At 29.6% G+C, this 57,671-nt stretch carries 60 protein-coding genes (2 of these 60 running past the window's edge); 9 read left to right on the top strand and 51 right to left on the bottom strand.

The annotated features are described in order from the left end of the window. Positions 1 to 1,046: the 5' portion of an EAL and HDOD domain-containing protein gene (locus DR024_RS02795; protein WP_027096805.1), read on the bottom strand. It extends 169 nt beyond the left edge of the window; 1,046 of the gene's 1,215 nt are visible here — the first part of the coding sequence; it begins with the start codon at positions 1,044 to 1,046; its stop codon lies beyond the left edge, outside the window. Positions 1,047 to 1,309: 263 nt separating this feature from the next. After that, positions 1,310 to 1,633 carry a hypothetical protein gene (locus DR024_RS02790; RefSeq protein WP_027096806.1) on the bottom strand — a complete coding sequence of 108 codons (324 nt, stop codon included), beginning with the start codon at positions 1,631 to 1,633 and terminating at the stop codon, positions 1,310 to 1,312. 449 nt (positions 1,634 to 2,082) lie between these two features. Between DR024_RS02790 and perR the strand changes: the two genes are divergently transcribed. Together perR and DR024_RS02780 are read left to right on the top strand one after the other, a co-directional pair. Continuing rightward, positions 2,083 to 2,493 (top strand): transcriptional regulator PerR, encoded by a 411-nt coding sequence (gene perR / locus DR024_RS02785; protein ID WP_055183454.1) that lies wholly within the window; start codon positions 2,083 to 2,085, stop codon positions 2,491 to 2,493. 80 nt (positions 2,494 to 2,573) lie between these two features. Next, positions 2,574 to 3,494, top strand: a complete 921-nt coding sequence (locus DR024_RS02780) for a hypothetical protein (protein ID WP_027096808.1) — start codon at positions 2,574 to 2,576, stop codon at positions 3,492 to 3,494. 143 nt (positions 3,495 to 3,637) lie between these two features. Here the strand turns inward: DR024_RS02780 and DR024_RS02775 are convergent, their stop codons facing one another. The 28 genes from DR024_RS02775 to DR024_RS02640 all read right to left on the bottom strand — a co-directional run bounded on the left by DR024_RS02775 (position 3,638) and on the right by DR024_RS02640 (position 30,030). Continuing rightward, a complete protein-coding gene (locus tag DR024_RS02775; RefSeq protein WP_027096809.1) occupies positions 3,638 to 4,147 on the bottom strand; it encodes a hypothetical protein in 510 nt (169 codons plus the stop codon). A 113-nt stretch (positions 4,148 to 4,260) separates the two neighbouring features. After that, on the bottom strand, positions 4,261 to 4,536 hold the full coding sequence (locus tag DR024_RS02770; protein WP_111918127.1) for a hypothetical protein: 276 nt from the start codon (positions 4,534 to 4,536) through the stop codon (positions 4,261 to 4,263). A 40-nt stretch (positions 4,537 to 4,576) separates the two neighbouring features. Then, positions 4,577 to 5,035, bottom strand: a complete 459-nt coding sequence (locus DR024_RS02765; protein ID WP_111918125.1) for a hypothetical protein — start codon at positions 5,033 to 5,035, stop codon at positions 4,577 to 4,579. A 150-nt stretch (positions 5,036 to 5,185) separates the two neighbouring features. Beyond that, positions 5,186 to 5,779, bottom strand: a complete 594-nt coding sequence (gene yihA / locus DR024_RS02760; RefSeq protein ID WP_027096812.1) for a ribosome biogenesis GTP-binding protein YihA/YsxC — start codon at positions 5,777 to 5,779, stop codon at positions 5,186 to 5,188. Further along, complete coding sequence (gene lon / locus DR024_RS02755) at positions 5,769 to 8,096, bottom strand: endopeptidase La (protein ID WP_055253323.1); 2,328 nt, start codon at positions 8,094 to 8,096, stop codon at positions 5,769 to 5,771. The genes yihA and lon overlap by 11 nt, the downstream gene beginning before the upstream one ends. Positions 8,097 to 8,198: 102 nt before the next feature. Then, complete coding sequence (gene lonB, locus DR024_RS02750) at positions 8,199 to 9,881, bottom strand: ATP-dependent protease LonB (RefSeq protein WP_027096814.1); 1,683 nt, start codon at positions 9,879 to 9,881, stop codon at positions 8,199 to 8,201. A 202-nt stretch (positions 9,882 to 10,083) separates the two neighbouring features. After that, on the bottom strand, positions 10,084 to 11,379 hold the full coding sequence (clpX, locus tag DR024_RS02745) for an ATP-dependent Clp protease ATP-binding subunit ClpX (protein ID WP_027096815.1): 1,296 nt from the start codon (positions 11,377 to 11,379) through the stop codon (positions 10,084 to 10,086). 28 nt (positions 11,380 to 11,407) lie between these two features. Then, positions 11,408 to 12,007, bottom strand: a complete 600-nt coding sequence (gene clpP, locus DR024_RS02740; RefSeq protein ID WP_027096816.1) for an ATP-dependent Clp endopeptidase proteolytic subunit ClpP — start codon at positions 12,005 to 12,007, stop codon at positions 11,408 to 11,410. A 149-nt stretch (positions 12,008 to 12,156) separates the two neighbouring features. Further along, positions 12,157 to 13,446 carry a trigger factor gene (gene tig / locus DR024_RS02735; protein ID WP_111918123.1) on the bottom strand — a complete coding sequence of 430 codons (1,290 nt, stop codon included), beginning with the start codon at positions 13,444 to 13,446 and terminating at the stop codon, positions 12,157 to 12,159. 123 nt (positions 13,447 to 13,569) lie between these two features. After that, positions 13,570 to 14,367 carry a hypothetical protein gene (locus DR024_RS02730; RefSeq protein ID WP_027096818.1) on the bottom strand — a complete coding sequence of 266 codons (798 nt, stop codon included), beginning with the start codon at positions 14,365 to 14,367 and terminating at the stop codon, positions 13,570 to 13,572. A gap of 136 nt (positions 14,368 to 14,503) precedes the next feature. Then, positions 14,504 to 15,184 (bottom strand): hypothetical protein, encoded by a 681-nt coding sequence (locus DR024_RS02725; protein WP_034865796.1) that lies wholly within the window; start codon positions 15,182 to 15,184, stop codon positions 14,504 to 14,506. A gap of 425 nt (positions 15,185 to 15,609) precedes the next feature. Beyond that, positions 15,610 to 16,884 carry a murein hydrolase activator EnvC family protein gene (locus DR024_RS02720; RefSeq protein ID WP_027096819.1) on the bottom strand — a complete coding sequence of 425 codons (1,275 nt, stop codon included), beginning with the start codon at positions 16,882 to 16,884 and terminating at the stop codon, positions 15,610 to 15,612. Positions 16,885 to 16,904: 20 nt separating this feature from the next. Beyond that, a complete protein-coding gene (locus DR024_RS02715) occupies positions 16,905 to 18,137 on the bottom strand; it encodes a TcaA 3rd/4th domain-containing protein (protein ID WP_027096820.1) in 1,233 nt (410 codons plus the stop codon). A gap of 18 nt (positions 18,138 to 18,155) precedes the next feature. Then, positions 18,156 to 18,497, bottom strand: coding sequence for a hypothetical protein (locus DR024_RS02710; protein ID WP_055253320.1), 342 nt, complete (start codon positions 18,495 to 18,497; stop codon positions 18,156 to 18,158). 150 nt (positions 18,498 to 18,647) lie between these two features. After that, entirely contained in the window at positions 18,648 to 19,367 is a 720-nt protein-coding gene (locus DR024_RS02705; RefSeq protein ID WP_027096822.1) for a hypothetical protein, read from the bottom strand. A gap of 77 nt (positions 19,368 to 19,444) precedes the next feature. Further along, entirely contained in the window at positions 19,445 to 19,771 is a 327-nt protein-coding gene (gene hisE, locus DR024_RS02700; RefSeq protein ID WP_027096823.1) for a phosphoribosyl-ATP diphosphatase, read from the bottom strand. Positions 19,772 to 19,782: 11 nt separating this feature from the next. Beyond that, entirely contained in the window at positions 19,783 to 20,121 is a 339-nt protein-coding gene (hisI, locus tag DR024_RS02695) for a phosphoribosyl-AMP cyclohydrolase (RefSeq protein WP_027096824.1), read from the bottom strand. Between the two features lie 12 nt (positions 20,122 to 20,133). After that, complete coding sequence (gene hisF / locus DR024_RS02690) at positions 20,134 to 20,895, bottom strand: imidazole glycerol phosphate synthase subunit HisF (RefSeq protein WP_027096825.1); 762 nt, start codon at positions 20,893 to 20,895, stop codon at positions 20,134 to 20,136. Between the two features lie 3 nt (positions 20,896 to 20,898). Beyond that, a complete protein-coding gene (hisA, locus tag DR024_RS02685) occupies positions 20,899 to 21,618 on the bottom strand; it encodes a 1-(5-phosphoribosyl)-5-[(5-phosphoribosylamino)methylideneamino]imidazole-4-carboxamide isomerase (RefSeq protein WP_055183460.1) in 720 nt (239 codons plus the stop codon). After that, positions 21,618 to 22,226, bottom strand: a complete 609-nt coding sequence (gene hisH / locus DR024_RS02680) for an imidazole glycerol phosphate synthase subunit HisH (RefSeq protein ID WP_099327968.1) — start codon at positions 22,224 to 22,226, stop codon at positions 21,618 to 21,620. Before hisH ends, hisA begins: the two co-directional genes overlap by 1 nt. A gap of 8 nt (positions 22,227 to 22,234) precedes the next feature. Further along, complete coding sequence (hisB, locus tag DR024_RS02675; protein ID WP_099327969.1) at positions 22,235 to 22,825, bottom strand: imidazoleglycerol-phosphate dehydratase HisB; 591 nt, start codon at positions 22,823 to 22,825, stop codon at positions 22,235 to 22,237. Continuing rightward, complete coding sequence (hisC, locus tag DR024_RS02670; protein ID WP_027096829.1) at positions 22,818 to 23,873, bottom strand: histidinol-phosphate transaminase; 1,056 nt, start codon at positions 23,871 to 23,873, stop codon at positions 22,818 to 22,820. The genes hisB and hisC overlap by 8 nt, the downstream gene beginning before the upstream one ends. A 1-nt stretch (position 23,874) precedes the next feature. Next, a complete protein-coding gene (gene hisD / locus DR024_RS02665) occupies positions 23,875 to 25,161 on the bottom strand; it encodes a histidinol dehydrogenase (RefSeq protein WP_027096830.1) in 1,287 nt (428 codons plus the stop codon). Positions 25,162 to 25,194: 33 nt separating this feature from the next. After that, positions 25,195 to 25,818 carry an ATP phosphoribosyltransferase gene (gene hisG / locus DR024_RS02660; protein ID WP_027096831.1) on the bottom strand — a complete coding sequence of 208 codons (624 nt, stop codon included), beginning with the start codon at positions 25,816 to 25,818 and terminating at the stop codon, positions 25,195 to 25,197. Then, the gene (gene hisZ, locus DR024_RS02655; protein ID WP_027096832.1) at positions 25,815 to 26,957 is read right to left on the bottom strand and encodes an ATP phosphoribosyltransferase regulatory subunit; all 1,143 of its coding nucleotides are present in this window, start codon (positions 26,955 to 26,957) and stop codon (positions 25,815 to 25,817) included. The genes hisG and hisZ overlap by 4 nt, the downstream gene beginning before the upstream one ends. Positions 26,958 to 27,128: 171 nt before the next feature. Further along, entirely contained in the window at positions 27,129 to 27,632 is a 504-nt protein-coding gene (locus DR024_RS02650) for a GNAT family N-acetyltransferase (RefSeq protein WP_027096833.1), read from the bottom strand. 95 nt (positions 27,633 to 27,727) lie between these two features. Beyond that, positions 27,728 to 28,885, bottom strand: a complete 1,158-nt coding sequence (gene thiI / locus DR024_RS02645; protein ID WP_027096834.1) for a tRNA uracil 4-sulfurtransferase ThiI — start codon at positions 28,883 to 28,885, stop codon at positions 27,728 to 27,730. Continuing rightward, positions 28,882 to 30,030: a cysteine desulfurase family protein gene (locus tag DR024_RS02640; RefSeq protein ID WP_111918121.1), complete on the bottom strand. Its 1,149-nt coding sequence runs from the start codon at positions 30,028 to 30,030 to the stop codon at positions 28,882 to 28,884. The genes thiI and DR024_RS02640 overlap by 4 nt, the downstream gene beginning before the upstream one ends. Positions 30,031 to 30,194: 164 nt before the next feature. Between DR024_RS02640 and DR024_RS17545 the strand changes: the two genes are divergently transcribed. Beyond that, entirely contained in the window at positions 30,195 to 30,365 is a 171-nt protein-coding gene (locus DR024_RS17545) for a DUF4177 domain-containing protein (protein WP_120362401.1), read from the top strand. A 76-nt stretch (positions 30,366 to 30,441) separates the two neighbouring features. Here DR024_RS17545 and DR024_RS02635 read toward each other — a convergent pair whose 3' ends face one another. The 9 genes from DR024_RS02635 to DR024_RS02595 form a co-directional block, all read right to left on the bottom strand. Further along, positions 30,442 to 30,879, bottom strand: a complete 438-nt coding sequence (locus DR024_RS02635) for an ACT domain-containing protein (protein WP_027096836.1) — start codon at positions 30,877 to 30,879, stop codon at positions 30,442 to 30,444. Beyond that, positions 30,879 to 31,775: a homoserine kinase gene (gene thrB, locus DR024_RS02630; protein WP_055183465.1), complete on the bottom strand. Its 897-nt coding sequence runs from the start codon at positions 31,773 to 31,775 to the stop codon at positions 30,879 to 30,881. Before thrB ends, DR024_RS02635 begins: the two co-directional genes overlap by 1 nt. An 11-nt stretch (positions 31,776 to 31,786) precedes the next feature. Next, a complete protein-coding gene (gene thrC, locus DR024_RS02625; protein ID WP_055253316.1) occupies positions 31,787 to 33,241 on the bottom strand; it encodes a threonine synthase in 1,455 nt (484 codons plus the stop codon). Between the two features lie 232 nt (positions 33,242 to 33,473). Continuing rightward, a complete protein-coding gene (locus tag DR024_RS02620) occupies positions 33,474 to 34,124 on the bottom strand; it encodes a DUF3793 family protein (protein ID WP_065254534.1) in 651 nt (216 codons plus the stop codon). 18 nt (positions 34,125 to 34,142) lie between these two features. After that, on the bottom strand, positions 34,143 to 34,562 hold the full coding sequence (locus DR024_RS02615) for a flavodoxin (protein WP_027096840.1): 420 nt from the start codon (positions 34,560 to 34,562) through the stop codon (positions 34,143 to 34,145). A 177-nt stretch (positions 34,563 to 34,739) separates the two neighbouring features. Continuing rightward, positions 34,740 to 35,294 carry an NUDIX hydrolase gene (locus DR024_RS02610; protein ID WP_027096841.1) on the bottom strand — a complete coding sequence of 185 codons (555 nt, stop codon included), beginning with the start codon at positions 35,292 to 35,294 and terminating at the stop codon, positions 34,740 to 34,742. A 2-nt stretch (positions 35,295 to 35,296) separates the two neighbouring features. Further along, positions 35,297 to 36,241, bottom strand: coding sequence for a PD-(D/E)XK nuclease family protein (locus DR024_RS02605; protein WP_027096842.1), 945 nt, complete (start codon positions 36,239 to 36,241; stop codon positions 35,297 to 35,299). A 16-nt stretch (positions 36,242 to 36,257) separates the two neighbouring features. Beyond that, positions 36,258 to 37,406, bottom strand: coding sequence for a DUF1648 domain-containing protein (locus tag DR024_RS02600; RefSeq protein WP_055183469.1), 1,149 nt, complete (start codon positions 37,404 to 37,406; stop codon positions 36,258 to 36,260). Positions 37,407 to 37,418: 12 nt separating this feature from the next. Continuing rightward, positions 37,419 to 37,796, bottom strand: a complete 378-nt coding sequence (locus tag DR024_RS02595) for a GntR family transcriptional regulator (protein ID WP_027096844.1) — start codon at positions 37,794 to 37,796, stop codon at positions 37,419 to 37,421. A 266-nt stretch (positions 37,797 to 38,062) separates the two neighbouring features. On the opposite strand from DR024_RS02595, the gene DR024_RS02590 reads away from it, so the two are divergent. Together DR024_RS02590 and DR024_RS02585 are read left to right on the top strand one after the other, a co-directional pair. Further along, positions 38,063 to 38,659, top strand: coding sequence for an ECF transporter S component (locus tag DR024_RS02590; RefSeq protein ID WP_099327975.1), 597 nt, complete (start codon positions 38,063 to 38,065; stop codon positions 38,657 to 38,659). A gap of 346 nt (positions 38,660 to 39,005) precedes the next feature. Further along, positions 39,006 to 39,200 carry an alpha/beta-type small acid-soluble spore protein gene (locus tag DR024_RS02585; protein ID WP_027096846.1) on the top strand — a complete coding sequence of 65 codons (195 nt, stop codon included), beginning with the start codon at positions 39,006 to 39,008 and terminating at the stop codon, positions 39,198 to 39,200. Positions 39,201 to 39,368: 168 nt separating this feature from the next. Here the strand turns inward: DR024_RS02585 and DR024_RS02580 are convergent, their stop codons facing one another. Both DR024_RS02580 and clpB read right to left on the bottom strand, forming a co-directional pair. Next, on the bottom strand, positions 39,369 to 39,761 hold the full coding sequence (locus DR024_RS02580; protein WP_034865798.1) for a hypothetical protein: 393 nt from the start codon (positions 39,759 to 39,761) through the stop codon (positions 39,369 to 39,371). Between the two features lie 179 nt (positions 39,762 to 39,940). Continuing rightward, complete coding sequence (gene clpB / locus DR024_RS02575; protein ID WP_099327976.1) at positions 39,941 to 42,544, bottom strand: ATP-dependent chaperone ClpB; 2,604 nt, start codon at positions 42,542 to 42,544, stop codon at positions 39,941 to 39,943. A gap of 146 nt (positions 42,545 to 42,690) precedes the next feature. On the opposite strand from clpB, the gene DR024_RS02570 reads away from it, so the two are divergent. After that, on the top strand, positions 42,691 to 44,739 hold the full coding sequence (locus DR024_RS02570) for a helix-turn-helix domain-containing protein (protein WP_027096849.1): 2,049 nt from the start codon (positions 42,691 to 42,693) through the stop codon (positions 44,737 to 44,739). Between the two features lie 115 nt (positions 44,740 to 44,854). Here DR024_RS02570 and DR024_RS02565 read toward each other — a convergent pair whose 3' ends face one another. The 8 genes from DR024_RS02565 to DR024_RS02540 form a co-directional block, all read right to left on the bottom strand. Then, the gene (locus DR024_RS02565) at positions 44,855 to 46,117 is read right to left on the bottom strand and encodes a helix-turn-helix transcriptional regulator (protein WP_111918119.1); all 1,263 of its coding nucleotides are present in this window, start codon (positions 46,115 to 46,117) and stop codon (positions 44,855 to 44,857) included. Between the two features lie 19 nt (positions 46,118 to 46,136). Continuing rightward, positions 46,137 to 47,438 carry a helix-turn-helix domain-containing protein gene (locus DR024_RS02560; protein WP_027096851.1) on the bottom strand — a complete coding sequence of 434 codons (1,302 nt, stop codon included), beginning with the start codon at positions 47,436 to 47,438 and terminating at the stop codon, positions 46,137 to 46,139. A 660-nt stretch (positions 47,439 to 48,098) separates the two neighbouring features. After that, positions 48,099 to 48,206, bottom strand: coding sequence for a group II intron maturase-specific domain-containing protein (locus tag DR024_RS18200; RefSeq protein WP_316109976.1), 108 nt, complete (start codon positions 48,204 to 48,206; stop codon positions 48,099 to 48,101). Between the two features lie 57 nt (positions 48,207 to 48,263). Then, on the bottom strand, positions 48,264 to 48,977 hold the full coding sequence (ltrA, locus tag DR024_RS18195; protein WP_316110057.1) for a group II intron reverse transcriptase/maturase: 714 nt from the start codon (positions 48,975 to 48,977) through the stop codon (positions 48,264 to 48,266). A gap of 39 nt (positions 48,978 to 49,016) precedes the next feature. Beyond that, positions 49,017 to 49,217: a hypothetical protein gene (locus tag DR024_RS18190; RefSeq protein WP_271842164.1), complete on the bottom strand. Its 201-nt coding sequence runs from the start codon at positions 49,215 to 49,217 to the stop codon at positions 49,017 to 49,019. A gap of 531 nt (positions 49,218 to 49,748) precedes the next feature. Then, on the bottom strand, positions 49,749 to 49,922 hold the full coding sequence (locus DR024_RS02550) for a YtxH domain-containing protein (RefSeq protein ID WP_111918117.1): 174 nt from the start codon (positions 49,920 to 49,922) through the stop codon (positions 49,749 to 49,751). Positions 49,923 to 49,990: 68 nt separating this feature from the next. Then, positions 49,991 to 50,635: a ribonuclease H1 domain-containing protein gene (locus DR024_RS02545; protein ID WP_027096852.1), complete on the bottom strand. Its 645-nt coding sequence runs from the start codon at positions 50,633 to 50,635 to the stop codon at positions 49,991 to 49,993. A gap of 14 nt (positions 50,636 to 50,649) precedes the next feature. Then, positions 50,650 to 51,603, bottom strand: a complete 954-nt coding sequence (locus DR024_RS02540) for a YkvA family protein (protein ID WP_111918114.1) — start codon at positions 51,601 to 51,603, stop codon at positions 50,650 to 50,652. Between the two features lie 180 nt (positions 51,604 to 51,783). Between DR024_RS02540 and DR024_RS02535 the strand changes: the two genes are divergently transcribed. Next, on the top strand, positions 51,784 to 53,529 hold the full coding sequence (locus DR024_RS02535; protein ID WP_027096854.1) for an ATP-dependent metallopeptidase FtsH/Yme1/Tma family protein: 1,746 nt from the start codon (positions 51,784 to 51,786) through the stop codon (positions 53,527 to 53,529). Between the two features lie 430 nt (positions 53,530 to 53,959). On the opposite strand, the gene DR024_RS02530 is transcribed toward DR024_RS02535, so the two are convergent. Continuing rightward, positions 53,960 to 55,198, bottom strand: coding sequence for a DUF4179 domain-containing protein (locus DR024_RS02530; protein ID WP_055183472.1), 1,239 nt, complete (start codon positions 55,196 to 55,198; stop codon positions 53,960 to 53,962). Next, a complete protein-coding gene (locus tag DR024_RS02525; protein ID WP_027096857.1) occupies positions 55,191 to 55,685 on the bottom strand; it encodes a sigma-70 family RNA polymerase sigma factor in 495 nt (164 codons plus the stop codon). The genes DR024_RS02530 and DR024_RS02525 overlap by 8 nt, the downstream gene beginning before the upstream one ends. Before the next feature lie 292 nt (positions 55,686 to 55,977). Between DR024_RS02525 and DR024_RS02520 the strand changes: the two genes are divergently transcribed. Together DR024_RS02520 and DR024_RS02515 are read left to right on the top strand one after the other, a co-directional pair. Next, positions 55,978 to 57,132, top strand: coding sequence for an ABC transporter substrate-binding protein (locus DR024_RS02520; protein ID WP_055183473.1), 1,155 nt, complete (start codon positions 55,978 to 55,980; stop codon positions 57,130 to 57,132). 29 nt (positions 57,133 to 57,161) lie between these two features. Next, a protein-coding gene (locus DR024_RS02515) for a branched-chain amino acid ABC transporter permease (protein ID WP_027096859.1) crosses the window boundary here: on the top strand, positions 57,162 to 57,671 show its 5' portion. Its footprint extends 366 nt past the window's final position; 510 of the gene's 876 nt are visible here — the first part of the coding sequence; its start codon is at positions 57,162 to 57,164; its stop codon lies off the right edge, out of view.

Genomic DNA, 57,671 nt, shown 5'->3' with positions numbered 1-57,671 from the left:
AATAATGCATCTTTTATTTCTTCATCAACAGGTAACTCCTCTATAATTTCAGCCATATCTCTTTGCATATAACTATCTAAATTTGAAAATAACCCCACCATAAATGCTAATGATTGATTTTTTTCTTCTATTTTTGATTGAACCAGCTCACAAAACCTTCCTCTTATTATTGTTCCATTGGTAACTTCTTCACTATTTCCGCCTCTCATTTCACTCATTACAATTAGAGAAAGCCACTTTTTTAATTCTTTTTTCCCTAAAAGCATTATTGCCTGTCTTATAGATGAAATTTTTTGAACAAAAGAAAATGCAGCAGAATTTAAAAATTTCATTAACTTATAACTTATAGAAACATCAGTTTTTACTATAGCTTCAATCTTGTCTATATCAAAATCATCCCTTAACAGTTCACTCATTAAGTTAAAGCAAGCTACATTTCTTACTGGTATATCTTTTTCTTCTATCATTATAGGCTTGCTAAAATAATATCCTTGAAAATAAGAATATCCATCTTCCATAGCTTCTATGTACTCTTCTTCAGTCTCTATCTTCTCTGCTAATAACTTTGCTTTAGGATTATAGTTTTTAAGTACATTCACAAGAAATTTTCTTTGTTTTGGAGATGTAATTTTAAAATCCAACTTATATACATCTATCAAGTTTCCAAAGCTTCTATAGTTTGTGCTAAAGGATACATCATCAAGAGCTAATATATATCCTTTGGACTTTAATTCCTTTAAATAACTTACTACATCCTCTGTAGGAATAACATTTTCTAGAATTTCTACCACTACCTTCTCCTTAGATAAAAGGCTTGCTACATCATTTAATAATACTCCTTGAGAAAAATTGATATAGGCTTTTTTATTATTTGTTAATTCATTCAATCCAATAGTAGCACAATTAGAAATTAACTTTACTGTAGCACTATCTTCATCTATATTTCTCACAAACTTATTTTCTTTAGAATTTCTAAATAATAATTCATATGCTTCCACTTTAAAATTTCTATCATATATAGCTTGTCTCGCTAAATAAATATTCATTCCTAGCACCTCTATTACATCATTAATCACATTATATAACATTTTGTAACATTTTTCCTATATTTATTTACATTTTTTCTATGGTTTTTAACATTTTATGACTTTAGTCCTCTTTTTTAACTTTTATTATCGTTAATGTAGTGAGGTAAAATTCATTTTCACTCTATATAGACTCAACTCTTTACTTTATTAATTATGATAAAAATCTATATTGTACAAGAATTAAAAAAGAGAAACTACACTTGTAATTTCTCCTTTAAATCCTATAATCCTGAATTTTTAACTACTGATATATCTATGATCTCATTTTGGAATGCTTTTAATAAAGCTTTTTCTAAAACCTTTTGTTGATCAAAATTTTCTATATCTTTACATTCAGCAAAAACCTTGTGTTTTTCTCCTCTAACATTTCTATATGTTAGAGTAACATACGGTTTGTCATACTCAACATTTAATATTTTAACTCCCCAAGAGAACTGTGCATAATCGTCCTCTACAGTTAACTTACTTAACTCTTGAAGCTTTCCTTTCTCTTCACTTGGATCATTTACAATTATTAATTCGTCTCCAACTTTATATTTTGCCATATTTAAGACCTCCTATAGATTCCAATATCTCCTAACATAACTTAGTGTATCACTGATTACCTGCTATTGCAATAATAAGAATAATAATGAATATATTGTAAACAAGGTCTTTTACAAAAAAGGTTGGGAATATTTATTTTTCTCGTTCCATCGCATACTCCAAGTCACATGAAAACAAATATCTCTCACCCCACTCCTACTAAAGGTAAGAAAATAAAAAAATATAGGAGTATTTATATACCCCTATAAAATGAAATTGAACATGAACTGATGTTAAATATTTAACATATTTGTTTATATTTTAACATACTTCTGAGGGTTAAGCAAACACTTTTTATTTAAATAAACAATAATTATTATTAAATACTCACTAACTTCCACGAATAATCATTGACACTTATTTAATAATTTATTATAATATTGTTAACAAACTGGAAAGGATGACTCTTATGGAAAACATAACTGCTGTTTTTAAAGAAAAAAAATTAAAGCTTACTCCTCAAAGACTTGCAGTATATAAGTATCTTATGAGCACAAAGGAACATCCTTCTGCAGAAGCAATTTATAAGGCTATTCAAACAGAATATCCTACTATGAGTTTAGCTACCGTTTATAAAGCACTAAAAACATTAGCTGAGGTCGGGTTAATACAAGAAATAAATGTTGGTGAAGGTAACTTCAGATATGATGGAACTACTCATCCACATCCACATCTTCAATGTATAAATTGTAGTAAAGTAGAAGATTTAGATTCTCTATGCTTAGATAACTTAAATGCTGAAGCTAGTAAGCTTTCAAAGTACAAGATTTTATCAAACCAAATATACTTCTATGGAATATGTCCTGATTGCGACAAGTAAAAGGTCACTTTATATAAAGTGATCTTTTTTTATTTATATTCTTATTAAACTCTTCATATAATGTATATGAGGTGAGTAAATTGAAGGTACTAATTATAAAAAAGAAACAAATTCTAATCTTCTCATTTTTTATAATACTAATAATCTCTACATTAATTTTGTTACGAATCCCTAAAAATGAAACTGATATTAATGTTATAGCCCCCATAGATTATGGAAAAGCCACATCAATTGATCTAAACGGGGACAATATAGAAGATACTATTGAAATAATATCTAATGATGGCTTTGATGATATAAAAATTACTATTGGAAATAAAAACTATTTCCTAAGTAAATTATGTGAAAACAATCAATTAGGAAAAACAAAACCCTATTGGCCAACAAAAGTATTTATAAAAAACCTTTCTAGAAGCTCCACGCCAGAGATAATAGTACAAGCATCACAAGATAAAAGTATATCTTATGTCTTTAAATGGATAGATGGTGACTTTAAAAAGGTCTTTACATCTAACAAAAACATTTTTGGCATACTAGATTCAAATGGAAATAAAACTCCACAATGTTACTCATTAAACTCATCTTCTGGCAACTCATCTTTAGATTCGTTTATGATAATAGATAATGCCACAATAAATATAACTAAAGATAGCATTAAAATTCCGGATCTTGGCAACATCCTGTCTTTAATTGACTTGTTGCAAAAAGATTATGAATTAGATGAAGTGCCAGATATATTCACTGAAAACATCTCAGAAAGCGAACTAGGGTTATTGTGGAACCTTGATAAAGAACATAATCAATACAGCTTTCAAAATGCTTTCTTTTATGACGAATCTATTGATAACGAAGGTAATATAACATCAATGAAATGGACATTATCTTTTGAAAAATATATCCGTGAAAAAGATGATTCATCAAAGACTGAAACTACATTCTATGTAAATACAATAAAGAGCGGAGATAATTCATACAAAATATCCTCAATATACAAAAAATAAAAAGTGAAAAGGCCGCATCAACTGCGGCCTAAAAGGGGGATGGGGGGTTTTAGCTTTATGAAGAATAACTTCATGTAGCTATAGGAGAATACTTTCTCCGGTACATTAATATTATTGACTATATTTATGAGAATTATACAGTTTTATTTTTCATTAAATGCACCATTATTATATAATTCTATTATTTTATCTACAAATTGTACTTTATTAGGGTCAACTATTTTTCTCAAAGATAATAATATCTGTATGTTCTCATCATCAACTTCTTCAGAATATGAGCTTTCATCGAATTTAGATGTATTTTCCGTATTTACTTTATTGTTGTCCATATGATTCCCCATCATATTCATTCCATTCATTGCATTCATCATACTTTCAAAGTTAAAATTATTGTTGTTACTATTCATATTAGAGTTTCCGTTATTATTGTTATTCATCTGTTGATTCATTGAGTTTAAATCAAAGCCTTCCATATTCATCGAATTTAATATGCTTCCTAGTCTATTCATATCAAAGTTTCCACCTAACATCCCAAGAAGTTGTTGTGGATTAATTCCAAATGGAAATCTATTATTTGAGTTTGCACCAAAGCCTTGATTCCTACCCATATTATTACTCTCTCTTGATCTATCTCTATGCCTACGTTTTGACATAATGATCCTCCTAAAATGAGTATTATTTATGATATTATATGTACAAATGCATATTTTGGTTATAATTTATGGCAAATTTTTTGGAGGGCATTTCTGCCCTCCACATAACTTTACTACCAACCAAATCCGTCGAATCCGCAACTACCGCAGCTCCAACCATAAAGTAAAAATAGTAATATTATTAAGATTGAATTAGTGTTTAATAATCCTGCTCCGCAAGCTATTAGCCAGAATATAATAGCTTCTAGAATACCACAGCCCATTCCATTGTTGTTATTGCCTCCACAGCAACAATCATCACAACAATAATCACAGCAATTACAACAATTGCATGGATCACAACATTCGCAACAGCAGTAATTATCTTTTCTACGCTTCTTCTTTGACATAACTATCGCTCCCTTCTAGATTAGTCAGATAGCTATTTTATTAGCATCCGCAACCGCAACCATCACCTATAAAGTTGCCACAACCACCACAATCACCAGAGCATATAAATAATAGAACTAGTAAGAATAACCACCAAGATCCGCCAAAGAATCCATTATTGTTTCCATTTCCGCATCCGCATCCATTGTTGTAGTTATTTCCTCCGCAGCAGCAGCAACAATCATCTTTCTTTCTCTTCTTTTCGCAGCAGCAGCAACAATTATTTCCACCATAGTTACCACCAAAGCCTCCGCCAAAGCCATTTCCGCCCCAACCGAAGAAGAAGAATAATAAGATTATCCAAATCCACCAACCGCCGAATCCACCGCAGTTACCAAATCCGCAGTTACCAAATCCGCCATTTCCGCCACAACCACAATTATTATTGTTAGTTCCACAATTATTGTTGTTTGTGCCATTATTACAGTTTAATCCATTAATAATGTCATTGATTTCCATATCATTTCCTCCTTGGGATTTAATATTTAATTTTTATAGTATATCTTATTCTATAAAAAATTATTTGACACAATTTTCATATAAAATTTCTTATTTACTACAAAAAAATAAATAGAGCAACTTAGAAAAAACTCTAAATTGCTCTATTTACTACTCTTCTGAAGCTAAATCTCCAAATAAATTATCTATTAACTCATCTTTTCCTTTTTTATTTAATGATGAGAAGTAATACAATTTATCTTCCGGACTTAACTTTAAAGTTTCTTTTATTATCTTTTTGCTTTTGCCTAATTCATTATTAGATAACTTATCACTCTTCGTTGCAACCACTATAACATCATATCCATAATGCTTTATCCATTCATGCATCATGATATCATCAGCTGTTGGCTTATGTCTTGAATCCACTAGAAGAACAACCCTCTTAAGCTCTTCTCTACCATTTAAGTAAGTTTCTATTGTCTTCCCCCAGCTCTCCTTTTCTTTCTTTGACACCTTTGCATATCCATACCCAGGTAAATCTACTAAATAAAAGTCATTATTTATAAGAAAGAAATTAATTAGCCTTGTCTTTCCTGGAGTACCACTTACTTTAGCTAACTTTCTTCTATTAGTAAGAGCATTTATAATTGAACTCTTACCTACGTTTGACCTTCCAACAAAAGCTACCTCTACCCTATCATCTTTAGGATACTGGTCTCTTTTTACAGCCGAAATTATAAATTCACTTTGTTTAATTCTCATTGGCTTCATCTCCAACTATAGCATTTTTTAATACCTCTCCAACATCCTCTGCTGTTATAATAGTAAGGTTTTCCTTAACTGAAGAAGGTATCTTTTCTATATCTTTTTCATTTTCTTTTGGAATTATTATTGTATCTATTCCCATTCTATAAGCTGCTAAAGATTTTTCTTTTAAACCACCTATAGCTAAAACCCTTCCTGTTAAAGTAACTTCACCTGTCATAGCTACGTTACACTTAACCTTATTACCTGATAACGCTGATACAAGAGCAGTTACCATAGTAACACCAGCAGAAGGTCCATCCTTAGGAACCGCACCTTCTGGAACATGAATATGTATGTCCTTAGTCTTATAGAAATCTTCTTTTATATTGTACTTAGATGCATTTGCCCTTACATATGTATAGGCTGCCTTTGCTGATTCTTGCATTACATCACCAAGCTGTCCTGTAAGCTGAAGTTTACCACTACCACTCATAACCATAGCTTCTACTGGTAAAGTATCTCCACCATATGCAGTCCAAGCCATTCCTGTAACTACACCAATCTTGTCTTCTTTCATCTTTTCATCAAAGCTATATCTCTTAGTTCCAAGTAACTCTTCTACCTTAGCCTTATCTATATTCATGCCCTTTAAATTTTTCTTTAATATAGACGCCATTGACTTTCTAATTAAAGAAGAAATAACTCTTTCAAGGCTTCTTACACCAGATTCCCTTGTATAACCATCTATAACAAACCTAATAGCTTCATCATTTATAGTAATAACTTCATTATTTAATTTGTATTCTTTAAATATTTTTGGAATCAAATGATTTCTTGCTATATTAAACTTTTCTTCATAAGTATATCCTGATACTTCTACAACTTCCATTCTATCTAACAATGGTCGTGGTATTGTATCCAAGCTATTTGCAGTTGTAATAAATAAAACCTTAGATAAATCTATTGGAAGCTCCATGTAATTATCCCTAAATGTTTTGTTTTGTTCGCTATCTAATACCTCCAATAGAGCATCCCCTGGATTCCCCTTATAATCTGAGCTTAACTTATCAATCTCATCTAATAATATTAGAGGGTTCATTGATTTAGCTTCTTTCAATGAATAAACTATTCTACCTGGAATAGCTCCAACATAAGTTCTCCTATGTCCCCTAATTTCAGCTTCATCTCTCATTCCACCTAAGGACATTCTTACATACTTTCTATTTACAGCCTTTGCAATAGACCTTGCAATAGATGTTTTACCAACACCTGGAGGTCCTACTAAACATAAAATTGGTCCTTTTAAAGTTCCACTCATCTTCTTAACAGAAAGATACTCTAATATTCTTTCTTTTACATCCTCTAATCCATAATGCTCTTCATTTAAAACTTCTTCTGCCCTATTTATATCTAATCGTTCCTTTGTATTCTTACCCCATGGTAAATCAAATACCCAATCTAAATAGCTTTGAATTGTACTTCCTTCAGAAGAAGAGATATTCATTCCTTTTAGCTTTTTTAGCTCATATGAAGCTTTCTCCTTAACTTCCTTAGGAAATCTCATAGTCTCAAGCTTTTGTTCATATTCCTTTATTATTTTAGTCTCTTCATCGTCTTGTCCTAATTCTTGTTGAATAAACTTAAGCTGCTCTCTTAAATAGAATTCTTTTTGAGAATCATCAACACTCTTCTTCATCTTTTTAGCAAGTTTCTTTTGCACTTGAACAACCTTTATCTCATTTTCTATAAATACTATGATAGCTTCTATTCTCTTCTTTATATCTAAAGTTTCAAGTATTTCTTGTTTCTTTTCCTCAGATATTGGTAAATATCCAGAAACCATATCCACATACTCTATTACGTTATCTACAAGTTTTATTTCTTTGGCAAATTCACTAGTGTTTTCGCCTGCTTGTTTTAAAAATCTTGCAAGAGTTTTCTTTAAAGAATTAAAGTAAGCTTCTATCTCCGGACTTTCTTCTAAAGTTTCATTAACCTCACTTATAGAAACCTCAAAGTAGTTTTCGTTATTAAAATATTCCTTTATTTCGCCTCTTACCTTACCTTCTACTAATACTCTCATAGTATCTCCAGGCATCTTTATTATTTGCTTTATCTTACATAAAGTTCCTATCTTACTTATATTCTCAGAAGTAGGTTCTTCTATCTCCGGATCTCTTTGTGATGCTAAAAATATATTTTCATCATTTAACATTGCTTCTTCAATAGCAGCAACTGATTTTTCACGTCCTACATCAAAATGTAATACCATATTAGGAAAAATAGTTAGTCCCCTTAAAGGAATCAAAGGAAGTCTAATATACTCTTTCATGATACTCTCCCTCCATCCATGTTATAATTATTTAGACTTAATTAGTATACACATAATATATATTTTTTTCAATAATTAGACTTTAAAAGGTGTTAGCTATAATTAGCAAACACCTTTCTCTTTGCTTTCACCACTGGCTGAAAGAATATTCAAATCCTCTTCTTCTAAAGATATAGGGAAATTTATAAAGGCCATATTAAATACTTCTTTAATATTTTCAACTGGACATATTTCAATACCACCTACTTCAAGAAGACCTTCACTCCAATTTTCTTTTGGTATAATAACTTTACTTGCTCCAGCTTTCTTTGCCCCTATTATTTTAGCTCTAACTCCACCTATTGGTTTTACTCCACCTAATAATCCTACTTCACCTGTCATAGCTACTTTATTATTTACTTTCATATCTTTTATTGCACTATAAATTGCAGTAGCAATAGCTATACCAGCTGAAGGACCATCAACTAAAGAACCACCCGGAATATTAACGTGTATATCATATTTCTTACAATCAATATCGAATATATTACTTAGTATTGTTAGAACATTTTCTACAGAAGAAATAATCATACTTTTCCTTGTAACCTTTTTATTATTACTAGATATACTCTCCTCTTCAACTACTCCAGATACCTTTAACTTTCCAACACCATCCTTAACCCTCTTAGCAGATGCTTCTATAGTCATAACAGCTCCTATATTAGCGCCATAAACAGCCAAACCATTTACTTTTCCTATAGAAGGGGCCTCAAATACCTTTTCTTCTATTCTCTTTGTATACTGGCAATTTTCTATTACCCATTCCACATCATTGTTAGTTATATAATCTCTATTTTCATTTAAAGCAACCCCTGAACATAACTGTATTAAATTGATAACCTCTCTACCATTACTACAGAATTCTCCTATTAATTCTTCACACTTTTTGTCTAACTTTAACCCTGCTTTTCTTGATGCATCTACTCCAATTTTTATTATCTCATCTGAATCTAATGCTCTAAAGAATATTTCTACGCACCTTGACCTTATTGCAGGAAGAATATCTTCTGGACTTTTAGTTGTTGCGCCAATTAATCTAAAATCTGCAGGCAAACCATTTTCAAAAACCTCCTTAATATATTTAGGCATATTAGGATCTTCCGAACTATAATAGGAACTATCTAAAAAGACCTTCCTGTCCTCAAGAACTTTTAATAACTTATTTAGTTCTATAGGATGAAGTTCACCTATTTCATCTATAAACAGTACTCCTCCATGAGCCTTTGTAACTGCTCCAGGTTTAGGCTGTGGTATTCCAGCTACTCCTAAAGAGCCTGCCCCCTGATATATCGGGTCATGTACAGAACCTATTAATGGGTCCGCAATCCCTCTCTCATCAAACCTAATTGTTGTTGCATCTATTTCAACAAACTTAGATTCTTTCTTAAAAGGAGAGCTACTGTTTTTCTTAGCTTCTTCCAGAACCAATCTAGCAGCTGCTGTCTTACCAACTCCTGGAGGGCCATATATTATTACATGTTGTGGATTAGGGCCACATAAAGCTGCTTTTAACGCTTTTATCCCCTTATCTTGACCAACTACCTCTTGAAAACTACTAGGCCTACTTTTTTCTGTTAAGGGTACTGTCAATGTAATTCCCCTCATTTTGTATAACTTCTCTAATTCCTTAGTACTTTCTTTATCTATAACTACTTTTCTTGCCCTCATACTCTTATTATTAGATATAATAAGATATATCATTAACCCCATTAAAACTATCTGTAATAAAATCAAAATTTCTGCCATTACTCTACCTCCAAGTCATTAATTATATCCGTTTATAATTATTAACTCTTCCTAAGTCTGCTATACATAAATAAGAATTAATTGATAATTTTTATAAATCAAAAAACTTCAGTAACATAAAAATGTCGAAGGTATTCACGAGTTTGTTATAAGTATAATTTCCTAGACAACAAAAAAAAGGCTGTAAAAACAACCTTTTTTATTAAGCAGTTTCTACACCTTTTTTCTTTTTAGGCTTCTTAGCTTTTAATTGAGGTCTAACCTCACCTTCCGGAAGCATTTGAATCTCTGGTCTTTCCTTCTTATTAATTGTAGGCTCAGTAATAACAACCTTGTTTATTCTTTCATCAGAAGGAATTTCAAACATAATCTCTGTCATTACATCTTCAATTATAGATCTTAGTCCTCTTGCTCCTGTCTTTCTTTCTATAGCCTTTTCTGCAATTGCTTCAAGTGCTTTATCTGTAAACTCTAATTCTACATTATCAATTTCAAATAGCTTCATGTATTGTTTTACTAAAGCATTTTTAGGCTTACTTAAAATATTAACAAGTGCTTCTTTATCAAGAGATTGAAGAGTTACTACAAGTGGTAATCTTCCTACAAATTCAGGAATTAAACCAAACTTTAATAAATCTTCTGGTTCTATTGCTTTTAATAGGCTTCCAATATCTTTTTCAGCCTTAGATTGAATATCAGCTCCAAATCCAATAGAACTCTTTCTTGTTCTTTTTTCAATTATCTTATCTAATCCATCAAAAGCTCCACCACAAATAAATAATATATTTCCAGTGTTAATTTGAATGAATTCTTGATGTGGATGTTTACGACCTCCTTGAGGTGGTACAGATGCAACTGTTCCTTCTAATATCTTAAGAAGTGCTTGTTGAACACCTTCTCCCGAAACATCTCTTGTAATAGATGGATTTTCAGATTTCCTTGCTATCTTATCTATTTCATCTATATAAATGATTCCCTTTTCTGCTCTTTCAACATCATAATCTGCATTCTGGATTAATCTTAATAGAATATTTTCTACATCTTCTCCAACATATCCAGCCTCTGTTAATGTTGTGGCATCAGCTATAGCAAATGGAACATTTAAGAATTTTGCTAATGTTTGAGCTAAAAATGTTTTACCTGACCCTGTTGGTCCTAGTAAAAGTATATTACTTTTTTGTAATTCAACATCATCATTGCTCTCATTAGAATTTATTCTTTTATAGTGGTTATAAACAGCAACTGCTAAAGATTTCTTTGCACTTTCTTGACCAATAACGTAAGAATCTAAATATTCTTTAATTTCTTGTGGCTTAGGAAGTGTTTTAGTATCAAACTCTAGAGTATCTTCAAACTCATCTGCTATGATTTCTGAGCATAAATCAATACACTCATCACAAATATATACACCAGGTCCAGCTATTAATCTTTTTACTTGGTCTTGATTCTTACCGCAAAAAGAACACTTCAGCTGTTTCTTGTCATCAAATTTAGCCATACATTCACCTCACTTAGACAATAGGTTGTTATTTATCTTTCCCTAATTCGTTCTTTGTTATTACTTTATCAACAATTCCATATTCTACAGCTTCTTCACCGTCTAAGAAATAATCTCTTTCTACATCAGCTGATAATTTTTCTAATGGTTGATTAGTATTTTCACTTAAGATCTTATTTAATCTCTCTTTAATCTTTAACATTCTATTTGCATGAATGCCAATATCTGTTGCTTGACCTTGGAATCCTCCAAGAGGTTGATGAATCATAACCTCAGCATTTGGTAGAGCATATCTCTTTCCTTTTGCACCACTAGATAGTAAGAAAGCCCCCATTGAAGCTGCCATTCCTACGCATATAGTTGATACATCTGCCTTAATATAATTCATAGTATCATAAATAGCCATACCAGCTGTAACTGATCCACCTGGACTATTTATATATAAGAATATATCCTTATCTGGATCTTCACTTTCTAAGAATAATAATTGAGCTACAATTAGGTTAGCAGATTCATCTGTTACCTCACCGCTTAGCATGATTATCCTATCTTTTAATAATCTTGAGAAAATATCATAAGATCTTTCTCCTCTGCCTGTTTGTTCTACTACCATTGGAACTAATGCCATAATACTACCTCCTAATTAACATACCCAATCTTATATAATTATAATATTAATTAAATTATATTTAAATTATACTTGATTTGTCTTTAATTGTTAATATTAATTTGAAATAATTGCCAGAAATACTTTCTGGCAATTATCTCTTGTATATATTAAGCTGTTTTACAATTATCTTTTAATAATTGAATTGTTTTACCCATAACTATATCATTTTCTAACATAGCTTTTTGTGAATTAATTAATAATTCAACCATTTTTTCTGTTTCTCCAGCTGAGTACATCTTTGCAACTTCAGTAGCTTTTTCCTTTAGTTCTTCTTCTGTTGCTACTATATTTTCAGCCTTAGCAATTGCTTCAAGAACTAGATCAGCTTTAACCTTTCTTTCCGCATTTGCTCTCATATAATCTCTCATCTTTTCAACAGTATTTCCTGTAAATTCCATATATTGATCTAAAGTTAAACCTTGATATTGTAATCTAGATTCTAAATCTTTAATCATATGATCTATTTCTTTTTCTACCATAACTTCTGGTAAATCAATTGTAGCTGTTTCTATAGCAGCATTAATAACTGCATCTTCATATTCTCTTTCAGCTCTATTATCATTGTTTTCTTGAATCTTCTTAGCTACGTCTTCTTTTAATTCAGCTATTGTATCAAATTCAGAAACATCCTTAGCAAATTCATCATCTAAAGTTGGAAGTTCTTTTGCCTTAATTTCTTTAACTGTTACTTCAAAAGTAGCATCCTTATCGTTTAATTCTTCGTTTCCGTATGCTTCTGGGAACTTAACTTTAACTTCTCTAGTTTCTCCAACAGCAGCACCAACTAATTGTTCTTCAAAGTTATCTATGAATGAACCTGAACCAATTTCTAAAGGATAATCCTTTCCTTCTCCACCTTCAAATGCAACTCCATCAATGAATCCTTTGAAATCTATAACAGCTATGTCTCCATTTTCAACTGTACCTTCTGCCTTAACTTCAACTCTAGCGTTCTTTTCTTGCATTGACTTTAATTGAGCTTCAACTTCTTCTTCTTTTACTTCATAAGAATTCTTAGCTACTTCTAATCCCTTGTATTCTCCAAGAATAACTTCTGGATATACAGTTACTTGTGCAGTATATATAAGGTCTTTTCCTTCCCCAACTTCTACAACGTTTATTTGTGGGTAATCAACCGGTCTTAGGTTATTTTCTTCTATAGTCTTTGGATAAGTCTCGTCTATAACAAAGTTAATAGCATCATCAAAAAGTACTTCTATTCCATAGTACTTCTTAACCATAGCCATTGGAACCTTACCTTTTCTAAACCCTTGTACATTGAAGTGCATCTTATTCTTATTATATGCTTTCTTTAGTGCTTCGTTAAACTTTTCTGCTTCAACTCTTACTTCTAACTTAACTACGTTGTTTTCTATTTTTTCCATTTTAGCTTCCATCTTTTTTATTATTCCTCCTAAAATAGTTATTTACCTATTGATAGACTAGGATATTATATCACATATTCCTAATTATTATCAAATTATTTGTTTCTTTTACACTAATCTGTAAATACTCATGCTTTATTGAGAAATTATTCCATCAGCGTTAATGTACTTTATATTTCCATCTATTGTTACTGTTATGCCTTTATCAGGTACAACTTCTCCAATTTGAATGTCCATTCCTTTTGTTTTCCATAAAGTTTTATCTGTATTGTTAATCAAATCCTTTATCCATATGTACTTATGAGTTGCCGACTCTCCAAAATACGGTAGTTGAGATACATAAATAATAGTATTTTCATCTATGAAACTTGGTATAGAATTCCAGATATATCCTTCATAAGCGGATAACATTTTATCTTTAGGAAATGTCTGCTTAGACGTTGAAATATACTCTTTTTTCGTTACATCTTTTAGACTACCATCTACATTTAAAAGATATAAATTTTGATTAGGATCCATTACAATCATTTGTTGTTGTGAAGGACTTAAGGAAAAAGTATACCCTTCTATAGGTTCTAATGCTACAAACTTCTTAACACCTTCTGCTTCTACGTACTCTGCTTTAGCAACAGTACCTTCTTTTATATTAAAATCAATATATGTTCTCTCTGGTTCCTTTTCAACATCCTGCGGTTTCTCTTCATCTATTGATTCTTCGTCCACTGCATCTTCCTCTTGCTCTACAGATTTTCCTGTATCAACCCAAGCTTGTATCTTTGCTTTAACTTGTGTGAAATCTATGTTAGGTAACTGAAATTTAACAAATGCTATTACTACAACTAGCAACATCAAAATAATTCCTATTGTTATCCTACGTTTTCTTCTTCTCATTTTTTTCTCGTAATCTCTACTAAATATGCTTGGTTTTGCCAAGTTTCATACCTCCTTCATATAATTCATAAAAACAATACAAAGTTCCCCATTTTGCTTTTTATTCTAGTTAATATTATACATTATATTAATTCTTTTTGGTATTTCTAAATATTAATTTTTTCTTAGTAATTATGAATTAATGCCTATTACAGCCCTTTGAACATCCACTACAACCAGAACATCCGCCAGACTTCTTGCTACAACAACCACCACACACTTTAGACTCAACAACATTTTCACTATAATCTTCATAATCTCGAGTATCTTTTAATAAATCCTCATACTTTCTTGCCCTTACAATCATAGAGTTAGAATTTATCTCATTAAAATTATCCTTATCAAAAGATCCATATACTTCAATATCTACAAATCCAATATTCTTTAATACATTAATCAAATCTTCTTTCCAAATAGGAGAAATAATTTCAGTATCACTAAATATTTTCTCTTTATTACCACCAATTATAAATTTGTCATAATTAATAATTTGCAACACTATATATCCATTTACCCCTAATTGCTCGTATATTTTCTTCGATAACTCTCTTATAACTCTAATTTCTCTTAACTCTTTTACCACCTGACATAAAAAACATATTTCTTTAAAACTTTTTCCCTTTTTATAAAAGTTATTCAGAAAAGCATCACTATTTTTTTCGATAAAATATTCATATTTTGAAACTTTATCATTTAAATCTTCATTTGCCTCAACTCCAACAATTAATAACTTATCTTTGTAGTTAAGCTTCTCCTTAATAAATTCTACTTGGTCATTATTTATCTTAAAAATACTATTAAACTCTTCTCTTATGTTCATTTTCTCACCTTCATTTATACACAATATTTTTATTATCTATAATACTAGTATACTTTATCCATATATTTCAATGCTTTTTTAAAATTAATTAAAATAGTATATATTTGTCGAAAACTTTTATGAAAAATTAGAAAAAATTTGATTTTTTTCTATTGATTTTATCTATTTTTAATTTATAATTTAAGTATAAGTATTTTAAAATTTAGCCCATACACTCTACTAATATTTTTTATTAGTAAGAGTTTTTATAAACCCCACATATATGTTCATTTATTCCCTTTCTTAAATGAACATACCCTTTAACCTGTACTTATTATAAGTGCAGGTTTTTTATATTTTTCCTATGTCTTAGATAAAAATAAGAAATTGCCACAGGCAATTTCTTATCTACAATAATATATGTTTACTTTTATTAATTATTTTAATTAAATAGGTACATATTTTCTAGGATTTTGATGTTTATTATTTACTCTTACTTCAAAGTGCAAATGAGGTCCTGTGCTATTACCTGTAGAACCAACTAAAGCAACAGTCTGTCCCCTGCTAACTTTTTGATTTTTAACCACATTTAATTTAGAGCAATGCGCATATAAAGTTCTATATCCACCGCCATGATCTATAATAACTACTTGTCCATATCCACCTTGCCATCCAGAATACACCACAGTTCCGCTCTTTGAAGCTTTAATAGGAGTACCAGATGGAGATGCTAAATCTATGCCTGTATGGAAACCACTCTGCCCACTAATTGGATGAATTCTAGGACCATATTCACTAGTAACATGTCCACTAGTTGGTCTTAAAAAGGTTTCTCCTTGAGAATTTCCACTATTTTCATCATCAAGTCCATTGAATAAATCATCTAATTTATTCTGTAAATCTTGATTAAAGTCTGTCAAATCACCTATTTTCTCCTGTAACTCTCTTTCCTTATCTGATAGAGAATTAATCATGCTTTGCTTTTTGCTCTCTATTCCTTTTAAATCATTTACTTGAGATAAATACTTATTTTTTTCATCTACGAATTCTTTTTGAGCACTAACTAATTCTTGTTGTTTATTTTTTATTTCTACTTTTTCCTCATCCAATTCAACAATTTTTTCTTCCAATAACTTCTTTTCATTATTTAGTGCTTCTTTCATACTATTTACTTCATCAATAAGCTTTTTATCAGTATCAAGTATCTTTTTCATATTGTATATATTACCTATAAAGCTTGAAAGACCATCACTACTTACTAAAAAGGCTAACATCTGACTAGTCATATCATTTTTGTAATAATTTCTTATTCTTAATCCAAGCATCTTTTCTCTTTCTTCTGATTCATTTTCCTTTTGAACTATAAGTTCCTCTTTTTTAACTATTTCCTCTTCAGCCTCATTTATTTTAGCTTGTACACTATCTATTTCAGCTTGTAATGAATCTATCTTACTTTGGAACTCATTTACCTTTTTGCTAGATTTCTCTAACTCCTTATTTTTTGCTTCCATCTGTTCCGTAATCTTATCTAATTCTTTATTTACATTATTAACTTGATTTTGTATTTTGTCCTTTTCATTTTGTAAATTGTCTATGGCTTGATTATTATTATTAATTTGATCTTTTATATCAGATGAATTAGTTGCATAAACAATTGGACTCTCAAAAATAAAACAAGATAACGAAATAATAGTTACTACCTTTATTAAACTTTTCTTCATTACTCCTCCCCCTTTTTTAATTATAAACTAAAGTTTTCTATATCTTCTACCTTCCACTCTTTCCCGTTATAGATCATTTTAGTGAAAAATAATTTATTACTTTCTTCTTTATTCAATCCAAGAAAACTCTTACTTACTGTATAGTCAACACTTACTACAATAGTTGCACTATATATTCCATCTTCATGTCTATATTGGTTTTTATCCTCAACTATTCTTATATCCTTTATGTTATATTTATTTTTTAAAATGAAATACTTTTTTTCTAACACATCGTAAATTTTATTAATGGCATTTTCCGTTCCACCTTTTATAACGCTCTTATCTTCCTCATTAAGGGATAAAAAAACACTCCTATAAAATTCATCAACTACAGTATCTATTTCTGACTTTAGAGTTTCATTTTCCATACTTAAATTAAGTGTTAAATTAGGGATATCTTTAACTTGAACTTCTTCACCTTTAACTCTCCCCCAAGGAAACTCTTTTTCAATATGTAATTTAACTTCTCCTGTAGTAGGAAATGGTCCTATATTTTTTGCATCTTTTACCAAGATACCAGTTGATTGTCCATTAGCAAATACTTCTGCATCATAAAATGCTGATGATATATTAAGCATTACAGCATCAAATTCCATATCTATCTCTTCATCTTTCATAAGCACTATTTCTTTAGATGCTTCTATATCTCCAAATCCACTTTCTAAAATTCCTTTTACTGTATAAACACCTGGGATTAACTTATCTATTTTACTTCCTGCATTTATATAATTTTTATCATCTATAGTAAATCTACTATCCTTAAATTCACTATCAATTTTCAAACTATATGGTTTAATATCTATATAACATCTTGTTCCAAATACTCTATTCTCTTCAACAAGTTTTAAATCTTCTGTCTCTCCTACTGTCTTCAATTTATTTATTAGTGAATCAACTCTAGAATTATCTTTGGAATAATAATTAATAAGCGGTTGAACTTCCTTTTTACTTACCTTTTTATTGTTAAACTTAGCAATTGAAGAAAGTTTGTTTGAACTTTCGTTTTTTAAAGCTACTTCTAATTTACTCAATAAATGCTCTTTAGAAGTATTTATTCTACCAATACCAAATCCTAAAAACATAAGTATCACTAATGCTAGAATAGTTAAAAGTTTTCCTCTCTTCTTCATAATTTCAAAGATAGTCTCTCTCTTTATGCTCTTAATATCTTTAATTAAATCAGAAAAATAATTTTTCAAATCCTCTTTCATATAATACCCCTCGATAAATTATTCTAAGATATCAATAATCCACTTTCCACATTCAATACACTTATAAACTCTAATAACAAAAAGATCAAGTTCATCTTGTTTTATATTCTTTGCAAACATATAAACTTCTTCCTTTGTGATGAACTCATCCTCTTTATTAATAAAACCATGTACTTGAATAAAATAGTTATCCTTACTCTTCTCACAACAATCGTTTTGAGTGGCACAAGTTACCTTCTCATAAGTTAATTCACTTTGCATATCTCTTAATATATCTACAATATCTAAATATTCATTTATATCATCTAAAAAATCCTCTTCATAAAAACTTAACTCATTTACTTTAAATAATTCTTTCATATTATTTCTCCTTTCGTTTCCTTCTTTTAGTATACCTATAAATATTACAAATTTCTATCCTTTTAATCATAGAATCTTTACCCTTTATTTGACAACTACTTATCTCTATAAAAATATACTGTAAAGAAAAAAGGCTGGTTTCCCGGCCTTTTAGTTTATTTTCAATATTGTTGTATCTATTTCTTTCAATTTATATTGATTTAAATACTTATTTACTATATCATCTACATCCTTTAAGTAATATTCTCTATCACTTACATTTGGTAGAACTTCAGCATCTTTTGTTATACAAAAATAAACTGTATCCTCAACAAAATTAGAAGATATCTTGTTGAAATCTTCCTCAGACAAAAATTCACCAACATATAAATATGCAACTTCAAACTTTGTTTTCTTATGAACTAATGAATACATTTCAGATTTCCCACTAACCTTAAATGGATTTTTAACCACTTCAAATTTTGCTTCATAATATTTAATTATAGCCTCTTTCATATTATCAAAGTTTCTAGCTATTAATTTTTCATACTGCTCTTTTACTCTCCTGTTATACTTCATTATTAATTCAAGAAGCTCACCATAATTTATCTCTTCCGTATATTCCTTTTTAATCTCATTCTCTTGTATCTCTTTAGCCTCTAGCTTTTCTGGGATTTTAGCTAAATTAATTTTTTTCTTTGTAACGCTTTCTTTTTCAATTGCATCCATTTTAGATTTTGCCATTACCTTATTACCTTTTATTCCGATTACTTCTGATGTCTCAATTGCTTTCGCAATAGTTTCTTTATTTTTGCTAGGGAACCAAGTACTAATAGCATCTAAGGATAACTCTCCTATACCCAAAACCATTGTTTCTATCTTTTTTTGCATACTATTTATCTCCCCCTACCTCTTTTTGTATAATACATTTATATTTTACAACTTTTACCAAACGCTATCAAGAAAAATTATATATTTTCAATTTCTTTTCTTTCTCCCTTGAAATTGTTTACTTTTTTACTTCTTTTCTCTAACTCTAATTTTATATCTTCAAGTGAAATTCCCAATTCAGCCATTAACACTAAAATGTGATATATCAAGTCACACATTTCATTTACTTGATTATCCTTATTATCTCCTAGGCTACTAATAACAACCTCTGTTGACTCTTCTCCAACCTTCTTTAATATTTTTTCTAAACCTTTATCAAATAAATATGCTGTATATGATCCATCTTCTCTTATATCTTTTCTAGTTAATATTGTTTTATATAACTCCTTTAAAATATCCTCCATTTACTTGCCTCCTATAAATTTCTGTAAAAGCAACTTCTTTCTCCTGTATGACATGCTGCTCCTACTTGTTCTACTAAAACTAATAAAGTATCATTATCACAATCTATCTTTATCTCTTTAACATACTGTAAATGTCCAGAAGTTGCTCCCTTATTCCATAGTTCATTCCTACTTCTACTATAAAACCATGTTGTATCCCCCTCCAAAGTCTTAATTAAACTTTCTTCCGACATGTAAGCAAGCATTAAAACTTCATTACTATTTATATCTTGAACAATTGTTGGTACTAGTCCATTTCCTTTTTTAAAGTCTACTTCTTGTACTTTTTTTATTATCTCTTCCCTATTCATATACTTATACTCCTAGTATCTAACACTTATATTTCTATCCTTTAAATATTTCTTTACTTCTTCTACCGATAATTCTCCATAGTGAAAAAGTGATGCTGCAAGAGCTGCATCTGCCACTTCATCCTTAAAAACTTCATAAAAATGTTCAAGTTCTCCACATCCCCCTGAAGCTATAACTGGCACATTAGTTATATTAGACACTGACTTAGTAAGTTCAATATCAAACCCTTTTTTAGTTCCATCAGCATCCATAGAAGTTAATAATATTTCTCCAGCCCCTAGCCTTATCCCCTCTTCAATCCATCTCAAGGCATCAATTCCTGTATCAATTCTGCCACCATTTATAACTACATTCCATCCTGTATTATCTTCTCTTTTCTTTGCATCAACTGCTAGTACAATACACTGATTTCCAAAATAATATGCTCCTTTTTTTATAAGTTGTTTATCCCTTACAGCAGCTGAATTTAAACTTACTTTATCTGCACCAGCTCTTAGTATCTCCTTAATATCCTCTAAGTTTTTTAGCCCTCCCCCAACTGTAAATGGAATAAATATTTTTTCAGCTACTTTCTCTACTACCCTTCTCATTATTCCCCTACCTTCATGAGTAGCTGTAATATCTAAAAACACTAATTCATCTGCTCCTGCCTTATAGTAATATTCAGCTAAGTCTACAGGATTCCCAACATCTTTAAGACCAACAAAGTTAACTCCTTTTACAACTCTTCCTTCTTTTACATCTAGACAAGGTATAATTCTCTTTGTATGCATACACTATTCCTCCCTAGTAACTTTTATAGCTTCTTCTAAAGAAAGAGTTTTTGCATATATAGCCTTTCCAGTTATTGCTCCATATACATCTATTTCTTTTAAAGCTTTTATGTTAGATACATCTCTTATTCCTCCTGAAGCTGTAATATCCATACAAACCTCTTTCTTTAACTCATTTAACATTTCAATATTAGGTCCCTCTAAAGTCCCATCCTTAGAAATATCAGTAACTATAATATTTTTAACCCCTAACTTTTCTAACCTCTTTGCAAATTCTATATAGTGAATAGAGCTTTTTTGAAGCCATCCTCTTCCACATACATACCCATCCTTGCAATCTATTCCTACTGCTATTTTTTCTCCATACTCTCTTAAAGCCTTATTTAAAAGTTTTTCATCTTCCATAGCGCTTGTACCTAAAATAACCCTTGAAACTCCATTATCTATAAGATACTTTATATCTTCAAAGGTTCTTATACCGCCACCTACCTCAACAGGAATAGATAATGTTTGTGCTATCTCTATAATTACATTTAAATTAACCAATTCACCTTTTTTGGCTCCATCCAAATCTACTAAGTGTATCCATTGTGCTCCAAGGTATTCAAATTTTTTTGAAGTATCTAAGACATCTTTTGCTACTATTTCTTTTTTATTATAGTCTCCTTGATATAACCTAACTGGCTTTCCATCTATAATATCTATTGCTGGTATTATTATCATCAAATCAACTCCTTAAAATTTCTTAAAATATTAAGACCTGCTTCTCCACTTTTTTCTGGATGGAACTGCGCCCCCATTACATTTTTCCTTCTAACTAATCCGGGTATTTTTAAACTACCATAATATGAAAACCCTACTAAATCTTCATCATTATAATCTTGGGCATAGTATGAATGTACATAATATACAAAAGAAGCTTTCTCTGAGATAGAAATTAATTCATCTTCCCTATTCTTTTCTAAGTTGTTCCATCCTATATGAGGTATCTTTACATTAGGATCCTCCATCCTTACAATCTTACCTTTCAATAAACCTAATCCTGCTCTTTCTTCTCCTTCATATCCTTTTTCAAAAAGAACCTGCATACCTAAACATATTCCTAAAAGGGGTTTTCCCTTTTCCACTTCCTCTTTTAATATTTGATCTAAATTTGATTTCGTCAAATTATCCATACAATCTTTAAATGCTCCTACTCCAGGCAAAATCAAGCCACTAGCAGTTCTTATATCTCTAACTTCAGAACTAACTTTGCACCTACACCCTATCTTATTCAAAGCATTATATACACTTTTTAGATTTCCCATTCCATAATCTATAATAACAACCATATTTCCTCCTAAAGAATTCCTTTTGTAGAAGGTATCCTACTACTTCCAGTTTCTATTTCTTTTGCTTCTTTTAATGCTCTTCCTAATGCCTTAAATATTGCTTCTACTTTATGGTGATCATTTTCTCCGTATATAACTCTTGCATGTAATGTTATTCCAGCGTTAAAAGCAAAAGCTCTTAAAAATTCCTTAACCATCTCTGTTGAAAAATTTCCTATACTATCTCTTTTAAAATCACCTTCAAATACTAAAAAGCTTCTTCCACTTATATCTAAAGATACTTGTGACAAAGTTTCATCCATAGGTATAAAGAAGCTTCCATACCTCTTTATACCTACTTTTTCACCTAATGCTTCTTTAAAAGCTTGGCCTAAAATTATTCCAACATCCTCAACAGTATGGTGGTCACATACATCCAAATCACCATGGGCTATTACTTCTAAATCTATTCCACTATGAAAAGCCATTAAGTCCAACATATGATCAAAAAAACCTATTCCTGTTTTTATATTAGACTTTCCATCACCATCCAAATTAATTTTTAACTGAATTTTAGTTTCATTAGTATTTCTATTTATGCTACATTCCCTTTTAAGCATAGCTTACTCCCCCGTATCCAACTATTTCTCTTATTGCTTGAAGAAGTTTGTTATTCTCAAAGGAGCACCCCACAGTAATTCTAAAATTATTTTTCTCAAAACTTCTTATAAGAATTCCTCTTGATTTTAATCCGTTAATTAACGCTTCTTTATACTCTGTTCTTCCATAGATATAATTTGCTTTTGAAGGGTAAAACTCAATATATAAGGCTGAATTCTCTTGAATTTCTTTTAAAGATTTATAAAGCTTTTCTCTTTCAGATACAATTTCTTTAGTATTTTTTTCAACATACATTCTGTCCTTTAAGACAATACTAGCTATAACTTGAGATAAGGAATTAACGTTATATGGCACTTTATACTTATTTATTTTTTTGATTTCTTCACTATTACCAATTAAAAAACCTACTCTTGTTGCTGCTAACCCCCAAGCCTTTGAAAGGGTTCTTGTAACTAATAGATTCTTATATCTATTAATGTAAGGTATCATAGATTCTCCAAAAAACTCATAATATGCCTCATCTACTAATACTACTTTATCCTTAAATTCTTCTAATATCTTAGTTATTTTAAATGGTTCAATTGCATGCCCTGTTGGATTGTTTGGGTTAGAGAAAATGATCATATCTACATTTTCTTTTTTACCTAACTCTATAAATTCATCTATATCAAAGCTTCCATCTTCTTTTGTGTTATATTTAACCATCTTACCCGAATGCATAGACACATAGTAATCATACATTGAGAAATCAGGGTTAAGAGTTAGTAATTTCTTTCCCTCTGCAATGTTTAATCCTATTACTAACCCAATCATTTCATCAGATCCATTTCCAACTACTATATTTTCTTTATCAACGCCTGCATATCCCCCATATAATTCTTTTAGAACTTCACTACTATCTTCTGGATACCTGTTTAACTCTAAATTACATATATAAGTTTTAATATCTAACTTCATTTTTTCATCTATTCCAAAGTAACTTTCATTAGCATTTAGTCTAATTTCTAAATTATCATATAAATTTATATATGATTGTATCCCTTTCATATTACTTCACCCTCACCTTCACAGAATTTGCATGTGCTGTAAGTCCTTCTTTGTTAGCTATATTAATAATCTTTTCTCCATCTCTTTTTATTGCTTCTTCAGAATAATAAAGAAATGATGATTTTTTTATAAAACTATCCACTGAAAGAGCCGAGTAAAACCTTGCTGTTCCATTAGTAGGCAATACGTGGTTAGTACCTCCAAAATAATCTCCAACAGGCTCTGGTGTATTATTTCCTAGGAAAACAGAACCTGCATGTCTAATCTTTCCTAAAAGTTCCATAGGATTCTCAGCCATAAGTTCAAGATGTTCTGGTGCAAACCTATTTGAAACCTCTATACATTCATCTATTGAATTACAAATAATAGCTTTTCCATAATTCTTTAATGCCTCTTCTATTATTTCTTTTCTATCCAAATCTTTTATTTGAGCCTCTAATTCTTTCTCTATCTCTTCATATAGCTGCTTAGATGTAGTAACTAAAATAGATGATGCCAACCTATCGTGTTCAGCCTGAGACATTAAATCTGCTGCAATATATTTCGGATTAGCATTTTCATCTGCTACTACAAGTATTTCACTTGGTCCTGCTATCATATCTATATCAACCTTGCCAAATACTAATCTCTTTGCTGTTGCCACAAAAATATTACCAGGACCTACTATTTTATCTACCTTTGGTATACTTTCTGTTCCATTTGCTAAGGCAGCTATCCCCTGTGCTCCCCCAACTTTATAAATTTTACTTACTCCTGCAACTTTAGCCGCTACCCCTATATACGGATTTAATTTCCCTTCCTTATTAGGAGGTGTTATCATTATTATCTCTTTAACTCCTGCAACTTTTGCCGGTATTACATTCATAAGAACAGATGATGGATAAGCAGCTGTTCCTCCTGGAACATATACTCCTACAGAGTCTAAAGGTATAACTCTTTGACCTAGAAAAATACCATTGTCTTTATTTAAAATAAACCCTCTACTTTTTTGTGCATTATGATAATATTCTATATTTTTTTTCGCTTCTTCTAAATTGTCTATAAAGTTTTTTTCAACCTTTATAAAACATTCATCTAATTCTTCTATACTTACTTCAAAGTCATCTAACAAAACTCTATCAAACTTCTCTGTATATGACTGTAATGCTTTATCTCCATTTTTTTTAACATCTTCTAGAATATTAGAAACACTTTTTAAAACTTCTTCTTTTACTTCTTCTTCTCTATCTTTAAGCTCACTTAAAAGAATGTCCCAATCTTTATTTTCAAGATTTATAAGCTTTAACATACTCTTGCCCCCTCTTTATTTATTGCTTATACTTTACAAAACTTGTTTTAACCTGTTGATAAAAGCCCCAATTTCTTCTCTCTTCATTTTAAAACTAGCCTTGTTTACTATAACTCTTGCACTTATATCACATATCCTATCAAAAACAATTAATCCATTTTCTTTTAAAGTTGTCCCTGTTTCCATAATATCTACTATGGCATCACACAGCCCTAATATAGGTGCTAGTTCAACTGATCCCTCAATTTTTATTATTTCTACATCCATACCTCTTTTCTTAAAATATTCTCTAGCTACCTTAGGATACTTAGTTCCAATCTTTATATGACCAACCTTTTTAAAAACATCTTTTTCTGGTAATGATGCTACTATAAAATTACATTTACCTATTTCTAGATCTAATACTTCATAATAGTTATTATCACTTTCCATTAGCGTATCTTTACCAACCACACCAATATCAGCTACTCCATGTTCTACATAAGTTATAGAATCTGCTGCTTTAACTAAAAAGTATTTAATGTCCTCAATAGTATCATTAAAAACAAGCTTTCTTCCTTTGTTCTTAAGTTCTTCTGTACCGAAATTAGCCTTATCTAATAACTTTATTGTCTCTTTCTCTAGCCTTCCTTTTGTCATTGCAATACTTATACTCATTCAATCACCTCCTCCTTTAATACCTTTATTCCTTGAATATCTTTAGAAGGTACAAGTTCTGCCACATAACCTAAATTTCTTAAAACTTGTCCTTGTTTTATGGCTACAACTATATCCTTAGGATTATAAATAATTCTATACTTTTCTTCTTTACCATTGTTCTTCTCATCTTCTAATTGAACTAATGGATCTAGATTTATAGAAAATCCTACAGCAGGCAAATCTCTTCCAAATGTTGATATAAGATCATCATACCTTCCCCCTCTAAGAACTGTATCCCCAATACCTTCTACATATCCTTTAAATATAATCCCTGTATAATAATTTAATCTTGGTACAATTCCTAAATCAAAAGTAAGCTTATCTCCATATCCTAGGTTGTCCAATATTTCATATATATTTCTTAAATACTTAATTTCATTTAATATTTCATTATTAATAGCGTACTTTTCTCCTATATCTAGAATCTCTACGCCTCCAAAAAGCCAAGGTAATTTCATGAAGAAATTCTTATAGTCATCTCCTACATTTAACATATCCAGATACTCTTCTAATTCCTTCATACTTTTTTCATCAATAAGTTTTGCTAAAAAACTTCTCTGTTCAAGATCTAACTTTAACCACTCAACTGCAGAATTAAAAAAGTTTATATTACCTACTTCTATCTTATAACCAGTTTCTTTTAGTATTTTTAAACTTTCTAATGCTGTAATAAGAATTTCAACATCTGAATCAATTCCATTTAATCCAATAAGTTCAACACCACAATCAGTATATTCATTCTTTTTTCCACCTAAACTTTCATGAACTCTAAATACATTGGAAGTATATCTTAATCTAATAGGTGGATTAATCTCCTTAAATTTTGTAGCAACTACCCTTGCTATAGGTATTGTCATATCTGGTCTTAAAACTAAAATTCTACCTTTATCATCGAAGAACTTATACATATCTTCTTCTCTTAGATTTTGAAATCCTCCATTAAAGGTTTGATAATATTCTATTGTAGGAGTTATAACCTCTTTATATCCCCACTTATTTAGTATATTTTCAATTTCTAACTCCAACTCTTTTTTTCTAACACATTCATCTAAAATAAGATCTCTTGTTCCTTCAGGAATAATATTTTTATTAACCATTGCCCCCTCCATCCTTCTTTACCAATTTAACATATTAAAGTAATAAATCCTTAAAATTATAATATGCTTTACTTTATATATTGTCAATATTTTCTATATATATTTCACAAAATTTTACTAAAGAAAAAAAGAAACCACCAAAGGTGATTTCTAAAAACTTATAATTATTATCTATTTGCTATTGGCTAATTCACCAATCTTATTTCCTGCTAATCTATATGTTGTCCATTCTTCCATTCCAATAGAACCAAAGCCTTTATAGAACCTTATTGAAGGTTCATTCCAATTTAAACAAACCCATTCCATTCTTTCACATGAATTTTCTACTGCTATCTTAGCTAGAACCTTAAATATTTCTTTACCATATCCTTTACCTCTATGCTCAGGTAATATAAATATATCTTCTAGATATAATCCTGCTTTTCCTATAAAAGTAGAAAAGTTAAAGAAATATAAAGCAAATCCTATTGGTTGTCCATTTTCTTCAGCAACTAAAACCTTAGCTCTATTATCTTCAAATATACTTTTCCTCAAAACTTCCTCAGTTGCAACAACTTCATTACTCATTTTTTCATACTCAGCAATTCCCTTAATAAACGAAAGAATTAAGGAAGTATCTTCTACTGTAGTTTCTCTCAACTTAAAATCATCATATTTTGTATCTATGTATTTCACAAATATCCCCCTCTTCTGCAAAAATATAACATATAAATTTTACCATAGAAAAAGACTATTGCAAAACTTTAAGTTCCACAATAGTCAAATATAATTTACTTTAATTTTACAACTTCCATATTATCAATTGCTTCATTAACTAGTTTTTCAACATCAAGCTTACTTTCACTCTTTCTCATAGCTTCAACTTGAGGTTTTGTTTTAGGATGCTTTGGGACAAATATTGTACAGCAATCCTCATATGGAAGAATTGAAGTTTCATATGTATCGATGTCTCTAGCTATATCCATAATATCTTCCTTATCCATAGCTATAAGTGGTCTAAATACTGGTCTATCAGCACAATCTGTACTTACGATTAATCCCTCCATAGTTTGGCTTGCAACTTGGCCTATACTTTCTCCAGTAGCTACAGAATCTATTCCTAGTCTATCTGATAACTCACAAGCTATTCTCATCATAAATCTTCTCATTATAATTGTAAGCTCGTCTTCTCTACACTTTTCTATAATTTCCATTTGAACATCTGTAAATGGAACTATATATAAATTAACTTCTTCAGTGTACCTAGCAAGAATTTTAGCAAGAGTTTTAACTTTATCCTTAGCTCTTTCAGAAGTATATGGATGACTGTGATAATAAACGCAGTTTAATGCAACCCCTCTTCTAGCCATTAGATACCCTGCAACTGGTGAATCTATACCTCCTGATAACATAAGCATAGTACTTCCATTTATTCCATAAGGAAGCCCACCTGCACCTTTAATCTTATCCTTATTAGTCCATATATAAGCATATTCTCTAATTTCAATATTTAATGCACATTCAGGATTCTTAACATCAACTGTTATTTGTCCATCCATACGGTGTAATACATAGCCACCAACTTCTCTTGAAGTTTCCATAGAGTTTTGTGGGAACAACTTATTTGCTCTATTTGTTATTATCTTAAAAGTTTTACTTCCACTTTCTCTTACCTTCTTTAAAGCTTCTTCCTTAATCGCTACCATATCCCTATCAACCTTAGTTACTATACAAACCTCAGCAACACCAAAAACTCTTTTAATTCTAACTATAGCTTCATCTATTTCATCAACTTTTATGAAATATCTATTTTGATCTGATATTATTTCAAAATTTAAGCCTTCAAGTTTTATAGCTATATTATCTCTTAGCTTCTTCTCAAATTTATTTCTATTTAATCCTTTTAGAAATATCTCTGAGGCATACTTAACTAATATTAATTTACTCATCTTCTAATCCTCCTTAAGAATACTAATCCCTTTTTTAGGGCATCAATAGTCTTATCTATCTCTTCTTTTGTATTTTCTGGGGAGAAAGAAAATCTTATTGCTCCCTCAACCTCTTTCTTAGTCAGCTTCATAGCTTCCAAAACATGACTTCCTATAACTCCACCCTTAGATTTAGAAGTACAAGCTGAACCTGTAGATACAAAAATATTAGCATCTTCTAATAAATGTAGCAATACTTCTCCTCTAATTCCTCTAAATGAAACATTTAAAATGTATGGAGAAAACTTATCATTCATTGGACTATTTATTCTAATATCATCTATCTCAGAAAATCTTTTTATCATATATTCTTTTAATTCACTAACTTTTTCATAGTTTATATCCATATTCTTAATAATATCTTTAGCAGCAACTGTTAATCCCATTATTCCATGTATATTCTCAGTTCCAGCTCTTAATCCTCTTTCTTGAGTTCCCCCATGAATATGAGGTACTATACTCATCCCTTTAGCTAAATAGCAGAATCCAACACCCTTAGGTCCATGAATTTTATGTGCACTAGCTGTTAATGCATCAATCTTCATTTTCTTAACATCTATAGTAAATTTACCATACCCTTGGACTCCATCTACATGGAACTTTGCTCTATTACTTATAGACTTTATAGTTTCACCTATCTCTTTTAAATTCTGTATGCTTCCAACTTCATTGTTAACAAACATAACTGAAACTAAAACAGTATCTTTAGTAATAGCTTCTCTTAGTTCTTCAATATCAATTTCTCCAAATTCATTAACAGAAAGATATGTAACTCTTACCCCAGATTTTTCAAGAGCTTCAACAGTATTCTTTATTGAACTATGTTCAAAAGGAGTTGTAATTAAATGTGTTCCTGTCTTCACTAATCCTTTAATTATAAAGTTGTTTCCTTCACTTCCTCCTGAAGTAAAATATATTTCATCATTACTGCAATTTATTGTTTTTGCAATTACTTCTCTGCATTCATCTAGTTTTTTTTCTGATTCCATACCTAACTTGTGTGAAGATGATGGATTTGCATAATATTTTTTCATTCCATCACATATTGCCTCAATAACTTCTTCTTTTGGCTTAGTAGTAGCTGCATTATCTAAATAAATTTCCATACTTCTCACCTCTTCTACTAAATTTAGTATTATCTATATTTCTACAAGTAATACCTTAGTATAATATATAACACCTTTTTACATCAAGTTTAAATTTACTTATTGTAATTATTTGGTAGTAGATGTATAATTAATTTTAGAGTACTAACAATGGGGTGTTTTATATGAAAATGTACGAATACAAGGTTGAACATATTTCATTTGATTTAAAAACAACTTTCAATGAAGAAGAAAGAGAAAGGCAAGTTTTAGAAAAACTAAATTCATTAGGTAGAGAAGGTTGGGAGCTTTGCGCTGCTGATAAAGATCACTTCTACTTAAAAAAAGAAATTTAGCCATTACATTTCCTATAAATATATAAATAAAAAAAGAAGATATTTACCTAAATGTAAAAATATCTTCTTTTTTTGTTTATTCCATTGCTATAAATTCTACTTTTTCTACCTTTTCTATATCACTTATTCCATCCATTAATGATGTAATGTCTCCCTCTAAGTTACTTATATCTATAGTTAAGCTTATATATGCATACCCATTAAGAGGTATACCTTGATTAATAGTAAGTATATTTCCTCCTTGACCTGAAATGAAGTTTAATATTCTAGATAGAATTCCCCTACCATCAATTATCATTATATTGAATGTAGCTTTCCTTCCCTGAGGACTTTCAGAAAACTCATAAATATAATCTTTATATTTATAATATACACTTCTACTAATTCCAGCCATCTTGGTAGCTTCTGTTACTTCCTTAACTTTTCCTTCTTTTATAAGCTTCTTAGCATTTAGCACTTTTTCATATACCTCAGGTAAAACCCTCTTATGAATTACAAAATAATTTCCATCCACTATTTATCACCCTCTATTATTATTGCACCATTTTTATCTATAGAAAGTTCATGAATAGCCCAATTTAAGGACTTTACCTCTAAAAACTTCTCCATATGGCTTTTAAACTTATAGTTTTTATCAGAAATCATTGCCATTATAGTTGGACCTGCTCCGCTTAAATATGTTGCTAAAGCACCTAATCTATTTGATTCCTCTTTTACTTCATAAAATCCTTTTATTAACTTACTCCTATAATTTTCATGAAAAGCATCCCGACATGCATACTTTAATAAATCATAATTTCCGTTAGTTAATGCAGTTACCATTAGAGATGCTCTACTCACATTATATACCCCGTCTTTTAAGGATATTTCCTTAGGTAAAACCACTCTAGCATCCTTAGTTGAAAGTCTAAAATCAGGTATTATAGGAATGAACTTAACATGTTCTTGAACCTTCACCATATCATAGTATACCCTACCTCCTTCCATTATAGCAACAACCATTCCACCTAAAACAGCAGGTGCAACATTATCAGGATGTCCTTCTATCTCTACAGCCATTTGTAATATCTCATCTTTAGAAAACTTGTTTCCCATTATTGCATTTGCACCAATAAGACCAGCAACTATACAACTAGAACTACTTCCCAAGCCTCTAGAAATAGGGATATCTTGCTTAATTGTACTTATTTCTAACCCTTTTGGGTTATATTTTCCTTTATTAAAACAAAACATCATAGCTTCATAAACTACATTATTTTCATTACAAAATTCTTCTGCTACTCCATTAAACTTTAAACCACTCTCTGTTTCTTCAAATCCAAATTCATTATATAATTCTACTGCAATTCCTATAGAATCAAATCCTGGTCCCATATTAGCGGATGTTGCAGGCACTCTTACCCTAATCATTCTTATCTCCTCTACTTCAAGAAAGATAATAAGGCATCTAACATTTCATCCTTATCCCAAACTTCATTATGAAGAATTTCTTTCTTATCTAAACCTTTTAGATTTCTAGGTATATCTACATTTGTTGCCTTATTTAATTCCTTTAAAACTCCAAAATCATCTACATTACTTATATCTATGCCTAATGCATTACAAATACTAACTGGAAACTTATAAGGACTAGCAGTCGAGGCTATTAAAGCTTCTCTGTCATCTCCTGTTTCATTCTTATATTTTTCCCAAACAGTCTTCCCTACAGCAGTATGAGTATCCATTAGATAATTTTCTTTTTCATATACATTCTTAATTGTCTTATGAACTTCTTCTTCTGTAGCAAAGTTTCCATAAAATTCTTTTAAGAATTCTCTAACTTTTGAAGATACTTCATATACTCCATTTGCCATAAGTCCGTCCATTAATGCTTTTATTTCTTCTCCATCTCTGCCACTACCTTCATATAGTAATCTTTCTAAATTTGAAGATACCAAAATATCCATTGAAGGAGATTGAGTTAAAATAAGTTCTCTTCTCTTATCATAAATACCAGTTTGGAAAAAGTCTGTTAAAACCTTATTTTCATTAGATGCACATATAAACTTATTTATTGGTAATCCCATTTGCTTTCCGTAGTAAGAAGCTAATATATTGCCAAAATTCCCCGTAGGTACTACTACATTTATTTCCTCATCCTCTTTAATCTTACCTTGTTCTATTAGCTTAAAATATCCATAGAAATAATAAACAATTTGAGGAACTAATCTTCCTATATTTATAGAGTTAGCTGAAGATAAGATATATCCATTCTTTTTTAATTCTTCTTTTAATTTTTCATCTCCAAATATCTTTTTTACCCCAGTCTGTGCATTATCAAAGTTACCATTTATACCAAATACTTTTACATTCTCCCCTTCTTGTGTTGCCATCTGTCTCTCCTGAATAGCACTAACACCGTTTTTAGGATAATAAACAACCACCTTAAATCCATCTACACTACTAAACCCTTCTAAAGCAGCCTTACCAGTATCCCCTGAAGTAGCTGTTAAAATCACTATTTCCTCATTTACTCCTAAAGACTTCTTTGCTCTTTTCATTATTTGTGGAAGAAATAGTAATGCTGCATCCTTAAAAGCACAAGTTGGTCCATGATAAAGTTCAAGATAATTCTTATTTAACTCTGGCTTAAATCTATTATTGTAAGCCTCATCAATAGCTTCCCTCAACTCATTTTCATCTATATCTGTAAAGAATTCTTTTATTATTTTAAAAGCCAATTCTTCATAAGATAAGCCCTTGTTCTTTTTTAGAATTTCATATAAATTAGGAAATGAATCTGGAACGAATAACCCACCATCCTTTGCAATCCCTCTTATAATACCTTCTGCAGATTTTACATCTCTTTCTAGCCCTCTTGTACTTTGAAATTTCATTTAATCACCCCAAATATTTTTTCATTTTTTGTCACACATTCCTTTTATAGTATAATATCATGTAGCTATTTTGAATACAAGTGTATGTAAATGATACACAAGAAGTTTTTTCCTAATATTAACTAACACAATGTATATATAGAAATAACTACTTATAAATACAAAAAAATAAGAATCCTTATGAAAGGATTCTTATTTAGAGAAAAGTATACAAAATAATTTTTTGTATGTTCTAATTTAAAATTAATTTTTGATGTGATTCAAATTTATTCTTTAAATTATTAGATAATATACAATGTCTATGTCCATCTAATATATTATCTAAAGTCTCTTCTTTAACTCTATCAAATAGGTTGAAAATTCTTTTGGCTTTATTGCATTTATTATAAACTTTCCAATAACCACAAACTAAACACTTTTTGTCAGAACAAGTCATAAAATCTTTAACATCCTCTAATGGAAAACCCAAAAAAATTCCTAATTCATGTGGACAATTATATAGTTTATATCTTTCTTGTAAAATCTCTAATGCTTCTTCTACAGAAAATTTATTTGGATACCCTAAAGACCTTAGAAAGTTTTTATTTTCAGGAATATTTATAAATGTTTCCAATAATTCATGCTCATATATTAAAATTACTAAAGATTTTTCCGACTCTCTTAACTTTATAAACTTTATTCCTAAACTCTCTAAATAATCTTCACCATATTCGTTCCACAATTCATAAGTATTTTTATTATTACTCTTAGCTAAATTTAAAGTTATTGAAGGCTTTAATCTAGCACTTATTAAAGAAACATTATAAGAAATAAGCATTTCTATATATTCCTTATCATTTAAATTATTTAATAATTTATAAAAGTTGTTTAGTTTGTTAGTCATTATCTTCCTCCGTAAAAATTACAACTTTGCAATTTGTTTGCCATAATCAATACATTCAGTTTCAGTATCCCCTTCTGGAGCATAATTTATTATTATTGGATCTAAAGAGACAACTGCTCCAAGATCTTGAACTCTTTCTTCCCAGTTTCTCATCCATTGACCATTTCCCCATCCATAAGAACCAAACAGTAAGACTTTTTTACCATTTAAATATGGCTCAATGCTTTCAAAGAATGGTAAGAATTCTGATTCCTCTAATTCTTCTTCTCCCATTGATGGACATCCTAGAACAATTATACTTTCATTCTTAATATCAGGTATTGTATTATGGGAAATGTTAATTAACTCTACTTCTTTTCCAGTATCTTTAATACCCTTTGAAATTAAACGTGCCATAGTTTCTGTATTGCCTGTACCACTCCAAAATAATATTTTCATTTTTCCTCCCCCTATTCTATTGATAATGATTTTCACTCTCTTTAATTGTAATATAGTATTCTTTACATCTTTTGTCAATATAAATTTCCAAAAAAATTTTATATTATTTAAATTATCTAATAATAAAAAGAGACTGCTTAAGCAATCTCTTTTTACAATATTTATTAACTTTCCCTATTAAAGTCCTAATAATACTAATGCTCCTTTTATAGAAAAATTATGTTTTTTCACAAAGTCTTTTACATTTTCCTTTTTTACCTTTAGAACTTCAATCTCCTCATTTTCCTCTAAATTATCCTTAGTTATCTCTCCTTCTACTATCATTTTCACAACAGCAGTAGTCTCATCTGTAATTCCAACAGATGAATAACTTGGTTTTAATATTAGTTCATAACTCTTGCACTTTAATCCTGTTTCCTCAAATAATTCTCTTCTAGCTGCTTCTTCAATTGTTTCACCTGGATCAACAATTCCAGCTGGTAATTCATATAAATAATCATCTATAACCGGTCTATATTGTTTTAAAATTATAACCTCTTCATTCTCAGTTATAGGAAGTATCATAACTCCATCACACTTAGAATGATCTTTTGTAACGCAGATTAATTCTTCCTTTTTACGTCTACTTACCATAAAATAATCTTTAATGTTTCCAACCTTATTAATGAGTTTAAGTTTATACATATTTAAATACTTTGTGTCTTCTAACTGTTCTATACCCTCTAATTTCATAACTAAAACACCTCTTCATTCATACACAACTTTTTAAATCTACACTTTTTACACTTGTTTAAAGAGTCACATTTTCTAAAGTACTCTTTATCCCTTGGTTGATTTAACTCTTTGTCTATTAAAAATGCATCTATAACATTTAAATCTAAACCTATTCTATGATTAATATTCATTAAATCATCTTCATTAAATTTATAATCTGCACTTTCTCCTAGTAATAAGTATTCTACTCTTCCTTTAATTTTATCTAAGGAAACATTATACTTTTTCATTACATATAGCACATAAACTAAAAGTTGCTCTCTATCATGCTCTCCTATTTTTCCTGTCTTCCAATCCGTTATAACATAATACCCATCTTCATTAATATAAAGCATATCTATTAAAGCAAATACTTTTACACCATGTACAAATATATAATCAAAGTTACCTTCATCTACCTCTAATACTATAGACTTTTCCTTTAAAATATCTTTATAACTTTTTGAATTAAAAAATCCGTCTATACATAATTCTATTCTTCTTTTTACCTCTTTAACACTTTCCTCATCAAGTTTCTCACCATAATAATACTCTTGAAGCATTTCTCCTCTAGGATAGTCATCCCATAATCCATCCTTATACTTTTCTATACTTTCCTTTACTCCATGGTTTAAAACTTTCCTCATATACTCCTTTAAGTAATTAGGAGTTATATTTAAATTATGTTTATTTTTAATTGTTTTCTTTATAACATCATGAAGTTTATCTCCAAACATTAACCATATATTCGTTAACTTCTTTAATCTCCAAGCAACTTTTTGTTCATCTGTAACATTATCTATCCACCCATTATGAGAGCCATAATATGTATAATAATACTCCCTATAGCAATTCTCCATTACTTTCATCTTAGATATACTCCACGACTTTTCTGGATAGGTCTTTATTGTGTATCCACTTCCCAAAAGCTTATCATCCTCTCTACTTCATAAAGCTTTCTATTATACTTTGATCATTAATAAATAAACAAATCACAGTACCTATAAGAATTATTCCCACTATTATAGCTAATATTTTTGATATTGGATTTCCATAGTTTAAGTCATATCCTATTCCAACTCTCTTTTGTATCATAATAGCTGGATCTTGCTTATTATAATAAAACAGTCCTATCTTATAGAATCTATCATCATCTCGATAAATTATTTCTCCCTCATCTTTAACCTTTATATTTTTCCCACCTTGACCAATGTATATTAATATAGCTACTCCTATAATGCCTATTAATGTTGTTATCGTTCCAAATACACCTACAATTAATTTCATTTCTAATCCTTTTAATATGGCAATTTGCATAGCAAAAAACATTATTATTGTATCAAGTCCCATTACATATAAGAATACAGCTGCATATCTTCTAAACTTATTTTGCTGTTCCAATGTTCCCTTAGCAGTTCCACTATTTATTATTTTCTTGGAGCTTATTGTATACCTATGAAGGAATATAAACATTATTGTCATTCCTATTTGAGTTAACGGAAGAGACAATACCCCTAAGTACCCCTTTAATGTACCTTTAACAGCAAAACTATCTGCCATGCCTTTTCCATTGAAATGTGTTGGAAAAGTATGTGGTAAATCCTTATAAAATACTACTGTAAAAAGTAAAGTCATTAAAATAATTATTCCATATCCCCAATAATACTTTACTGATAAGGGTTCATTAGTTTTTATGTCTTTCTTTTTTATATTCATATCAACTACTAATATATTATTGCCACAAGAATTAAAATCAAATTTTCTTTTTAATTCCTTCATTTCTTTCCATGAGAAATAATAAATAGTATAATTAGTTACCAAAAATATTATAACCCCTAAAAATAACAAAAAGGCCTTATCATATATATAAATTATAGAAAATAAAATAGAGCATAAAATAGTCATTGTAACTAAATATCTTTTTCTATATCTTTTCTTAATATAATTTATTGCCTCTAAATTCTTATATTCTTCTGGAACTCTAATTCCATATATTATTCCGTTATTAGAAAACTTCTCAACAAAAAGACCTTGGAAAAATAACATACCTACTACTAAAACTAAAGTTAAATATCCTATAAATAAATCCATCAATGTCACCCCCTAAGAATTAAACTTCTTAAATAATTCTTCTATGTTTTTCTTCGCTTCTTCTTCACTTATTCCTCTATTTATACATTGAGCTACCATCAGCTCCATATCCTTTTCCATATTTCTTATAAACTTTCTATTACTATCATCTAAAGAAAAGGAAATTACTGCACCTTTTCTTCTATCCATCCTTACATATCCATCTTCCTTTAAAAGTGCATAGCTTTTATTTACTGTATGCATATTAACCCCAATTTCTTCTGCTAAAGCTCTAACTGAAGGAAGTTCATCTCCCTCTACTATTTCTCCTTTAGCTATTCCCTTAATTACTTCATTTCTTATTTGAAGATAAATAGGTTCTTCTGACTCTAAATCGATTCTTAGAAACATTTTTTCACCACCCTAACTTCTGTTATATTCATTGTATAACAGCTCTTAATTCAATTCAATAATGATAATGTCTTTTATTATATTCACTTTAAATAAAATCCTACTTTTTCATTTTTTGTTAATGAATTAACAAAAGTGTATTGCAAAATTTATATATCGTGCTAAAATTAAAATCGTCGGTATTCTTTTTTAAGAAACTGAACATTAAATCTATACTTACTATTTGCCGAATTATATCCAAAAGGAATAAGAACGGGGGAATTAAAATGGAAAGATTGTATGTAAATAAAAAATTTGGAACTAGACAATTAGTGGTAATTGGTATGCTTTCGGGAATATCAATGTTTATGGGACTTACAGGTTTTGGTATGATTCCAACACCTTGGATGAAAATTACTATTCAACATTTACCTGTAATAATTGGTGGAATTGTTGAAGGACCTATTATTGGTGGAATTGTTGGTTTAATATTTGGTCTATTTTCTATGTATCTAAATATGAGTCAACCAGTACTTTTATCACCAATATTTATGAATCCAATAATAGCAATAATTCCAAGAGTTTTAATTGGTATTGTATCTTATTATGTTTTCAAGATAATGAAAGAAAAGTTTAATAAAGAAAAGTTAGGTCTAATTCTAGCAGCTATAGCTGGTACAATTACTAATACAGCTGGTGTTTTAGGATTAACATATATACTTGCTATGGAACAGTTTGCAACTTTAAAAGAAATTAGTTCAGCAGCTGTTGCAGGTGCACTAGGAACTATTGCAGTATCTAACGGAATTCCTGAATGTATAGTAGCCGTTATGATTGTAGTACCTGTATGTTTAGCTTTATTTAAATTAAATAAAAGAAGATAATTTTATAATGGTTATAACAAGTAGTATAGATTTTATTAATTAACTTATAATTGTTTGAAATATTATATAAAATAAAAAGTTTGTGGATACTTCTCCACAAACTTTTTTAATATCTAGAAAAATATAACCATTTTTAAGTGATAAAGCCCTATGAACACAGAACCTTGAGTTCTAAAAATATGCATTATATATATATTATATCCAACTTTTGTACAAGTATAGTTTGTACTTTTTTCCTTCTTTGCCTCTCACTTCATAGTTTATATAAAACTACTTTACACACAATAATAGTGCAAAGCAAATAAAGCTTAGCAAAAAATATTGTACCGTTAAAGGAGGAATTTGTATGTCAAACAATAATAACAGAGCTTTAGTTCCAGAAGCAAAACAAGGATTAAACAATTTCAAGAATGAAGTTGCAGGTGCAATGGGAGTTCCATTCACAGATTACAACGGAAACTTAACTTCAAAGCAATGCGGTAGCGTTGGTGGAGAAATGGTTAAGAGAATGGTTCAACAATACGAACAAGGGTTAAAATAATTAACCAAAAATAAAACTTAAAAAGGATTACGGATTATCCGTAATCCTTTTTAACGTCTAAAAATTATTAGAATATAGTGCCACTACAAAATACTAAAAGCAATCTTGGAAACTGTGGTATGGCTGAAAAATAAATTTCTTCTCTAAAACGTGGCGAAATTACTTTATTTATACTGTCCACTTTTGTTCAACTTCAGTTAATAGATGCTCTATTGCATAATCTCTAATATTCATTTTTATCTCTTTTTCTAAAAGCTTTGAAATCAGCTCATCCTTTTCATCTTGGAACATTGCACTCTCTCTAATCTTTTCTATAAACTCATCTAAATTATAAATATATGCTTCTCCTTCGTATACACCAGCTATTAAACCCGAATCTTCCATGTCCCTTTCTTGTGTCATATCAAAGTAAGAATACTTTCCAAAATGAGATATGGATAAAAGTCTTTCTAAATAAAGTGTAGTTATATACCCACGTGCATTTGAAAGTTCTACAAAACCAGTAACATCTCCTGTCTGAGAAACCACTATATAATTATTAAAAGGCGTAATGTAATCCATAATAAAAAACCTCCTTGTAACAAGTAAGGTACAAGGTACGAGGTACAAGGTAAAATACATAATGCTAAGTACAAACCAAAACTTAGTTTAATACCTTTTAATCTTATAATTTTTTACCTAGTACCTTCTTACCTACTACCTATTCTTATTTTCTGCCTAAAGGAGGTTTTGTATACAAGCTATTTTTCCCTTGTATAAAGTGTCAATTCATTGTTTTGTCCATCTACAACTACAGTTGAACCATAATGAACATCACCTTTAATAATTCTTCTAGCCAAGTTATTTTCAAGGGTATTTTGGATATATCTCTTAAGTGGTCTTGCACCATATACTGGATCATATCCTTCTTTTGCTAAAATACTCTTAGCTTCATCTGTTACTTCTAGTTTTATATTCTTATCAACAAGTCTTGCTCTTACTTCATCTAAGAATATATCAATTATCTTCTTAATTCCTTCTTCTGATAAAGGCTTAAACATAATAATATCATCAACTCTGTTTAAGAATTCTGGTTTAAACTTATTTCTTAAAGAAGCCATAACTTTATCTTTACTTTCATCAGTTATTTCATCACCTTGGTTATCTAATAAATATTGAGAACCAATATTTGAAGTCATTATTATAATTGTATTTTTAAAATCTACAGTTTTACCTTTATTATCCGTTAATCTACCATCATCTAAAATTTGAAGGAACATATTAAATACATCTTCATGTGCCTTTTCAATTTCATCAAATAATAGTACACTATATGGTTTTCTTCTAACAGCTTCTGTTAGCTGACCACCTTGTTCATATCCAACATATCCTGGAGGCGCTCCAACTAATCTAGATACAGCATGTTTCTCCATATATTCAGACATATCAATTCTTATCATAGCATCTTCACTATCAAACATAGTTCTAGCCAAAGTTTTAGCCAATTCTGTTTTACCTACACCTGTTGGTCCTAAGAAGATAAATGAACCAATTGGCTTATTTACATCTTTAAGGCCTGCTCTTGCTCTTAATATAGCATTAGATACTGCTTCAACTGCTGCATCTTGACCTATAACTCTTCTTTGTAATTCAGAGTCCAATCTTAACAACTTTTCTCTTTCTCCCTCAAGAAGATTGCTTACAGGAATTCCAGTCCATTTTGAAAGAACTTCAGAAATTTCTTCTTCTGTAACCTCTTCTTTTAATAATGCACCTTCATAGTTTTCTTTAACTTCATATTCCTTAGCTTTTATTTCTTCTTCTATCTTAGGAATAACAGAATATCTAATTTCGGCAACCTTGTTATAATCATATTCTCTTTCATATCTTTCAAGATCACCACGTGCTTCATCAAGTTTAGTCTTTAAGTCTTTTAAAGATGTTATATGCTCTTTTTCTTTCTCATATTTAGCTGTCATTTCATCATTCTTTTCTTTTAATTCAGCTAACTCCTTAGTTAAAGCTTCTAATCTCTTTTTAGAACCTTCATCTTTTTCTTTTTCTAGAGCTTCTTTTTCAATTTCTAACTGGAATACTTTTCTTCTTATAACATCTAACTCAGTTGGTAAAGAGTCAATTTCTGACCTTATCATAGAACCTGCTTCATCAATTAAGTCTATAGCCTTATCTGGTAAATATCTATCTTGAATATATCTATTAGATAATTTCGCAGCTGCAACTATAGCAGAGTCATGAATTCTGATTCCATGGTGAATTTCAAATTTTTCTTTTAATCCTCTTAATATTGAAATTGTATCATCTACTGATGGTTCATCTACAATGACAGGTTGGAATCTTCTTTCAAGAGCCTTATCTTTTTCGATGTATTGTCTATATTCATCAAAAGTGGTTGCACCAATACAGTGAAGTTCACCTCTTGCAAGTAAAGGCTTAATTAGATTGCCAGCATCCATTGCTCCATCTGTTTTACCAGCACCAACTATTGTATGAATTTCATCTATAAATAAAATTATTCTACCTTCACTATTTTGTACTTCCTTTAAAACAGCCTTTAATCTTTCTTCAAATTCTCCTCTATATTTTGCACCAGCAATTAAAGAACCCATATCTAATGAGAAAATTATCTTATCCTTTAATCCTTCTGGCACATCTCCTCTTACTATTCTTTCAGCTAATCCTTCTACAATAGCAGTTTTACCTACACCAGGTTCACCAATTAACACTGGATTATTCTTAGTCCTTCTAGAAAGAATTCTAACTGCCCTTCTAATTTCTTCATCTCTTCCTATTACAGGATCTAATTTATGCTTTTTAGCTAACTCAACTAAATTTGTACCATACTTTGCTAAAGCATCATAAGTTCCTTCTGGGTCATTTGTCTCTACTCTTTGACTTCCTCTAACTTCACTTAAAACTTTCATAAAGTTCTTTTCAGTAATGCTATAAGATTTTAAAATATCTCCTACAGCTCCTGACTTTTCTTTATCTAGAATAGCTAACATCAAATGTTCAACACTTATATAAGAATCTTCAAACTTTTTAGCAAGTTCTTCTGCTTTTATTAAAACTTCCTCAACTTTTCTAGTTATATATACTCCTGAACTATTAGCACCTTCACCTAAAACTTTAGGCATATTATCTAAAGTTCTGTTTAACGTACTCTTTAAACCTCTTACATCAACATTCATCTTTGTTAGAATATTAGGAATTAATCCATCCTCTTGTTCTACAAGAGCAGCAAAAAGATGTATTACTTCTATTTGTTGATGATTATACTTAACAGCAATTAAATTAGCATCATTTAATGCTTGTTGAACTCTTATTGTCATTTTATCAACATTCATAAATCTTTCCTCCTTTAATCTCCTTTTAATATTCTTTTCTATATTTTTATAATAATACAAAAGTCAAAGAAAGTCAAAGTTATATTTTATTTTTTTGTTCTTTTTGATATAATTTTATTAATTACAATTTTTATGAGGTGAAGCTTATGAGGAAAGAGTATGTTACATATAACTCGGACCTACCAATACAAATTACTTATGCTACTATCAAAGAATATCCTCTACATTGGCATAATGCCATTGAAATAGTCTATGTGTTAAAAGGAAAAATAAATATATCTATAGATACAGATAACTTTGAACTTTATGAAAATGAACTAGAAATAATAAATGTTGATGAATCTCATAGACTTTATTCTAATGAGGATAATAAAATCCTACTATTTCATATAGACCAAAGCTTTTTTGAAAAGTACTATAAAGATATTAAAAATATTTATTTTTATACAAATACATCAGATTTAGGAGCTCAAGAAGGTGAAGAATACATTATATTTAGAACATTACTTGCAAAACTACTTTGTGAGTCAGTTCAAAAGGTTGAAAATTATGATGAAGAGATAGAATCTATTTTAATAGACTTACTCTTCCACCTAATAAATAATTTTCATTACTTAATCTATGACCAAGAAGAGCTAAAAGATAACAAAGAGCAACTTGAAAGATATCATAGAATTTCAAAATATATTTTTAATAACTACAATAATAATATTACTCTTCAAGCTATTGCTAAAAAAGAGTTTTTAAGCCCCCACTATCTTTCACATGAAATAAAAAATGTAACTGGATATAGCTTTACTGACCTTATAAACCTAACTAGAGTTGAAGAATCAGTTAAGCTACTTTTAGATACAGATATGAGTATATATGAAATTTCTGAAGAGGTTGGATTTTCACATACTAGGTACTTTAATAAGCACTTTAAAAGCTATTATAACTGTACCCCTCTTCAATTTAGAAGAAAAAATAAGTTTGATGAAGCTACTTTAGAAAAAATGAAGGACATTACCCTTCTTCCACTTGAAGATTCTATTGATATTTTATCTACTTATTTAGAAAACTATGAAAGATTTAATTACGAAAATAAACTTTGGACTATTGATGTAGACATAAATAACAACATCGAAAAATATAGTGATAAATTTAGAGAAATTATTAGTCTTGGAGATATTTTTGATTTAATGATTGAAGATAATAAGGATATTCTTGAATCTCTTCAAAATGAAATTCATTTTGAATACGGAAGGATAGAATATTTTTTCCATAATAATATGGGAATATTTAAGAGTAGTGACTTTATAAATTGGAACAGAGTTAAAACTGTATTAGAGTTTATGGCATCAATTGAACTGAAACCTCTTATAGTTATCGATAATTATGATTTTGAAATAGAAGACTATATTCACACTATAGAAAGCTTCCATTCTTATTTCTCAGAAATAGAATACTATTATTTATCTGATGTAAAATTTCAATTAAACTCAACTCTTTCTCTAGAGATAAAAGAGGAACTAAGAAAATATTTTAATAATAGTAAATTTAGTTTACTAGAAGAAGAGTTTGTTCCATTTAAAGAATTAAATCCTATTTATGATACAGCATATATGCTACCTTATATAATTCATAGTAGTATATTTACCCATAAAGATTTAAGTTTTCTTAGGGCTTTTGATGTTATTGAAAAAGAAATTTACTTAAATAATGAAGTTTTTATAGGAGCATCTGGGATAATTAATGATATGGATATACGTAAACCTTCCTACTATGCATATTATCTACTAAGCAAATTAAGTGGAAATGTTGTAGCAAAGGATGATGGATATATAGTAACCAAAGATAGAGATACATATAGTATTCTTTTATATACCTATAATGAAAACATAGATGACTTATTTAAAAACAGTTCAAAATTAAAGTCTGCTGAAAGAAAAATTTCTTTAAACTTATTTAATGTACCTAGCGACTCTAGAATAACCTTCTATGAAATAAATCAAAAGGTGGGTTCTTCATATGACTACTGGGTATCTATGGGTAAACCTGAGCGACTAAACAAAGAAGAAATGGAGATACTTTCAAAAGCATCTTTTCCAAAAATTGAATTTAAGTATGCTAAAAAGAGTCCTGTTTTAAATATAATAACTAAACTAAAAGGATATGGAGCAACACTTATATTAATTAAACCAACAAAAAAATAATGAAAGTTAATTAAGATAATAAGAATAATAAAGATAAGAATAAAACTTGTACAAAAAGTTTTTTATCTCTTTTAACTAATAAAAGGGCATTCTTTCCGAATGCCCCCTTTTTAATTTATATACTTTTTTCCTTGCTCATTGCTAATGTAAAATATTTAATTGCATCTCTAACTTCGCCTAATTTATAGTACATATTAGCCATTTCTAAATATCTATCATGTCTTTCTTTTTTAGTACCAAACTTAAACAATGAATCTAATGCCAAATTCATATATCTTTCTGATTCTCTATATCTATTTTCTTTTTGTAAAACTTTTCCCTTTAAAGAATAAGCCTTTTCAATCAACCTAATATTGTCAGTCTCTATTGCTAAGTCTAAAGACTCATCTGACAAATCATATGCTTTTTCATACTCCTTATTATTAAGAAAAACATTTATGCATTCACTTAAAAACTCAACATACTTTTCTTTGCTGTGTTTAGGAAATAGCTTAATTCCCTCTTCAATTTCTGATATAGCTTTTTTTCTATTACCTGCAGTAAAATATGCTTCACCATAATCACCTTTTGAAGTTGCAACTAATATAGGATTATCCTTTTGACATTGAAAAGCTTTTTCTATGTACCCCTCTGCTTCACTATGACCTAACTTTATGCAGATTAAAGCATAGGCATGATATATTTTCCCTTTATTTATATCGTCTTTTATACTATCAATATATTTTATTGCTTCACATAGGAATTTGTAAGCTTTTTCATAATTATTTAGCTTCCAATAACAAATCCCTTCATTGTAGGCAATAAAAGCATATGTATTTTTTTCTTTAATTCCATTTTCAGAAATAATTTCTCTAAGCCTACCATAATAAGTTATCGCCTCAGTATACTCTCTATTTTGGAATAGATATTGTGCCATATCTCTAAAATAAGTTACTGTATTGCTTTCTGTATTAGTTCTTTGATATAGATCATAATATTGTGAAATTATCAGCTGAATTTTCTCCCATTTATTTTCCTCTAAATAATAGGAGAAAACTATATGTATTAATTCAAAGGCTAAGTCATAATATGCATATTCAATTGCATACTCTAGGTTATGCCTTATATTGTCCTCAAATATCAAATCTTTTTTCGTAGACTTCTTTATTGAATTAAGATTGTTTAATATTTGTTCGTATACATCTTGAATTAAATAATCATAATCTACCCCAATTTTATCAGCCACATACTTTATAATTTCACTATCTGCTTTCACCTTACCATTTTCAATACAGCTCATTTTAGAAATAGAAATTTTATCCCCACAAAGTTCCTTTAGCGTTATTCCCTTATAAATCCTTGATCTTTTAATTTTTTCCCCAGTAGATAATATCTCCATCTTAATCACCCATTTAATATTAGTTTTGTAATATACCTAATTCTTTAAATATGCTAACCCCTTCATCAAGATATTTAGCTGCTTGAGTATCATTCTTATGATCTATATAGAATTTCCCAACCATTATTGCTAACTCTCCTGCTTTTCTTAATTTATCTGTATTTTTAGAAAGCTTGTACGTATTAACTAAAACATCTTCAGCTTCGCTAAGTTCATCTTTTATTGTATAAACTCTGTATTTTATTAAGTTGCATTCGATGCGTCCATCTATATCATCATCTTTTAATATGTGATATATTTCTTCTAATTGCTTTTCACATTTATCTATTTCTTTTATCTTAAGATAATTTTTACATATGTTAATTAATGTCTCTATTAAGCTGTCATCATTATTTCTAGTTCTAATTTCTCTAGCCATTTCATAGTGCTTGAAAGATTCTTCAATATTTTCAAAGTTATAAAATAATTTTCCTAGGTTATTTTCTATATCAGAAACACTTTTAAGATCATTTATTTCATGATATACCTCTAATGTTTTTGTGGAATACTTTATAGCATTGTTTAAATCACCTCTTCTATTATATTCTTCTGATAAAAGTAGAAGTGTTTTTGCGTACTCTTTTTTATTGTGAATTTGATCAAACTTTTCTTTTGCTAAAAAAGCATAATCCATTGCTTTTTGTAAGTCTTCAATAATATAGTAAGTTTTTGACATATTGTAATATACTTCTCCCAATAAGAAATCATTACCTATATTATTATCTAAATATACCTTTTCTGCTTGCTTTAAATAACTATTAGCAGAATGATATGCATTTAACTCTAAAGTAATTTTTCCTAACTTTAAAAATGTTTTAACTATCTCTTCATATTCATTGTTTTTTATAAAAATTACATTAGATGATAAAAAGAACTGCTGTGCAACTGCAAGCTCACCCTTTGAAATATGAATTTCTGCTCTTAAGAATAATATTCTAGCTTTTCTGTATTCTAAATTATACCTTTCTGCATAATACAGAGCATTCTCAATATATTTTTCCCCTGTAACATAATCTCCACTTAAAATATACGACTCTGCAACTTGCTCATAATATGTACATATTTTTTCAGCTTGACTCTCTTCCGACTCCATCAAATACTCCACTGTAGTATTCAAGCTATTAGCTAAATACTCTAATAAGTCCATAGAAGGATTAGAACGACCAGACTCTACAAGACTTATTTGCCCCGGAGTAATTCTATCTTTTGCTAAATCTTTTAAAGTCATATTCAATTCTTTTCTTCTTCTTTTAATTTTTTCCCCTAACGATAGAATTTCCATATTGCACTCTTCCTTTTTAATAGTATTGATATCACGATATAAATAAATCAATTTTACATAAATTATACCATAAATTTGCAAAAGAAAACAACAACTTGTAACTTTATTAGGGTTTTTTTCTTATTTTATTTGCTACTTCTTTAATAAATACTAAAAATTTATATAAATATTTCTATTTTCTCTTACTATATATATACTTTTATTAATATATAGGTAATCTCTGCTTCATTTAAAATTTTGTCGAATATCCTTATATTAACTTTAAAACATTCTATCAATAAAGAAGGCAGTGTGGATATTTATTTTTCTCTTTCCGTCGCAAGCTCCAAATCACGAAAAATAAACGTCTATCTCCTTCCTACTAAAAGTAAGGAAATTATTATCTATAATTTTTAATATTAAGATGTGATAATACCTTTGATTTATAGCAAATCGAAATTTCTTACTTTCCTAGACAATCGAGTAGGAACTAAATAATTATTTTATTCAGTATCCTCTCACACCACCATACGTACCGTTCGGTATACGGCGGTTCACTAGAATTTAATGGATATTTATTATGAAGCGATTTACTTAGAATTGGGCTACCGGAGATTTTCCAGTGGTCTTTTCTTATATTGGCATATTCCCATGCCTTCCAGTTATCGATTCCTAATTTCACTAAATTTCTATATCTAGTTCCAACAGCTTCCGCTTAGCGTTAGCTATTCCAAAATAATTAATCCATCCTTTAATAGAAGCATTTAATTTAAGTAATCTTAAATCCATAGAGATTCCTCTGTTTCTATTAGTTATGGATTTTACCTTCTCTTTGAATATTTTAATTCATTTCTCATGTATTCTTATTTTGGCTACACCTTTAATGAAATAAAATGAAAACCCTAAAAACTTTCTTTTACTTACAACATCAACTGCACTCTTATCTTTATTTACTTTTAATTTACGTTCATTTTCAATGATTCTTGTTATAGAATCCATTACCCTCAAACCTGCTCTTTTACTCTTGACATATATATTGCAATCATCGGCATATCTACAAAACTTATGCCCTCTTTTCTCAAGTTCCTTACCAACATCGTCTAAAATTATAATTGCTAACAATGGGCTAAGTGGCCCACCTTGTGCCGTTCCTTCTTCACTTGATACTTTAATTCCATTTATAAGAACTCCACTTTCTAGATATTTTCTTATAAGTTTCAGAAGTCTTTTATCTTTAATTTTCTTTTCAAGTTTCCCCATTAGTATGTTATGGTTCACTTTATCAAAGAATTTTTCTAATTCCATATCTACAACCCATTTATATCCTTGATTTATATATGTTTCTGATTGTTTAATAGCATTCTTTGCACCTCTATTAGATCTGAATCCGAAACTACTTTCAGAGAAAGTAGGCTCGTATAATTTACTAAGTATTTGGGCAATAGCTTGTTGAATCATTCTATCCTGTACTGTTGGTATTCCAAGTAATCTTACTCCTCCATCAGGCTTTGGAATTTCTACTCTCCTTACTGGAGATGGATTATATTTTCCCTCTAGCAGTTTAGCTTTAACTGTAACCCAAGTCTTTTTGACATGCTCTCAAAGTTCATCGGCTTTCATACCATCAATTCCATAACTACCTTTATTTATAATTACTCTATACATTGCTTTAAGCATATTATTTCTTTCAAGCACATCTTCAAGTAACCTATTAGCATCAAATAACTCATCTTTTACGCTTTCTCTATTTAATAAATCTACAGTTTTACTCTGCGCCTTCTGTTTATCTTGAACTTCCATTTCTACCTCCACAGTCAGATTCCTTATGGAAATTTCTGCACTCTCCATAATTCTTAGATTTATCAAAGTTGTAAACCTTCTAATGTTCAGTCCTTCCCTTTGCTATCGCGATTAGAGAAAGTACTATGCCGTCTACTGACTTCTGATAATTCAGCTATACATCACTATATAGGTTATCAATTTCGAAATTTCATCTACTTATTGATGTATTATCAGACCTCCCCAGGTAAAAACGTACACTTTCCATTCATCTATCTGCCACATTTACTTAATTAGTTTTCGGATAGTTATTGGGCTTTGCTTTGTTAGGCAAGCTTACCCACTAAATTAAGCCTCATGTGATTCGTGTTCCTCAGACCAAAGGTTTGCCGCCGACTTCCTTCAGATTCTACCTCACGATAGGCACCCTTGTCTTAAGCTATACAGTTGGCACTATCAGTCCCCGTTACGGACTTTCACCGATTAGTGTACATCCATGCTGGGCGTACATAAAAAAGAGAAGTTGTAAATCAACTTCTCTTTCTCATATTATTAATTAATGAAATCTATTATATCCCCATAGGAATCTTCAGCAAAATCTAATAACTTACATCCTGCTTTTTTAATTTTTTTTTGAGTTTTTCTATCTAGTTGAGGCATTACTATCATTCCTATAGTTGCTCCAACAGCTAATCCAGCTACCATTCCACTAATATATCTTCCCATATGTACACACCTCTTTAATAAAATAATATTTCTCATAATATAGAGTGTGTACTTTAGTATATTTTAACCTATGCAATAATTCCCAATGCTTTTTTAGCTAATTTATCAGCAATATCATTGTACTTATCACCACTGTGCCCCTTTACCTTAACAAATTTTATATCAATCTTTTTCATATTATTTTGCATCTTTTCATGATAAGCTTGTGTTAATTCTTTATTTCTTTTCCAAGTGCCTAAGGCCCAACATTCTACACCTTTATAATCATATACTATAGTAACTTTTTCATATCCTTTATTTATAGCAAACTCTGTAGCTTTTAAAGAACCTAAAACTTCCCCTGCAACATTTCTTAATGAAACAGAGTCTTTATCTTCCCCAACTCCACAATCTTCAAAAACTTCTTCTCCATTATCGATAGCTATAAATCCATAAGAATAATTCTCTTTTTCTAAAGAGAAACTACCATCTACATAAACAACAAGTCCTGAATTATCTATATCTGAATCAACTTCCGCCTTATTTTTATTCTTTACTGTTTTAGGCTTTCCTTCAGAATTTAAAGCTAAAAAGTCTATTGCTTCCTTTTCACTTTTAAAACTTTTATATATTGCTCCCTTACATCCTATTACTTCTTCTTTACATTCATCCCATGTTCTAACTATCATTGGAATTCCAGACTTACCTCTATATATTGAATAATATTTTGACATAGTATTATTCCTTTCTATAACGTACTTAATTCTTCTACCACATTATAAAGCTTTTCTACATTCTTTGCACCAGTAAAGTTAGTAACATATTCTAGACCATTTTTAAGCACTAAAACAAGTTCATCCTTACCTGCCCAATTTTCTAGAATAACCTTTGTTGGAACATCTGTTGCTATTCTATTTAAAGCAAAAAATACAACTGCAATTTCATCTATCTTTCCTATAAAAGGTATTTTATCAGGTATTAAATCTGTAGGAAAAATTACATAAGCTAAAGATGCAGAAACAACTAACTTTGTTTTTATTGGTACCCTACTATCTTTAAGCATTCTGCAAATTAATGCAACAATATCAGGAACTACAAATATATAATCTGAAATCTTCTTTGCTCCATCAGGTAACTTTTCCTGAAGTTTGTCTCTACCTAAAGTATAGTAATCAGCCACCTTATTTACAGGTTCTTCAACCTCATCCGCATATTCTGTAATTACTTCTGGTTCTTCTACTTTAATAATATTACCCATTAAAGATATATTTATATTCTCTACTTCTGCATGAAGCGCTTGTCCTTTTATATAAAGTGCTTTTAAATCTATATCTACATACGGAATATCCTTAAGCAACTTTTTAATATCTAGTATAACTCTATCTTTTGTTGCATCTATTCCAATTATCTTTAATTGTCCTAATCCTATTTTTAACGCTAAACTTCTTATAGGCCTAAAGAATCCCAATTTCATAAGTTTTAACTTTGAAAATTTAGCAGTAACTATTGAATTTTCTACCTTTTCTATTGTTAACTGTCCTGCAAAATCAATAGAAACCCCTTTTTTAAAAGTTCCTTTTATATTAATAGCATTATCTATTGTTACTTCCTTTAATTCTAATCCATCAACCTTAACAAACTCATTAATTATACTAAGTATATCTGATCCAATCAATTGGGCTTGTACACCTGAAATTTTCATATAGTATTTCCTCCAATATTACTAATCTTTTTATATTTTACCCTTTATTTCATCAGTTGTAAAATAACTTTCCTTCTTTAATACATACCATAACTTACATTGGTAAATGTTATGATTTTAATTAGACATAATATTCAAAATATTTATAATAGTAGTATAAATATATTTTGGAGGTACCCAATGAATAAACAAAAGAAAAATTATATTATAATTCCAATAATAACTTCAATATTATCATTAGGTATACTACTCTTCTCATCAGTAAATTTTAATACAAAAAATAATAAGTCATATAATACTTTTAAATCTGATTTAGAATTAAACCAAGTATTAAAAGTTGCTTTAAGCAATAACCCCTATATGACTATTTATTTAAAAGATGGGACAAGCTATAAGACTGACAATCCTAATAGTCCTACTTTAAAGGAAGAACTATTAAGTAAGAATATCTCTATAAATGAGAATAATAATATAAATGTTACAAAAACCTTTGCTGGTCTTTTATTGCTAGGCTCAATAATAACACTAGTTTTTATGAGTACAAATAAATCTAAAGGAATGTCCTCTGCTACATCAATAGAGTTAACAGATTTTAGTGAAGATAGTAGCAAAGCTCTAAGCTTTAAAGATGTTGCTGGAAATGAGGAGGCAAAGGAAAGTTTAAAGGAAATAGTTGATTTTCTATCTAATCCTGAAAAATATAAAAGTTATGGTGCAAGAATGCCTAAAGGGGTTATTCTTTATGGTGATCCTGGTACAGGAAAAACTCTTCTTGCTAAGGCTGTTGCTGGTGAAGCTAAAGTACCTTTCTATGCTTTAAGCGGATCAGACTTTGTGCAAGTATATGTGGGTGTTGGTGCCGCTAGAATTAGAAATCTATTTAAAAAAGCAAGAAGTCACGGAAAAGCAGTAATCTTTATAGACGAGATAGATGCTATAGGTAAAAATAGAGATGGTGGTAAAACTGCTGGCGGAAATGATGAAAGGGATCAAACCCTTAATGCTCTATTAACAGAAATGTCTGGCTTTGGAGAAAGTGAAGGTGTAATTGTAATGGCAGCTACAAATAGATTAGATATTTTAGACCAAGCTTTACTTAGACCTGGTAGATTTGATAGGCATATAGAAGTAGCTCTCCCAGATGTTTCTGCAAGAGAAAAAATAATAAATCTTCATTTAAGCAATAAGCCTCATATTGATTTAAACATTAAAGATATTGCAAAGAAGACATCTTATTTTTCTGGTGCTAAGCTAGAAAATTTAATTAATGAAGCTGCAATACTTGCTGCTAAGGATAATTCTGAGTGTATAACTGAAACTCATATAGATAAAGCATATTCAATAGTTCTAGCAGGACATGAAAAACTTGAGAGATCACACTTAAAAGCATCTGATCTATTACTTACTTCTTACCACGAAGTTGGACATGCTTTAACATCATTATTATTATTACCTGAAGATGAGGTTTCAAAGATATCCATAATTCCAACTACTAAAGGTGCTGGAGGATACACATTAACTATACCAGAAGATACTAATTACCAAAGAGCTGATTATTTAAAGAAAAAGATAATGGTTATGCTTGGTGGGCGTGCTGCTGAAGAAATTATCTTTGGAAAAGAAAAAATAACAACTGGTGCTTCTAGTGATTTAAACAACGCTACTAACATTGCTATGGGAATGATTAGTGAATATGGAATGGGAGAAACCTTGGGCTTATTAAAACTTTCTTCCTTAGGATCAATGGCATCTGGATATAGCACAAAGGTTATAGAAGAATGTAAGGATTTAATTAACTCTTTATATGATGACACTTTAAAACTTCTAAATAATAATAAAGAATTATTAGAGAAGTTCTCTATTGAACTTTTAGAAAAAGAAACCTTAAAGAAAGAAGAAATAGATATTTGGAAAAAGCTTTGCTGATGCAAAGCTTTTTTAGTTAATCAAGATAATTAGAATAATAAAGTTAAATATAATTTTCTTTCAGAAAACTTCTAATTCCATAAGCTTCTCTTTCTTATCAAAAGACTATTGCTTCTTTCTCGAATTGTTTTAGCATATTTATATATTGTAAAGTTCTTAAGTTCTTATATTTTTATGACATAAAAGAATTTCTCTTAGAAAAATTCTTTTATAAGATATCTTATTTATAAAAATAATATTATTTTTATTATTAATATTGTTTTTATAATGTATAGTACTTATACATCTTAATGTATTAATGACTATACAAAATAAAGAATAGAACTCTCATCCCTCCACTGACGATTTATTTACTCCTTATCTTCTTACCTTTAAAAGTTCTTACATTCTTTTCTTCATAAAAATAAAAGAAACTGCTTTCGCAGCTTCTTCATTCACTAATTTTTAATTTCACTTCTCTTTCATCTTTAAAGATTACACTATATATTTCAAAACCTTCTTTAGCTTCATAAATACTTATATTATTATAAACATAGTCACCCTCTTTATTCCCGCCATTAACACTTATACCATCTTCAATTTCTCTCACTATAGAAAAGTCTTCTACAACTTTGCTTCTAAGTATTACATAACTTCCATCAATGCTATCCACTTCTATTCCAAATGAATTTTCATCTATTGTTTTATTATTTATATCTACCTTTAATTTTACTTTTTCTTTTGGATGAACATAAATTTCATCAAACTTCATAATTAATTCCTTTTTATCAAAAGGAATTTCACCATTGAACTCCATATAACCATATTGAATTTCACTATTCATAGATACACTACTTGTCACGTACACCTTATTATCTTTATCAATTATTTTACACTGCAAGAACATAAGACTATCATAATAATTACTATTAAACTTAAATTTAAGAACTGTTCTAGTTTTACTTATTTCAAACTTTACAAATTTTATAGTTCCAACATCTAATTTTAATGGTTCTGCTTTGCTATCAAACTCTTTAATGTCTACATTGAAAGCTTCATCTAACTTTACTGGCACTATAAATGTTGAAATAGGCTCATAACTTGTTAAATATCCACCTTCTCCTTTTTTGTATACCCTGAATTCAAATGTTATTTCATATGGAAACTCATTAAATGTAGTTTCAAAATAATTATCATTTATATTAAAAATTCCTTGAGCCACTGACAGTTGCTTTGATATAGGATAATCAGGTTTTACCATTATATCAACATCATACTTATCTATATCTTCAATTTCATAATTGATCCAAAGCCTTTTATAATCTCCTGATAAACTATTTAATTTAAATTTAATACCATTCTTTTCTTCAGAATAATTAATACTTTGAACCAATCCAAACTCCACAGCATTTTCAAAACCATCATCACCACCATTGAATCTAACTAATTCCACTAACTTTTTAAATCCTGGTATTGAACTGAATGCTTCTGCTGCTGTAGCTGATATATTTACACTTGCAACGAAAATTATAAATAATGCAGCCACACTTTTTCCTACATTGTATATACGTTTTTTCAATCTTTCCTTTTTCCCTATAATTATAGCTTTTTTAACTCTAAAGTTTAATTCTTCAGGGATTTCTATATTCTCATAATTTCTTTTTTCCTCTTCAAAAATATTCTTACTCATAACTACCCTCCTTAAATTCTTTTCTAAGAAAATTAAGTGCTTTATGAAGTCTATTCTTTACAGTTGGAACAGATATCTCTAAAATCTCACTTACTTCATTTATGGTGTAGCCATGAAAATATTTTAAAATAATCACAGTTTTTAAATCTTCAGGTAAGTTATCCACAGATTCTATTAATTCACTGTTATTATCTTCTATTAATTCAATATTCTTAAATATATCATCACAATAGACAATCCTTGACCTTTTCCTTAAATAGTCCAAAGCTGTATTAATTAATATTTTATTAATCCACTTTTCTAATGCTTTCATATCTTTAATCTTATTAATATTTTTGTACGCTTTAACTATAGAGTCTTGAAGAATATCTAAGGATTCATTTTTATTTTTAACATATACAAAAGCAAGCCTATATAGTTTATCGCTATTCGACTCTAAGTAGTTTTCTAATATCTTTTCTCTTTTCCTACTACTAAATATGGACATACTCATCCCCTTATTAAGGATTTTATCACAGCTACATTAGTAAGACGTATATTATTCATTTTTATTTAATTATCAGGAAATTTTTTTATTAAACTTCAAGATAACATTTACATTTACAAATTATTTATGTTTATGGAACTTTTTATTATATTTGTTATAAAATATTAAATAACAATATTGTAATATTTTACTTTGTATGATATTATATTGATACTATTTATTAAATCTCAATAATAATTTATTAATCATTTTTGTTATTATTTAAGAATTAAATATTAAAGGGGGACTTATTATGAAAAAGAAATTACTTTGTGGAATTTTAGCGTCTGCTATGGCTTTCTCAGTACTTGCAGGATGTGGAGGTAACTCTGAAGGCGGGGCTGACTCAGAGGTTATAAAAATAGGAGGAATAGGGCCTTTATCTGGTCCAAACTCAACTTACGGTATATCAGTTAAAGAAGGGGCAGATCTTTTAGCTGAAGAGATTAATGCAGCTGGAGGTATAAATGGCAAGAAAGTTGAATTCATTTTTGAAGATGATCAAAGTGATAATACTGTAGCTGCTTCAGCATTTAACAAATTAGTTGATAAAGATGGAGTTTGTGCAATTCTTGGAGGAGTTACATCTGGTACTACTTTAGCAATAGCACCTAATTCAACAAATAAAAAGATTCCTATGATTACACCTACTGGAACTGAACCAACAATAACTAATGTAGGTGGAGATTTCATGTTTAGAGGATGTTTTGTAGATTCATTCCAAGGTGAGATATTAGCTAAATACACTAAGGAAAAGCTAGGAAAGACTACTGCTGCCGTTTTATACAATTCCTCTTCTGACTATTCAAAAGGAATTGCAAATGCATATAAAGAAACTTTAGAGAAAAATGGTGGACAAGTAGTAGAATTCTTATCTTATAGTAGTGATAAAGAAACAGACTTTAAAGCACAACTTACTAAAATAAAATCTGCTAATCCAGAGGTTATTGTATTGCCTGATTACTACAACGTTGTTGGTTTAATAGCTAAACAAGCTAGAGATATGGGCATAACTTCTCAATTCTTAGGTGGAGACGGATGGGAATCTGAAGAATTAACTAAAATTGGTGGAACTGCTGTAGATGGTGCTATATACATTAACCACTACTATGCTGAAGATACTGATGAAAATGTAAAGAGCTTCGTTGATTCTTATACTAAGAAATATAACAAAACTCCAGACTGCTTTGCTGCTCTTTCTTATGATACAGCTAAAATTTTAGTTAAAGCTATAGAAAAAGCAAATAGTACAGATGGAACTGCAATAAGAGATGCTTTAGCCGGAATGGAAATTAATAGCGTAACTGGAAATATAAAATTTAATGAAGAAAGATCAGCCGTTAAGAGCGCAGCTATTATAAAAATTAATGGAGACAAGAAGGAATTAAATGATAAGGTTAATCCTTAATATAATACTTAACTAAAGGAGGAGTTACTATGGAATTTTTACAACAATTGATTAATGGCTTAGCTTTAGGTAGCGTATATGCACTCCTAGCTTTAGGTTACACAATGGTATATGGAATAATTCAATTAATAAACTTTGCCCATGGTGAAATATACATGATAGGAGCCTTTGCAGGCTTCTATTGTGCTACCACACTAAATTTACCACTAGTACCTACGTTATTAGCTGCAATGGCTGCATCTGCACTAGCTGGTATTATAATTGAGAAAGTAGCATATAAGCCACTAAGAAACTCACCAAGAATAACATTACTTATTACTGCAATAGGTGTTTCTTTGTTATTACAAAATAGTATGAGAGTTTTAGTTGGTGCTAATCCAAAACCATTTCCAGACCTAATTAAAGCTGGTTACTTAGAAATAGGTGCACTTCATATAGAATGGAAGACACTACTTATGTTTGCTGTATCTGCAATCCTTGTACTTCTCCTTCAATTTATTGTTTTTAAAACTAAGGTTGGAAAGGCAATGAGAGCAGCT

Origin of the sequence: Clostridium paraputrificum (genome assembly GCF_900447045.1) — a bacterium.
In the GTDB taxonomy this organism is placed as follows: domain Bacteria; phylum Bacillota; class Clostridia; order Clostridiales; family Clostridiaceae; genus Clostridium; species Clostridium paraputrificum.
This window is presented reverse-complemented; position numbering and strand designations above follow the sequence as displayed.

Excerpts from the sequence above, each read along its gene's own strand:
- DR024_RS02585 (WP_027096846.1), top strand. The coding sequence starts at position 39,006 with ATGTCAAACAATAATAACAGAGCTTTAGTTCCAGAAGCAAAACAAGGA.
- tig (WP_111918123.1), bottom strand. The coding sequence starts at position 13,446 with ATGGAAGCTAAAATGGAAAAAATAGAAAACAACGTAGTTAAGTTAGAA.
- DR024_RS02595 (WP_027096844.1), bottom strand. The coding sequence starts at position 37,796 with ATGTTTCTAAGAATCGATTTAGAGTCAGAAGAACCTATTTATCTTCAA.
- hisE (WP_027096823.1), bottom strand. The coding sequence starts at position 19,771 with ATGGAGGATATTTTAAAGGAGTTATATAAAACAATATTAACTAGAAAA.
- hisD (WP_027096830.1), bottom strand. The coding sequence starts at position 25,161 with ATGTTAAAGCTTATAAATCTTGAAAATAAAGATTGGGACATTCTTTTA.
- DR024_RS18200 (WP_316109976.1), bottom strand. The coding sequence starts at position 48,206 with ATGGATTTAAGATTACTTAAATTAAATGCTTCTATTAAAGGATGGATT.
- thiI (WP_027096834.1), bottom strand. The coding sequence starts at position 28,885 with ATGAGTAAATTAATATTAGTTAAGTATGCCTCAGAGATATTTCTAAAA.
- DR024_RS02520 (WP_055183473.1), top strand. The coding sequence starts at position 55,978 with ATGAAAAAGAAATTACTTTGTGGAATTTTAGCGTCTGCTATGGCTTTC.
- DR024_RS02620 (WP_065254534.1), bottom strand. The coding sequence starts at position 34,124 with ATGACTAACAAACTAAACAACTTTTATAAATTATTAAATAATTTAAAT.
- DR024_RS17545 (WP_120362401.1), top strand. The coding sequence starts at position 30,195 with ATGAAAATGTACGAATACAAGGTTGAACATATTTCATTTGATTTAAAA.
- DR024_RS02715 (WP_027096820.1), bottom strand. The coding sequence starts at position 18,137 with ATGAAAGAGGATTTGAAAAATTATTTTTCTGATTTAATTAAAGATATT.
- DR024_RS02530 (WP_055183472.1), bottom strand. The coding sequence starts at position 55,198 with ATGAGTAAGAATATTTTTGAAGAGGAAAAAAGAAATTATGAGAATATA.
- clpX (WP_027096815.1), bottom strand. The coding sequence starts at position 11,379 with ATGGCTAAATTTGATGACAAGAAACAGCTGAAGTGTTCTTTTTGCGGT.
- DR024_RS02600 (WP_055183469.1), bottom strand. The coding sequence starts at position 37,406 with ATGGATTTATTTATAGGATATTTAACTTTAGTTTTAGTAGTAGGTATG.
- hisG (WP_027096831.1), bottom strand. The coding sequence starts at position 25,818 with ATGAGTATAAGTATTGCAATGACAAAAGGAAGGCTAGAGAAAGAGACA.
- perR (WP_055183454.1), top strand. The coding sequence starts at position 2,083 with ATGGAAAACATAACTGCTGTTTTTAAAGAAAAAAAATTAAAGCTTACT.
- DR024_RS02540 (WP_111918114.1), bottom strand. The coding sequence starts at position 51,603 with ATGAAAATTTCAGGTGTACAAGCCCAATTGATTGGATCAGATATACTT.
- hisF (WP_027096825.1), bottom strand. The coding sequence starts at position 20,895 with ATGCATACAAAGAGAATTATACCTTGTCTAGATGTAAAAGAAGGAAGA.
- DR024_RS02640 (WP_111918121.1), bottom strand. The coding sequence starts at position 30,030 with ATGGAAATTTATTTAGATAATGCAGCTACTACTAAGCCAAAAGAAGAA.
- clpP (WP_027096816.1), bottom strand. The coding sequence starts at position 12,007 with ATGGCATTAGTTCCAATGGTAGTAGAACAAACAGGCAGAGGAGAAAGA.
- DR024_RS02705 (WP_027096822.1), bottom strand. The coding sequence starts at position 19,367 with ATGCAAAAAAAGATAGAAACAATGGTTTTGGGTATAGGAGAGTTATCC.
- DR024_RS02615 (WP_027096840.1), bottom strand. The coding sequence starts at position 34,562 with ATGAAAATATTATTTTGGAGTGGTACAGGCAATACAGAAACTATGGCA.
- yihA (WP_027096812.1), bottom strand. The coding sequence starts at position 5,779 with ATGAGAATTAAACAAAGTGAATTTATAATTTCGGCTGTAAAAAGAGAC.
- lonB (WP_027096814.1), bottom strand. The coding sequence starts at position 9,881 with ATGGCAGAAATTTTGATTTTATTACAGATAGTTTTAATGGGGTTAATG.
- DR024_RS02720 (WP_027096819.1), bottom strand. The coding sequence starts at position 16,884 with ATGAAGAAAAGTTTAATAAAGGTAGTAACTATTATTTCGTTATCTTGT.
- DR024_RS02525 (WP_027096857.1), bottom strand. The coding sequence starts at position 55,685 with ATGTCCATATTTAGTAGTAGGAAAAGAGAAAAGATATTAGAAAACTAC.
- hisH (WP_099327968.1), bottom strand. The coding sequence starts at position 22,226 with ATGGTTGTTATTATAGATTATGGAATGGGAAATCTAAAAAGTGTATAT.
- hisZ (WP_027096832.1), bottom strand. The coding sequence starts at position 26,957 with ATGGTTAATAAAAATATTATTCCTGAAGGAACAAGAGATCTTATTTTA.
- DR024_RS02565 (WP_111918119.1), bottom strand. The coding sequence starts at position 46,117 with ATGGAGATATTATCTACTGGGGAAAAAATTAAAAGATCAAGGATTTAT.
- DR024_RS02770 (WP_111918127.1), bottom strand. The coding sequence starts at position 4,536 with ATGTCAAAGAAGAAGCGTAGAAAAGATAATTACTGCTGTTGCGAATGT.
- hisB (WP_099327969.1), bottom strand. The coding sequence starts at position 22,825 with ATGCTTAAAAGGGAATGTAGCATAAATAGAAATACTAATGAAACTAAA.
- DR024_RS02610 (WP_027096841.1), bottom strand. The coding sequence starts at position 35,294 with ATGAAATTAGAGGGTATAGAACAGTTAGAAGACACAAAGTATTTAAAT.
- DR024_RS02580 (WP_034865798.1), bottom strand. The coding sequence starts at position 39,761 with ATGGATTACATTACGCCTTTTAATAATTATATAGTGGTTTCTCAGACA.
- DR024_RS02725 (WP_034865796.1), bottom strand. The coding sequence starts at position 15,184 with ATGAACATAAGAGAAGAGTTTAATAGTATTTTTAAGATAAATAATGAC.
- hisA (WP_055183460.1), bottom strand. The coding sequence starts at position 21,618 with ATGATAATAATACCAGCAATAGATATTATAGATGGAAAGCCAGTTAGG.
- DR024_RS02790 (WP_027096806.1), bottom strand. The coding sequence starts at position 1,633 with ATGGCAAAATATAAAGTTGGAGACGAATTAATAATTGTAAATGATCCA.
- DR024_RS02545 (WP_027096852.1), bottom strand. The coding sequence starts at position 50,635 with ATGTCAAAATATTATTCAATATATAGAGGTAAGTCTGGAATTCCAATG.
- thrB (WP_055183465.1), bottom strand. The coding sequence starts at position 31,775 with ATGATTAGGGTAAGAGTGCCTGCAACATCCGCTAATATGGGACCAGGA.
- lon (WP_055253323.1), bottom strand. The coding sequence starts at position 8,096 with ATGAAAGAGTATATTAGACTTCCTTTGATTCCTTTAAGGGGACTAACT.
- DR024_RS02590 (WP_099327975.1), top strand. The coding sequence starts at position 38,063 with ATGGAAAGATTGTATGTAAATAAAAAATTTGGAACTAGACAATTAGTG.
- DR024_RS02550 (WP_111918117.1), bottom strand. The coding sequence starts at position 49,922 with ATGGGAAGATATATTAGTGGAATGGTAGCTGGATTAGCTGTTGGAGCA.
- hisC (WP_027096829.1), bottom strand. The coding sequence starts at position 23,873 with ATGAAAGGGATACAATCATATATAAATTTATATGATAATTTAGAAATT.
- clpB (WP_099327976.1), bottom strand. The coding sequence starts at position 42,544 with ATGAATGTTGATAAAATGACAATAAGAGTTCAACAAGCATTAAATGAT.
- DR024_RS02535 (WP_027096854.1), top strand. The coding sequence starts at position 51,784 with ATGAATAAACAAAAGAAAAATTATATTATAATTCCAATAATAACTTCA.
- hisI (WP_027096824.1), bottom strand. The coding sequence starts at position 20,121 with ATGAATAGGGAAGAGATAATAAAAAAAGTACAAGAAGTAGACTTTAAA.
- DR024_RS02710 (WP_055253320.1), bottom strand. The coding sequence starts at position 18,497 with ATGAAAGAATTATTTAAAGTAAATGAGTTAAGTTTTTATGAAGAGGAT.
- DR024_RS18190 (WP_271842164.1), bottom strand. The coding sequence starts at position 49,217 with ATGGAAGTTCAAGATAAACAGAAGGCGCAGAGTAAAACTGTAGATTTA.
- DR024_RS02560 (WP_027096851.1), bottom strand. The coding sequence starts at position 47,438 with ATGGAAATTCTATCGTTAGGGGAAAAAATTAAAAGAAGAAGAAAAGAA.
- DR024_RS02775 (WP_027096809.1), bottom strand. The coding sequence starts at position 4,147 with ATGTCAAAACGTAGGCATAGAGATAGATCAAGAGAGAGTAATAATATG.
- thrC (WP_055253316.1), bottom strand. The coding sequence starts at position 33,241 with ATGAAATTTCAAAGTACAAGAGGGCTAGAAAGAGATGTAAAATCTGCA.
- DR024_RS02765 (WP_111918125.1), bottom strand. The coding sequence starts at position 5,035 with ATGGAAATCAATGACATTATTAATGGATTAAACTGTAATAATGGCACA.
- DR024_RS02570 (WP_027096849.1), top strand. The coding sequence starts at position 42,691 with ATGAGGAAAGAGTATGTTACATATAACTCGGACCTACCAATACAAATT.